45 protein-coding genes and 1 pseudogene (1 of these 46 only partly in view) are annotated in these 46,139 nt (G+C 63.7%); 16 read left to right on the top strand and 30 right to left on the bottom strand.

Going from position 1 to position 46,139, the window contains the following annotated elements; translation table 11 throughout:
- Nucleotides 1-756 (top strand): annotated as a pseudogene (locus tag AC3WMA_RS24190) (hypothetical protein); the annotation flags it as partial.
- A gap of 794 nt (nt 757-1,550) precedes the next feature.
- On the opposite strand, the gene AC3WMA_RS24185 reads toward AC3WMA_RS24190, so the two are convergent.
- On the bottom strand, nt 1,551-3,512 hold the full coding sequence (locus AC3WMA_RS24185; RefSeq protein ID WP_492287806.1) for a heavy metal translocating P-type ATPase: 1,962 nt from the start codon (nt 3,510-3,512) through the stop codon (nt 1,551-1,553).
- 307 nt (nt 3,513-3,819) lie between these two features.
- Here AC3WMA_RS24185 and blh point away from each other — a divergent pair, with 307 nt between their 5' ends.
- Genes blh through AC3WMA_RS24160 form a run of 5 tightly spaced genes read left to right on the top strand, consistent with a single transcriptional unit; the run spans nt 3,820 to nt 7,088 of the window.
- The gene (gene blh / locus AC3WMA_RS24180; protein ID WP_492287805.1) at nt 3,820-5,115 is read left to right on the top strand and encodes a bifunctional sulfur transferase/dioxygenase Blh; all 1,296 of its coding nucleotides are present in this window, start codon (nt 3,820-3,822) and stop codon (nt 5,113-5,115) included.
- The gene (bigR, locus tag AC3WMA_RS24175) at nt 5,115-5,462 is read left to right on the top strand and encodes a sulfite-sensing transcriptional repressor BigR (protein WP_492287804.1); all 348 of its coding nucleotides are present in this window, start codon (nt 5,115-5,117) and stop codon (nt 5,460-5,462) included. Before blh ends, bigR begins: the two co-directional genes overlap by 1 nt.
- Nucleotides 5,459-5,866, top strand: a complete 408-nt coding sequence (locus AC3WMA_RS24170) for a YeeE/YedE family protein (RefSeq protein WP_492287803.1) — start codon at nt 5,459-5,461, stop codon at nt 5,864-5,866. The genes bigR and AC3WMA_RS24170 overlap by 4 nt, the downstream gene beginning before the upstream one ends.
- A complete protein-coding gene (locus AC3WMA_RS24165; protein WP_492287802.1) occupies nt 5,863-6,306 on the top strand; it encodes a DUF6691 family protein in 444 nt (147 codons plus the stop codon). The genes AC3WMA_RS24170 and AC3WMA_RS24165 overlap by 4 nt, the downstream gene beginning before the upstream one ends.
- Entirely contained in the window at nt 6,303-7,088 is a 786-nt protein-coding gene (locus tag AC3WMA_RS24160; protein WP_492287801.1) for a sulfite exporter TauE/SafE family protein, read from the top strand. The genes AC3WMA_RS24165 and AC3WMA_RS24160 overlap by 4 nt, the downstream gene beginning before the upstream one ends.
- Nucleotides 7,089-7,406: 318 nt before the next feature.
- Here AC3WMA_RS24160 and AC3WMA_RS24155 read toward each other — a convergent pair whose 3' ends face one another.
- From AC3WMA_RS24155 to AC3WMA_RS24095, 13 genes are all read right to left on the bottom strand, one after another.
- Nucleotides 7,407-7,940: a cytochrome b gene (locus AC3WMA_RS24155; RefSeq protein ID WP_492287800.1), complete on the bottom strand. Its 534-nt coding sequence runs from the start codon at nt 7,938-7,940 to the stop codon at nt 7,407-7,409.
- Nucleotides 7,941-7,959: 19 nt separating this feature from the next.
- The gene (gene mbfA / locus AC3WMA_RS24150; protein ID WP_492287799.1) at nt 7,960-8,949 is read right to left on the bottom strand and encodes an iron exporter MbfA; all 990 of its coding nucleotides are present in this window, start codon (nt 8,947-8,949) and stop codon (nt 7,960-7,962) included.
- Between the two features lie 116 nt (nt 8,950-9,065).
- Entirely contained in the window at nt 9,066-10,259 is a 1,194-nt protein-coding gene (locus tag AC3WMA_RS24145) for an MFS transporter (protein WP_492287810.1), read from the bottom strand.
- Nucleotides 10,256-11,671, bottom strand: coding sequence for an NAD(P)-binding protein (locus AC3WMA_RS24140; RefSeq protein ID WP_492287798.1), 1,416 nt, complete (start codon nt 11,669-11,671; stop codon nt 10,256-10,258). The genes AC3WMA_RS24145 and AC3WMA_RS24140 overlap by 4 nt, the downstream gene beginning before the upstream one ends.
- 57 nt (nt 11,672-11,728) lie before the next feature.
- Entirely contained in the window at nt 11,729-12,046 is a 318-nt protein-coding gene (locus tag AC3WMA_RS24135) for an ArsR/SmtB family transcription factor (RefSeq protein WP_492287797.1), read from the bottom strand.
- Nucleotides 12,047-12,104: 58 nt separating this feature from the next.
- The gene (arsB, locus tag AC3WMA_RS24130) at nt 12,105-13,157 is read right to left on the bottom strand and encodes an ACR3 family arsenite efflux transporter (protein WP_257735562.1); all 1,053 of its coding nucleotides are present in this window, start codon (nt 13,155-13,157) and stop codon (nt 12,105-12,107) included.
- Nucleotides 13,158-13,164: 7 nt separating this feature from the next.
- Nucleotides 13,165-13,590 carry an arsenate reductase (glutaredoxin) gene (arsC, locus tag AC3WMA_RS24125; protein ID WP_492287809.1) on the bottom strand — a complete coding sequence of 142 codons (426 nt, stop codon included), beginning with the start codon at nt 13,588-13,590 and terminating at the stop codon, nt 13,165-13,167.
- Between the two features lie 4 nt (nt 13,591-13,594).
- Nucleotides 13,595-13,951, bottom strand: a complete 357-nt coding sequence (locus tag AC3WMA_RS24120; RefSeq protein WP_492287796.1) for an ArsR/SmtB family transcription factor — start codon at nt 13,949-13,951, stop codon at nt 13,595-13,597.
- A gap of 599 nt (nt 13,952-14,550) precedes the next feature.
- Nucleotides 14,551-16,608 (bottom strand): mechanosensitive ion channel family protein, encoded by a 2,058-nt coding sequence (locus AC3WMA_RS24115; RefSeq protein WP_492287795.1) that lies wholly within the window; start codon nt 16,606-16,608, stop codon nt 14,551-14,553.
- A 188-nt stretch (nt 16,609-16,796) separates the two neighbouring features.
- Complete coding sequence (locus AC3WMA_RS24110; RefSeq protein WP_492287794.1) at nt 16,797-18,029, bottom strand: HlyD family secretion protein; 1,233 nt, start codon at nt 18,027-18,029, stop codon at nt 16,797-16,799.
- Nucleotides 18,022-18,486, bottom strand: coding sequence for a hypothetical protein (locus AC3WMA_RS24105; protein WP_257735749.1), 465 nt, complete (start codon nt 18,484-18,486; stop codon nt 18,022-18,024). The genes AC3WMA_RS24110 and AC3WMA_RS24105 overlap by 8 nt, the downstream gene beginning before the upstream one ends.
- Before the next feature lie 35 nt (nt 18,487-18,521).
- Nucleotides 18,522-19,157, bottom strand: coding sequence for a hypothetical protein (locus AC3WMA_RS24100; RefSeq protein ID WP_257735748.1), 636 nt, complete (start codon nt 19,155-19,157; stop codon nt 18,522-18,524).
- Between the two features lie 51 nt (nt 19,158-19,208).
- Entirely contained in the window at nt 19,209-20,276 is a 1,068-nt protein-coding gene (locus tag AC3WMA_RS24095) for a helix-turn-helix domain-containing protein (protein WP_492287793.1), read from the bottom strand.
- Nucleotides 20,277-20,562: 286 nt separating this feature from the next.
- Here AC3WMA_RS24095 and AC3WMA_RS24090 point away from each other — a divergent pair, with 286 nt between their 5' ends.
- The 8 genes from AC3WMA_RS24090 to AC3WMA_RS24055 all read left to right on the top strand — a co-directional run bounded on the left by AC3WMA_RS24090 (nt 20,563) and on the right by AC3WMA_RS24055 (nt 28,039).
- Entirely contained in the window at nt 20,563-20,844 is a 282-nt protein-coding gene (locus tag AC3WMA_RS24090) for a helix-turn-helix transcriptional regulator (RefSeq protein WP_492287808.1), read from the top strand.
- 251 nt (nt 20,845-21,095) lie between these two features.
- Nucleotides 21,096-21,977 (top strand): hypothetical protein, encoded by an 882-nt coding sequence (locus tag AC3WMA_RS24085; protein WP_257735745.1) that lies wholly within the window; start codon nt 21,096-21,098, stop codon nt 21,975-21,977.
- 71 nt (nt 21,978-22,048) lie between these two features.
- Nucleotides 22,049-23,479 (top strand): DUF1254 domain-containing protein, encoded by a 1,431-nt coding sequence (locus tag AC3WMA_RS24080; protein WP_492287792.1) that lies wholly within the window; start codon nt 22,049-22,051, stop codon nt 23,477-23,479.
- 81 nt (nt 23,480-23,560) lie between these two features.
- Complete coding sequence (locus AC3WMA_RS24075; RefSeq protein ID WP_257735743.1) at nt 23,561-23,917, top strand: HdeA/HdeB family chaperone; 357 nt, start codon at nt 23,561-23,563, stop codon at nt 23,915-23,917.
- 109 nt (nt 23,918-24,026) lie between these two features.
- On the top strand, nt 24,027-24,293 hold the full coding sequence (locus AC3WMA_RS24070; protein WP_257735742.1) for a hypothetical protein: 267 nt from the start codon (nt 24,027-24,029) through the stop codon (nt 24,291-24,293).
- 111 nt (nt 24,294-24,404) lie between these two features.
- Nucleotides 24,405-25,520, top strand: coding sequence for an alpha/beta hydrolase (locus AC3WMA_RS24065; protein WP_492287791.1), 1,116 nt, complete (start codon nt 24,405-24,407; stop codon nt 25,518-25,520).
- Nucleotides 25,521-25,621: 101 nt separating this feature from the next.
- Complete coding sequence (locus AC3WMA_RS24060) at nt 25,622-26,134, top strand: hypothetical protein (protein ID WP_257735740.1); 513 nt, start codon at nt 25,622-25,624, stop codon at nt 26,132-26,134.
- Between the two features lie 333 nt (nt 26,135-26,467).
- Complete coding sequence (locus AC3WMA_RS24055; protein ID WP_257735739.1) at nt 26,468-28,039, top strand: DUF1254 domain-containing protein; 1,572 nt, start codon at nt 26,468-26,470, stop codon at nt 28,037-28,039.
- Between the two features lie 415 nt (nt 28,040-28,454).
- Here the strand turns inward: AC3WMA_RS24055 and AC3WMA_RS24050 are convergent, their stop codons facing one another.
- Both AC3WMA_RS24050 and AC3WMA_RS24045 read right to left on the bottom strand, forming a co-directional pair.
- A complete protein-coding gene (locus tag AC3WMA_RS24050) occupies nt 28,455-28,613 on the bottom strand; it encodes a hypothetical protein (RefSeq protein WP_492287790.1) in 159 nt (52 codons plus the stop codon).
- Nucleotides 28,610-28,732 carry a hypothetical protein gene (locus AC3WMA_RS24045; RefSeq protein ID WP_492287789.1) on the bottom strand — a complete coding sequence of 41 codons (123 nt, stop codon included), beginning with the start codon at nt 28,730-28,732 and terminating at the stop codon, nt 28,610-28,612. Before AC3WMA_RS24045 ends, AC3WMA_RS24050 begins: the two co-directional genes overlap by 4 nt.
- A gap of 167 nt (nt 28,733-28,899) precedes the next feature.
- Here AC3WMA_RS24045 and AC3WMA_RS24040 point away from each other — a divergent pair, with 167 nt between their 5' ends.
- Entirely contained in the window at nt 28,900-30,456 is a 1,557-nt protein-coding gene (locus AC3WMA_RS24040) for an ISL3 family transposase (protein ID WP_076437715.1), read from the top strand.
- 378 nt (nt 30,457-30,834) lie between these two features.
- On the opposite strand, the gene AC3WMA_RS24035 is transcribed toward AC3WMA_RS24040, so the two are convergent.
- The 9 genes from AC3WMA_RS24035 to AC3WMA_RS23995 all read right to left on the bottom strand — a co-directional run bounded on the left by AC3WMA_RS24035 (nt 30,835) and on the right by AC3WMA_RS23995 (nt 41,467).
- A complete protein-coding gene (locus AC3WMA_RS24035) occupies nt 30,835-31,551 on the bottom strand; it encodes a GntR family transcriptional regulator (RefSeq protein ID WP_492287788.1) in 717 nt (238 codons plus the stop codon).
- Nucleotides 31,552-31,643: 92 nt separating this feature from the next.
- Nucleotides 31,644-33,056: a M20/M25/M40 family metallo-hydrolase gene (locus AC3WMA_RS24030; protein ID WP_492287787.1), complete on the bottom strand. Its 1,413-nt coding sequence runs from the start codon at nt 33,054-33,056 to the stop codon at nt 31,644-31,646.
- Nucleotides 33,057-33,155: 99 nt separating this feature from the next.
- Entirely contained in the window at nt 33,156-34,691 is a 1,536-nt protein-coding gene (locus AC3WMA_RS24025; protein WP_492287786.1) for an ABC transporter substrate-binding protein, read from the bottom strand.
- A 41-nt stretch (nt 34,692-34,732) separates the two neighbouring features.
- A complete protein-coding gene (locus AC3WMA_RS24020) occupies nt 34,733-36,268 on the bottom strand; it encodes an ABC transporter substrate-binding protein (protein ID WP_492287785.1) in 1,536 nt (511 codons plus the stop codon).
- Between the two features lie 45 nt (nt 36,269-36,313).
- Nucleotides 36,314-37,114 (bottom strand): ATP-binding cassette domain-containing protein, encoded by an 801-nt coding sequence (locus tag AC3WMA_RS24015; RefSeq protein WP_191124880.1) that lies wholly within the window; start codon nt 37,112-37,114, stop codon nt 36,314-36,316.
- Nucleotides 37,111-38,091: an ABC transporter ATP-binding protein gene (locus AC3WMA_RS24010; RefSeq protein ID WP_492287784.1), complete on the bottom strand. Its 981-nt coding sequence runs from the start codon at nt 38,089-38,091 to the stop codon at nt 37,111-37,113. The genes AC3WMA_RS24015 and AC3WMA_RS24010 overlap by 4 nt, the downstream gene beginning before the upstream one ends.
- A gap of 29 nt (nt 38,092-38,120) precedes the next feature.
- Nucleotides 38,121-38,960 (bottom strand): ABC transporter permease, encoded by an 840-nt coding sequence (locus AC3WMA_RS24005; protein ID WP_492287783.1) that lies wholly within the window; start codon nt 38,958-38,960, stop codon nt 38,121-38,123.
- A gap of 2 nt (nt 38,961-38,962) precedes the next feature.
- Complete coding sequence (locus AC3WMA_RS24000; RefSeq protein WP_055727152.1) at nt 38,963-39,973, bottom strand: ABC transporter permease; 1,011 nt, start codon at nt 39,971-39,973, stop codon at nt 38,963-38,965.
- Between the two features lie 27 nt (nt 39,974-40,000).
- Nucleotides 40,001-41,467: an amidase gene (locus AC3WMA_RS23995; RefSeq protein ID WP_492287782.1), complete on the bottom strand. Its 1,467-nt coding sequence runs from the start codon at nt 41,465-41,467 to the stop codon at nt 40,001-40,003.
- A 518-nt stretch (nt 41,468-41,985) separates the two neighbouring features.
- Between AC3WMA_RS23995 and AC3WMA_RS23990 the strand changes: the two genes are divergently transcribed.
- The gene (locus AC3WMA_RS23990) at nt 41,986-42,192 is read left to right on the top strand and encodes a hypothetical protein (RefSeq protein ID WP_156367018.1); all 207 of its coding nucleotides are present in this window, start codon (nt 41,986-41,988) and stop codon (nt 42,190-42,192) included.
- 55 nt (nt 42,193-42,247) lie between these two features.
- On the opposite strand, the gene AC3WMA_RS23985 is transcribed toward AC3WMA_RS23990, so the two are convergent.
- The 5 genes in view from AC3WMA_RS23985 to AC3WMA_RS23965 are tightly spaced (at most 56 nt apart) and all read right to left on the bottom strand, a layout consistent with a single transcriptional unit that may run on beyond the window.
- Complete coding sequence (locus tag AC3WMA_RS23985; RefSeq protein ID WP_492287781.1) at nt 42,248-43,405, bottom strand: alpha-hydroxy acid oxidase; 1,158 nt, start codon at nt 43,403-43,405, stop codon at nt 42,248-42,250.
- 56 nt (nt 43,406-43,461) lie between these two features.
- Nucleotides 43,462-44,247, bottom strand: a complete 786-nt coding sequence (locus tag AC3WMA_RS23980) for an ABC transporter permease (RefSeq protein ID WP_191124885.1) — start codon at nt 44,245-44,247, stop codon at nt 43,462-43,464.
- Nucleotides 44,229-44,972 carry an ABC transporter permease gene (locus AC3WMA_RS23975; RefSeq protein WP_492287780.1) on the bottom strand — a complete coding sequence of 248 codons (744 nt, stop codon included), beginning with the start codon at nt 44,970-44,972 and terminating at the stop codon, nt 44,229-44,231. Before AC3WMA_RS23975 ends, AC3WMA_RS23980 begins: the two co-directional genes overlap by 19 nt.
- Nucleotides 44,969-45,958, bottom strand: a complete 990-nt coding sequence (locus AC3WMA_RS23970) for an ABC transporter substrate-binding protein (protein WP_492287779.1) — start codon at nt 45,956-45,958, stop codon at nt 44,969-44,971. Before AC3WMA_RS23970 ends, AC3WMA_RS23975 begins: the two co-directional genes overlap by 4 nt.
- A 32-nt stretch (nt 45,959-45,990) precedes the next feature.
- Nucleotides 45,991-46,139, bottom strand: the end of a protein-coding gene (locus AC3WMA_RS23965; protein ID WP_248312644.1) for an ABC transporter ATP-binding protein. Its footprint extends 649 nt past the window's final position; 149 of the gene's 798 nt are visible here — the last part of the coding sequence; its start codon lies off the right edge, out of view; its stop codon occupies nt 45,991-45,993.

The raw sequence follows: 46,139 nt of genomic DNA, 5'->3' as shown, positions 1-46,139 counted from the left end.
AACTTGGTGACCTTCCGCCTGTCAGCAGGTGAGCCGATCATCGAGATGCTCCAGAACGTCATCACGCTGAAGCAGGCTGAGACCTACATCAATGCCGGGCGCGTGCACACCAAGCTCCTGGCAGAACATGGAATCATCCAGCCCGTGGAAGGGCATGAACGCCTCGAGCTTGGCGATCAGCGCTACGACCGCCGCGAGCTTGACGAATTCATAAGGCGCCTGTCCGCCAACGCTGTGTGGGTTAAAGAACCTGAGGGGCCCCAGATGACCATCTCGGCGGCGGCGAAGCGCGCCTGCTGCTCGGCGATGGAGATTGTAAAACTGATACTCGATCACCAGTTGGGGTGGGTAGGCTCGTGGACCGCGGCAACCGGATACCATTCCATTTTGGTCGATGTGTCCGAGATCAAACGGCTTACGCACGGTGAATACGGTGACAATCTTACAATGCGTCAGGCTGCAGACTTACTTCGATCCACCGATAGGGTTGTCAGCGTGCTCGTAGAGCGCCAGCTGCTCGCGACTGAGAGCCGGATCAACCCGATCAATCGATGTCCCTATATCGCCGTTCAACGCAAATCCATTGAAAGGTTCAAAGCGCAATATGCATCGCTCCATGAGCTTGCCCGCAGTCGCGGACAGCATATGCCCGCGTTGAAGCGGGAATTGGCAATGCGCGGTGTTGAGCCAGCTTGGCCGCCAAATCAGGTTGGTGCGTCGTTTTACGAGCGAGCCGCTATTCCGCCCGGCATCTAATCGAATCCAGGTTCGCTAGGATTTCAACCCGGCCTCAACGGCCGGGTTTTTTGTGTTTTGGGCTAAGCGATCGTCTAAGTTTGCGGAAGTACTATCCCTCTGATTGCGGAACTTTAATCCTGGAATCCAATAATCCCAATCAAATGATTTCAATAACTTAGGGTTTCTGTTGCGGAAACACTATGCCTCTCTCTTCAGTTACTGAAGAGAGAGGCATAGTGTTGCCGCGATTGTCGGTCGAGTTCCGCAATCTGCCTCTGGACGCCCGGCCTGAGCCGGGCGTCCAATATGATTCTAAGGCATTCCGATCATAGCTTGCTGCCGAGGTTGTCGCTTCCCGTCGCCGGCCTGGCCGGCGCTGGACCCTCGGCGGTCCAATTCCTTAGCCCCCTCCCCGATTTAGGTTCAGCGTGACGCTGCAAGTGAGTAGGCCTTCGCATAGCGCGAAGGCCCGTATCGATTAGGACCCAACTTACCAAATTGGCCCTTTCCGGACATCGAGGATGTCTGCATCTGGGCGATTCATTTTGGCATATGGCGCGCAGCATGGGCGGGCCCGTTCCCGCCGTTGGCAAGGTCAGCTTCAGGCCCGTTGAATTCGGAAAGAGTGTGCAGCCCACGTTGGCTTTTGCCCGGTTTGCAAGCTGAACAGCGAGAGTCCACCAAATTGCCATCAGTCGCTGCTCGCGCAGATCATGCTGATCGAACACGGTCGCGGCAGCCGACTCTCGATCTGCATTCTTTATCGGAGTGGTGCGAATACCGGGTGCCGCGGGGTCCGGAGCAGCCTCCGGTTAGCCGCCAATCGGATGCGAGCCGGACCGCGGCACGTCGCGAATGGGGTCGCCCAGAAGCCGCAAGCCATTTAGGACGACGAGAACCGTCCCACCCTCATGGCCGAGCACTGCAAGCGGCAGGGGAAGGTCAAAAAAGACAGCGCTGGTCACGAGAAGCAGCATCGCGCCGATCGCGAAGATCAGGTTCTGGCGAATGATCCACGCGGTGCGCCGCGAGAGCCTGTGCGCCGCCGCAAGCCGCCCCATATCCTCCGAAAGCAGCGCTACGTCGGCCGCCTGGAGGGCTACCTCTGAACCGGCCGCCCCCATGGCGATGCCGACATCGGCACGCGCCAAGGCCGCCGCATCGTTAACGCCGTCGCCGACGAACGCGATCTTGTCTTGCCTCGCTGCTTCGGCGACCAGTCTGACCTTGTCCTCAGGCAGCATCTCTGAGTGGATCTCATCGTCGCGGAGACCCAGTTCCGAGCCGATCCGCAACGCCACCGGGCGCCGGTCGCCCGTCATCATGAGAATCGTTTCGACGCCGCTCCGCCGCAGCGCCACGAGCGCCGCGGCTGAGGTTTCACGCGGCATGTCCGCGACGCTGACAGCGCCGAGGACGCGGTTGCCACGGCCGAGATAGACCACGGTCTCCGCCGCGCTTTGAATCGCCTTCAGGGCCTCGTGGTCGACGGATGCGCCCGTGGCTTCGGTCATGCGGCGGTTCCCCGCCCAGAGCGGACCGGCATCGTCTTCCCCCGCAATTCCCAAGCTGGGAAGCGCTTTGACATTCCGCACCTCGCGCATGGGCAGTCCACGCCGCATGACTTCGCGCCGCAGGGCATTCGCGATGTGATGTTCGGATTGGGCTTCGAGGCTGGCCAGCGTCGACAGGAAATCGCTCTCGTTGCCGTCGAGGGTGACGACATCGGTGACGGTGGCTCTCCCAGCCGTCAACGTCCCGGTCTTGTCGAATGCGAATGTCTTGACGCCGGCCAAGGTCTCGATCGCCGCGCCGCCCTTGAAGAGGACGCCGCCGCGGGCCGCCGCCGAGAGAGCCGAAAGGATGGCGGCCGGCACAGAGATGACGATCGCGCAAGGGCTGGCCGCCACCAGCATGGTCGCAGCACGATACAAAGCAATCTCCCAGCTGTTTCCGAGCCAGAGAAAGACGCCGAGCGCCGCCACGGACCCGACGAGCACCGCGACCGTGTATCGTTGTCCGAACCATGCGCTGAATCGTTCGGAGGGTGCTTTCGCCGCCTGCGCGTCCGTGACGAGCGCGATCATCCGGGCGACCGTGCTCTGCTCAAGCGTTTTCGTGACACGCACCTCCAGAACGCCGTCGAGATTGACCGTCGCCTCGAAAAGCGGCTGGCCCGGCTCCTTGCCGACCGGCATCGACTCGCCGGTGATCGTGGATTCGTCGAGCGAGCCCCTGCCGGAGAGGACCACGCCGTCCGCAGGAACCCGTGACCCGGGGCGAAGGATCACGATGTCGTCGACATGAAGATCGGCCGCGGGCACTTCCTCGACCTCGCCATCGGCTGTCTTGCGGAACGCTGTTTCCGGCCGCAGGGCCATCAAAGCCTCGATGGCGCGCCGGGCACGACCCATCGCTCTCTCTTCGAGTGTCGTCGACAGGCTGAACAGCGTCAGCAGGACCGCGCCCTCAAGCGAGGCGCCTACGGCTGCTGCCGCGAGGGCTGCGACGATCATCAGAAGATCGATGTCGAGGATGTGGTCGCACCACAGTTCGCCCAGCGCGCGCCAGCCGGCCGGCATGCCCCCCGCCAGGTAGGCGATGGTGGTGCCGGCAAGGAAGGCCAGCGAGCCGATCTGGCCAGCGAGAAGCCATTTGCCTGCGACCGCCAAGGCAAGGCCGGTCACCGTTGCCGCGGTCAAAGCAACCGACAGGTTCGATAGGAAACGCTGCAACTGCCCCTCCAGTGCGCGATCAGTGCCAGCCGGCGTCATGTGTGGAGCTGTTTGGAATAATTCTAATATATAGCGTGACTCCCGTTGCGCAACCATCGGGACAGTTTATCGCCCCCGGCGCGGGCGAATGCGAAATCAAGCTGGCCAGCCGATCCGGAGCCGGACGCCGAAGCCGGCCTCTTGCCCTTCCGCGCAAGGGCAATCCGAGCCTGCCCCATACAGGCAGCAGCACCTTCGGGATGACCAGCCCAGCCGGAGCCTTTGGCCAACTGCAAAACGCCGCTTGCATCGATCATTATACATTATATGATAACGTATAATGTATGGTTCTGAGAGGATGCCTGCGATGACCAGCGTGAAGATCGACGACCGGCTGACGGTAGCCTGCCAGCCGCGCCAGGAGGCGCTGGCCGCGCTGGCGGCCGCTGGCTTCGCCACCGTCATCAACAATCGACCCGACGGTGAAGAGCCAGGGCAGCCCGGCAACGCTGCCGAGAAGGCAGCCCTGGAGCGGCCGGGCCTTGCCTATCGCTTCATCCCCGTAACGGCGGCGACGATCACCGAGGCCGATATCCGCTCATTTCAAGAGGCGGTCTCCGGGGCGAAAGGGCCGGTCTACGCCCATTGCCGCAGCGGCACGCGGTCCCTGACTCTTCACGTGCTCGGCGAGGTGCTGGCGGGGCGGATGAAGCCCGGCGACGTCGAGGCCTTCGGCCGGGCCCACGGCTTCGATCTCTCAGGCGCGGTGCAGTGGCTCGCCCGCAATGCGGCCCGGGCGCCGCTGGTAAAGGGCTTCCACGAGCCGCGGACCGGCAGCGTCCAGTATGTCGTCGCCGATCCGAAGACGATGCGCTGCGCGATCATCGATCCGGTCTATGAGTTCGATGAGAAGTCCGGAGCGACCGCCACGCATCAGGCCGACGAGATTCTCGCCTATGTGGCGCGCGAGGGGTTCACAGTCGAGTGGATCCTCGACACCCATCCTCACGCCGATCACTTCTCAGCCGCTCACTATCTCAAGCAGAAGACAGGCGCCCAGACGGCCATCGGAGCGCGCGTCACGGATGTCCAGAAGCTCTGGCAGGGCCTCTACAACTGGCCGGAGCTGGCAACCGACGGCTCGCAATGGGACCGGCTCTTCGCCGAGGGCGACAGCTTCAAGGTGGGTGAGCTCACCGGGCGCGTGATGTTCTCGCCCGGCCACACCCTTGCCTCCGTGACTTACGTCATCGGCGATGCGGCCTTCGTGCACGACACGATCTTCATGCCGGATTCCGGCACGGCGCGAGCGGATTTCCCGGGCGGCAGCGCAAAGGCTCTTTGGGCATCGATCCAGGCGATCCTGGCCTTGCCGGATGATACGCGCCTGTTCACCGGGCACGACTACGAGCCCGGCGGGCGCGCCGCCAAATGGGAGAGCACGGTGGGCGAGCAGAAGCGCGCAAACCCGCATCTCGCCGGCATGACGGAGGAGCGCTTCGTCGCGTTGCGGGAGGCGCGCGACCGAACTCTGCCGATGCCGAAGCTGATCCTGCATGCGCTGCAGGTGAACATCCGCGGAGGCCGGCTGCCGGAGCCTGAAGCCAACGGCAGGCGCTATCTCAAATTCCCGCTCGATGCGCTCGTGGGGGCTGCGTGGTGATGGACGCCAAGACGACGCAGGTCAAGACGGCCCACGCCATGCCTCCGGCAGAGATGGAGGCGCGTGCTGGCGAGGTCGCCGCCCTGCTCAAGACGTTGTCGCACCCGGCCCGTCTGAGGCTCGCCTGCGCCCTTGCCGAGGGCGAATACGCCGTTGGCGAACTCGAGGAGCGGCTGGGCATCCGTCAGCCGACGCTGTCGCAACAGCTCGGCGCGCTGCGAGATGCAGGCGTCGTCACCACGCGCCGCGACGCCAAGCAGATCTTCTACCACCTGAGCGAAGAGAAGGCCGCGCGTCTGATCGAAGCCCTTTACGCCATCTTCTGCGAACCGGAGCAGCACCCATGAGTGCCTATTGGCCTTCCCTGATCGGCGGCATGTTGCTCGGCCTCTCGGCCGTCGCGCTGCTGCTGCTCGATGGGCGGATCGCCGGCATCAGCGGCATCGTTGGCCGCTTACTCGGCGGTGTGCAGATCCCGCTGAATGCGGCTTTCGTCATCGGGCTCCTAAGCGGCCCGCCGCTCTACATGCTGGCCTTCGGGAGCTTCCCGGCCGTGACCATCGCCACCTCCGGCACACTGGTCGTCGTGGCCGGGCTCGCCGTCGGCATCGGCACGCGCATTAGCTCGGGCTGTACTTCGGGCCACGGCATCCTAGGCCTCGCCCGCTTTTCGAAACGTTCCTTCGCTGCGACCGTGACCTTCCTCCTCGCAGGGGTCGCGGTGGCGACGCTGATGGAGTTCCTGCGGTGAACCGTCTCGCATCCCTACGTATCGTCGTGGCGCTCTTGGCCGGCGCTCTCTTCGGCTTCGGCCTGTCGCTCTCCGGAATGCTCGATCCGGCGCGCGTGCTCGGCTTCCTCAACCTCGCCAGCGGGCATTGGGACCCGAGCCTGGCCTTCGTGCTCGGCGGCGCGGTGCTCGTGGCGGTGCCCGGCGTCATGCTGCAACGCCGTCTGCGGCGCCCCTTGCTCGACGACAGCTTTCACCTGCCGGAGAAGGCGGAGATCGATGGGCGGCTGCTGGCCGGCTCGGCGTTATTCGGAGCCGGATGGGGGCTCGCCGGCTTCTGCCCGGGCCCCGCGGTCTCAGGCCTCTCGATGGGGCTCGTCCCGGTCTTCCTGTTCGTCGCGGCGATGGCGGCAGGGATGATGCTGCATGACCGTGTGATCGCGGAAATGCTGCCGCGATGACCTCGACCCTGGTTCCCGCGCTCGCTTCCGGCGGCCTCGTCGGCTTCAGCCTCGGCCTGGTCGGCGGCGGCGGCTCGATCTTGGCCACGCCGCTGCTCCTCTATGTCGTCGGCGTCGCCAGCCCGCATGCCGCGATCGGCACCGGCGCGCTGGCGGTTTCGATCAATGCCTATGCCAACCTGCTCGCCCATGCCCGGAAGGGTCATGTGCGCTGGCTCTGCGCGGCCGTCTTCGCGGCTATCGGATCGCTCGGCGCCCTTCTTGGTTCCAGCCTCGGCCTCGTCATCGACGGAGCGCGCCTTCTCCTGATCTTCGGCGCACTGATGGTCGTCGTCGGGCTGCTGATGCTGCGGCCGCGCAGCGTCGTCCGCGGGGGCGAGCGGCCGGTCGATCGACGGATGTGTGCGCTTACGGCCACCGCGGCATTGGCGACGGGCGGAGCCTCTGGCTTCTTTGGTATCGGCGGCGGCTTCCTCATCGTGCCGGCGCTGATCTTCGCCACCGGCATGCCGATGATCAACGCCATCGGCTCCTCGCTGCTGGCGGTCGGCACCTTCGGGTTGGCGACGGCCTTGAATTACGCTCGAGGCGGCCAGGTCGACTGGGTCGTCGCAGCGGAGTTCATCTCGGGCGGTGTCTTGGGCGGCATTCTCGGCATGCTGCTGGCGACGCGTCTCTCCGCGGGCAAGGCCACGCTGAACCGCATCTTCGCCGCGCTCATCCTGACGGTAGCTATCTATGTGATTATGAAGAACCTACCGGCGGTCATTGACGAAATGTAGCCGCGGATTCCGACCCTACGGCACGCTCCAATCCAAGGTTCCAATTTCCCCTTTCGACACGACCATATTGGATGGGCTGCGCCTAGTGGTGCAAGTAGATATTCCCGCTGAAAGCCGACATCGTCGAGCAGAATGATGATGACATTGTGCGCCCTCTACAGGCCGTTCGAAATGAACGCTGGAGGAAAGTTTGGGCCTGATCGTGCCGCCGTGGATAGCTGCCTTGCAGTTCCTGCCAACCGCCTAATGTCTGGAGTTGGCGTATGTCGTCATCACAAGAGTCGGTCGCGATCCGAATGTTACCGGGACGACCCGTTGTTACCGCCATGGAGACATGCGAGACAGAGCCCCATCTTTGAGTACAAATTGGTGGAAAAGCGCCGCACCGGCATGAGCGAGGGCAACGGCCACGAGGCAGTTAGCCGCGAGTTCGTGCCAGCCATTGATCGAGCGGCGCAGTGCGCGGTCGTCGGCGGTGAATGCGGGGATCTGGACAAGGCCGAACAGGTCCCAGCCACGCGCGCAGACATTGGCAAGCCCCACGATCAGCGTCGCCGCGATGAGCGCATAAAGAAGGGCGTGAACAATATGCTCCATCGCTCGCAAGATGCCGGAACTGACCGCGGCGGGCCTGGATCCTTTTGTCAGGCGCCAAAGGAGCCGACCCGCATAGACGACGATGAGCAGGCCTCCGAGCGTGATATGGACGGACCACATACCGTGCCGCCACTCCCTGGGCAGGACCGCTTCACTCTGAGCCATGAGCCATAGCAGCGCTATCAGGACCGCGGTCAACCAGTGAAAGCGGATGCTGATATTGTCGTAGCGGGCTGGGGTTTGGACGAAAGCCATCGTTTTATCCTTCTGCAGTTCAAGCGCCGCCGATCAGAATGCCCGTGGCCAGGACGAGAAGGCCGCCGAGAACGATCTGGAACATGGCGCGTCCGATGGGCGTCTCCATGTAGCGGTTCTGGATCCAGACGATGGCCCAGAGCTCGACGAAAACGACGCAAAGGGCGATGACCGTCGCTGTCCAGAAATGCGGGATGAGATAGGGCAGCGCATGCCCGAGCCCACCGAGCGCCGTCATGAAGCCTGAGGCTAGCCCTCGCTTCCACGGGGCCCCACGTCCCGACAGCTTGCCGTCGTCATGGGCCGCTTCGGTGAAGCCCATCGATATGCCTGCGCCGATCGACGCCGACAGCCCGATCAGAAACGTCGTCCAGGAGTTCTGCGTCGCGAAAGCCGTCGCGAAGATGGGCGCCAGCGTCGAAACCGAGCCGTCCATCAAGCCTGCCAGCCCCGGCTGGACCCAGGTCAGGACGAACTGGCGCTTCGCGGTCTCTTCTTCCTGCCGGCCATCATCGCCGGTTGACAAACCATCTTCAAGCGCGACCGCGCGGCGCTCATGCGCCGCCTCGGCAACCGCGAGGTCTCCGAGAAGCTTGCGCGTCGCTGCGTCCGTGCTGCGCGAGGCGGCGAGCCGATAGAACGTCTCGGCCTGTCGTTCCATGTCCGCCGCCTCGGCGCGCGCGCGCTCCAGCGGCAAGGTCTTCGCTAGCCAGAGAGGCCGCCGCGCATAAAAGCCTTCGACGTGCTCGCGCCTGATCGGAACAAGCGTTGGTCCGAACTTGCTCACATAGAGATCAAGCAGGGTGCGGCGATGCTCGTCTTCCTCGGCAGCCATCGTGTCGAACATCGCTGCCGAAGTTGGATAGGCCTCGCGCAGGTTCGCCGCATAGGCCGCATAGATCCGCCCATCCTCCTCTTCCGACAGAATGGCGAGCGACAGGATTTCCTGTGGACCCAGATCGTCGAACCGGCGGCGGCTGGAGCGGAAGATCGGAAAGAGAGATGGCATCGTGGTGTCACCGGATGTTGATGGCCATCATTTAGAATCTTTCTAAACTGAAAGCCAGTCTCCTTCCTGAGACTGCGGCCAGCCATCGCCACCCGCCTGAGCGCTTACGGAAGTTGTCATTGGCCGGTCGCATGAGGCCAGTTGCGTCGCTCGAGCCAGAGCCCGGCAACGAGCACGACATTGAGTAGCGCGAGGGACAGTAGCGCGCCGAACATCGGTACCGAGCCCATGCGATCGAGCAGCAAGGCGCCTGCGGTCGGTGCGATCGCTTGTGCGATGAGGCTCGGCCGCGCCAGCCTTCCGATCAGCGCCGCGTAGCGCTGAGGGCCGAACTGGGCCAGCGGAAGCGTACCCTTAGCAATCGAGAAAACGCCGTTGCCTGCCCCGTAGAGGATGATCGCAAGCCCGATCGGGCCGACATCAAGTGCCATCAGTCCCAATCCGAGGGCAATCAGCCCAAGCGCGGCACGCATGGTCCAGAGCGGATGATGCCGGGCTCCGCCAGCCATCTCGATCACCCGTCCGCCGACCTGCGCGGGACCGACAAGTGCGCCCAGAGCCACGGCCGCCGCGAGACCATTTCCTTGTCCTTGGAGCAACGTCAGCAGGTGAACGCCGACGATGGCGCCGATCGCACCACCGATGACGACGATGCCGGAGAGAAGTTGGAAAGCGCGACGCTCCGCCGGGAGCAGGTTCGATGCCGCCCCGGAAGTCCCCGTCGTCAGCGTTGGCAGCTCCGGCGGGACGCGCGGCAGGATCGTCAACACGAGCGGAAGCGAGATCAGAAGCTGGATGGCTGCATAGACGAAGCAGGTTCCTCGCCATCCGAGATGCGCAACGAGGTAGGCCGACAACGGCCAGCACACGGTGCTGGCGAATCCGCCCCATAGGGTCAGCATCGTGATCGCCGACCGCGCAGCGCCGCCGTAAAGACGCCCAAGCGTCGAGAACGCCGCATCGTACAGACCTGCGGCCATCCCCGCCCCGAGAACGATCCAGCCGAACACGAAGACCGGCAGATTCGGGGCGATGCCCAGGGTGAATTGCCCGGCGGCCAGGAGGATTGCCGCCGCCGCCAGAACCGGTCGCCCGCCCGTCTCGCCGATGGCGCGGCCGACATAGGGCGCAACGGCGCCCGCCGTTAGCAGGCCGACCGAAAGCGCGCCGACGATCCAGGGCAACGGCCATCCCGTATCGGCAGCGATGGGGGCCGCGAGAACCGCCGGGAGATAGTAGGAGGAACCCCAGGCGAGGATTTGAACCACGCCCAGAGCCGAGATCACCGTCAGCCGGTTTCGATCAGTCACGCGACCTTGCCGCAGCAGGAGGAGGTCGTTACGGGTTCCGGGAGCTTGGCGGGGCCGCAACCGCAGCCGACCTGACCATCGGCCTTCGCACGGGCGTCATCGGCGCAACAGGCCGCGACGGGGTCCGGCGCGGGGCCACCACAGCATGACGACGCGCCTACCGGCGCTGTCGTGCACACGCCCGTCTCCGGGAGAACCAGTTTGATGTCGTCTGCCGCCACCATGTCACCGGCGATGGCGGCGACGACCGATCTGACCTGTTCGAAGCCCGTGAGCATCAGGAAGGTCGGCGCACGCCCGTAGCTCTTGATCCCGACCGTGTAGAAGTCCGGCTCGTGATGCGACAGTTCGCGATGTCCATGCGGCGGCACCGACCCGCAGGAATGCAGGTTGGGATCGATCATCGGCCCGAGCATGCGGGTGCTCTCGAGCCAGGGATCCAGCTCGACGCGAAGCTCTCGGGTCAGGCTGAGATCCGGGCGCTGTCCCGTGCAGGCGACGATCCGGTCAACCGGGCCGACCGTGCGACCTCCTTCCGGTGTCTCGCCGTGGACCAGCAGGCTTCCACCTTCCTGCCGGAAGCCTGCAAGGGCGAAGCCGCGGACGAGTTCGATCAAGCCGCTATCGACAACCTGACGCAGCCGCGTCCCGAGGTCGCCGCGCCCGGCGAGCTGATCATTCGCGCCACCGCCATAGACCCGGGACAGGTCGCGCCCGCGCGTCACCCAGATCGCTTTCGTTGCGCCGTCCTGCTCGGCCAACTCGGTAAGGTCGAGCAGGACGTTCGCGGCGGAATGCCCGGCGCCGAGCACGAGCGTCGTGCGTCCCGCATACGTCTCGCGGTCGGCATCGAGCACGTCCGGGATACCGTAGGCGATCCGCTCCGCATACGCCTCCTCCCCATCGACGGGCATGCCGCCCGCTCCAGCCGGGTTTGGAGTGGTCCAGGTTCCAGAAGCGTCGATGACTGCGCGGGCCAGCACGCGGCGCGTGCCCCCGTCCCGGTCGCGAATGATGAGCTGGAACGGGTGAAGTTCGCGATCCCGGCTCACCACCTTGTCGATGCCGCGGCGCCCGATCGCCATGACGTGGGCGCCGTATTCGATGACCGGGGCGAGCTCGGCCGTTCCCGCCAAGGGAGCGAGGTAGCGATCGACCAGTTCGTGTCCCGTCGGATAGCCCTGCTTGTCCGGCTCGGCCCAACCCGCGGCCTCGAGCAGCTTTCTGCTCGCCGGGTCCACGTTGAACTCCCACGGCGAGAATAGGCGAACATGGCCCCAGTCGCAGATGTTGGCGCCGACGGATTCCCCGGCTTCGTAGACCTTCACGGCCATTCGACGCGCGATGAGATTGGCCGCGGCGGCAAGGCCGACGGGACCAGCGCCGATCACGACGACGGGAAGCTCATTCATCGCGGCATCCTCCGCTCCTGCTGGAATCATGGAATTAAAAGGCAAATCAAAAACCGCTCAGGCGGCCTTCCCGGATGATGCGGAACAGGCTTCTTCGATGCAGCATTCGTCGGAAAGAAAGCCGAGCAGCGCATCCATCGCCGGGTAGACAGCACGACAGATCAGCGTCGTCGCCTGCCGCTCTTGCGAGACGAGGCCGTTGCGGATCAGGCGCTGAAGGTGGTGGGACAACGTCGAGGCCGGAATGCCGAGACGCTCCTGCACCTGCGCGACCGGAAGGCCCTCATGCCCGGCACGGACGAGAACCCGATAGACCTCTAGACGCGTCTGGTTGCCGAGTGCCTCAAGCTGCGCCGCTGCTGTTTCGATATCCATGGAAATATAAATTCATACCGTCAGTGGGCGGTCAAGCGCTATTTCCATGATCACCGAATTATTCTGGAGCTTGAACCTTCCGGACGCCGTTACCGCGCTCGTACCAGCCCTTCGATCGGTTCACGATCCAGACGACGGTGAGCATAACCGGGACCTCGATCAGCACGCCGACAACGGTCGCGAGCGCCGCTCCGGAGTGAAAACCGAACAGGCTGATCGCGGCGGCGACGGCAAGTTCGAAGAAGTTTGAGGCGCCGATCAGGGCAGACGGCCCCGCGACGCAATGCTGCTCGCCTGCGACCCGGTTCAGGACGTAGGCCAGCCCGGCATTCAGGTAGACCTGGATCAGGATCGGCACCGCCAGGAGCGCGATCACCATCGGCTGGGCGAGGATCTGCTCGCCCTGGAAGCCGAAGAGCAGGACGAGGGTGGCGAGCAGGGCCACAAGCGAAACAGGTCCCAGTCGGCCGAGCAGTCGATCGAGCGCAGCCTGCCCGCCCTTCGCCAGAACGCGGCTGCGGACGAGTTGCGCGACGATCACGGGAATGACGATGTAGAGGACGACCGAGAGTACGAGCGTTCCCCATGGCACGGTGATCGCGGACAGGCCGAGCAGCAGGCCGACAATCGGGGCGAAGGCGACGACCATGATGGCGTCATTTAGTGCGACCTGGCTGAGCGTGAAGTGCGGCTCGCCCTTCGTCAGATTCGACCAGACGAAGACCATCGCGGTGCAGGGCGCCGCCGCCAGGATGATGAGCCCGGCGATGTAGCTGTCGATCTGGTCAGCGGGCAGCCACGGCCGGAACAGCCAGGCGATGAAGATCCACCCCAGTGCCGCCATCGAGAAAGGCTTCACCGCCCAGTTGATGAACAGGGTCACGCCAATCCCGCGCCAGTGCTTGCCGACCTGACTCAGCGCGGCGAAGTCGATCTTCAGCAGCATGGGGATGACCATCAGCCAGATCAGCACGGCGACGGGCAGATTGACCTTGGCGATCTCGGCGGCGCCGACGGCCTGGAAGACGCCGGGCATGACATGGCCCAGTGCGATGCCGACCACGATGCACAGTCCGACCCAGACGGTCAGATAACGTTCGAAAGTGGACATGCTGACCTCAGGCGAGAGCTGCGGGCCGACCGGCCGCGTCGACGACGAGTTCGCCGTCCTCCTTGCGAAACTCGCCGCGTTGCGGCGGCAGGAGCGACAGAACGGCTTCGGATGGGCGGCAGAGCTTCACGCCTTTCGGAGAGACCACTAGCGGTCGGTTCATCAGGATCGGGTGCGCCTCGATGGCGTCGAAGAGAGATTCGTCGCTCATGCTCGGATCGCCGAGGCCGAGTTCGGCGAAAGGCGTGCCCTTCTCGCGGAGGATTTCCCGGACGCTCATGCCGGCGCGATCGAGAAGCTGCTTCAGCAAGGTGCGGTTGGGCGGGGTCTTGAGATATTCGATGATGTGCGGCTCGACCCCAGCGTTACGGATCAGCCCGAGCGTGTTCCGCGAGGTTCCGCAGGCTGGGTTGTGATAGATGATTACGTCGATCGGCTCAGACATTGGCGGTTGCCTTCGGTTGGCAGCACGGGCTCAGTTCGGCCATCAGCGGTGCGCAGATCTCTGGTCGCCCGCCGCAGCAATCCTTGAGCAGGAAGGCGACAACTGACCTTAGGGCATTGAGATCGGCTCGATAGACGATTGAGCGGCTGAACCTCTCTGAGCGTATGAGGCCAGCCCGGCTGAGGATGCCGAGATGCGATGACATCGTGTTGTGGGGGACGTCGAGGCGCCGCGCGATCTCGCCTGCCGCCAATCCCTCCGGCTCGGCGCTCACAAGAATGCGGAATACATCGAGCCGCGTGCTCTGCGCCAAGGCTGCCAGCGCGAGGATGACCTGTTCATTTTCCATATGTCGAGACTTATCGAAATATTTCTAGCGGCGCAAGTGAAGGCATCCTCGCTCATAGCTGCGAGGTCGAGTTTCGGGGGCTGAACGTCTGCTTCCTGGAGGTGGCTGAATGTCAGCTGAGTGGCGCAAGTGGGCGTCTGCCCGAAAGAAAAGGATTTCACATAGCTGATATGGAATTAGCTTGCCCGGCGCCAATCCCAAGCGTCTGGATGGCGTCCCTTACAACGTTCCGCATGCAGCTCCTGTCCGCCAGCCGACGAGGCAGCGTTCCTCACCTCTCAGCGGATGTGCAGGTTCTAATCGGCGCGGCAGGCCCGGCTACCTGCCACTGGCCGGGACGGTCGCGCTGATGGCGCGCCTAAGCGCCGACTATGCCGAGCATCCGGGAGCTCCTTCGCCTATGACCCGCCGGGCAGCAATGGGCAGCGACGAGACCTGGCCGGCGCCCACGATCGATGCGGAGCAGCATGGCCTTGGCATCTATTTCCATGTGCTCGAAGCGTCGGCGCAGGCAGCCTGTGCGCGCTCGCACTATCCTGAAAGGTTCCTGTTTCGGGTCGAACGCCTCAGTGGGCATCCAGGCTCGCGACGATCTCTGCCTAGCTTGATGCCATGGGTTCTTGCCGCTGCGCCTCCAATATCTGATGCGCCGCTGCAGCCGCGGCTTCGCCACTGCCTTCGACGCGGACCGTGGGGAACGCGATCTTGACACCATTGGCTTCGAAGGCCTGCTTGATCATCATGTGAGCCCGCCGCTTGATCGTGAACTGCGTTCCCGGCTTGGTCATGAGCTTCATGCGCAGGACGATGGCATACTCCCCGAAGTTCTCGATGCCCTGCATCTTGAGCGGCTCAATGATATCCGCAGAGAATTCGGGGTCCGCCGCTAGCTCCTGGCCGATTGTCTTGATGAGCTTGCGTGCGAGGTCGATGTCCGAATCATAGGTGACGCCGACCGTCATCTTCTCGATGACCCAGTCGCGACTCATGTTCTGGATGGCGCCGAGTTGGCCGAACGGGACGGTATAGACAGGTCCGCGATGATGCCGCAGCCTTATCGAGCGCAGGCTGAAGGACTCCACGGTTCCCTTGTAGGATCCTGACTGGATGTATTCTCCGACCCGAAATGCGTCATCGAGCATGTAGAACACGCCGCTCAGGATGTCCTTGACCAGCGTCTGGGAACCGAAGCCGATCGCCACGCCGACGACGCCGGCACCCGCTATCAGCGGCAGGATTTGAACGCCCATGCCGGAGAGGATCGTCAGTCCGGCGATGACGACGATCGAAACCGCCAGCGCATTGCGCAGTATCGGCAGCAGCGTGTGCAATCTGCCGGATTGGATAGCCTGTTCCCCGCCGCCGGCCTGCTCGGCCGCTTTCAGGCGATACGCGATCAATTCCTTCGCAAGCTGCCAGGCCAGATCTGCCATGACGAGGATGATGATGCCGTTGAGCAAGCCGCCGACAAGCCTGGCGCCGAACTCGCCGCCGGCCAGACCGCCAGCGCTGAAGCGCCACAGATAGGCCAGCCAGGCGACGGCCGCTGCGAGCACCAGGGCCCTGATCCCTCTGGCGACGAGAATGTTGTAGACAATGCCGGGCGCCCCGGAGGGCCTGTAGCTGCTGGCGGCGTCCTGAGCCAGCCGGCCGGCTCCTCGCAGAAGGCCGGGCAAGAGCAAGGCGTAGATGCCGAGCCACAGCAGGCCCAGCATTCCCGCGGCCCATAGCAGCCAGAGGATGGTCAGGAAGAGCGTGAGCGAAATCCGGCCCGATCGTGAGGCCGCTTCGCCGGGATGCCGCCAGACCGCTTCGATGGCCGCCGCCAGCAGGCCGAGCCCCCATAGATATGCGACCAGCTCGGCGACGTCCGAAGATACGCCCAGAGATTGCAGGGAGCTGACGGCCGCCCAGCCGAACAGCGTGATGCCGGCCATGAGGCTGATGCGGCGGTGCCGGAATCGCGCCGAGGCGTGATCGCTCGCGACAGGCCCCGCGTCAGGGTCTGCGCCGCTTCCCGCCGCATGAGCGGTCCCGGACGCTCTTTCGCAAGGCGTTGCCGCAGGCTTGCAGAGAGCTCTCACAACTCGAAATGCGATCACCGCGATCAGCAGCGTCAGGACGACCCTATGTAACAGCGGCGGCCATTCGAAAGCCAGGAACGCACCAAGACTGGCCAGCGCGAATGCCAGCAAGGCCGCCAGGTCGGTCATCACCATGGCCATAGCGGGCTTCGGCGCGCCGTCTCCCGCCGCGGCGCGCTTTGCAAGCGTTCGCCGTACGAGCCATTCCACGCCCAGCCCCACCATGATCGACGCGGCGAGAATGAGGGCCACCAGCCCTGGCCGGCCGCCATTCACATCGCGCATGAGGGTATCGGCGGCGCTCGCCAGTTCGGGCGCTGCGCGCGGCACGGCATCTGCGAGCCCGCTGATGTGCCGACGGAGAGCCGCCTCCCAGGCCGCGAGCATGTCGGCGGGAGAAGGCGCCGGCTCAAACGCAGGCGCAGGGCCTTTCTTGAGCCAGGCGAGAATCTCCGGGTCGTTCAACAAGGCGACAAGCTGCTTCGTCTTCTCGGACGGCGGCTCGGCAGGTGCCTGTCCCCAACCGGCTACCGGACATGTGAGAGCGGCGGCCAACAGCAGGGCGATTGGCATGAACCGAAATCGCGCCAGGATTCTTTCCATTCGCTTCATGCCCGGCGAGTGAATGCGTGGGCACTCCCGTGTTTCGCTTTGTGCCAGAGGCCAGGAACGGGGGCGCGGAGGATGACCCCGATCCATCTGGAGATTTTGCAGTTTCCGTTCGACGACTTGTCCCTCGACGTGTCGTCGAACGGGCATCATCAATGGCCGCTGAAGACTAGCGTCTTGATCGGCAGCACCAATGCCTGGATGCGCAGAAGCATGGCATGGACCAGGCCGACCGCGTCGACCGCATGCAAGGCGATGCGCCGGAATGTGCCCGTCTCCTTCGCGGCGATGAGGTCGTGGTTACTGCTGTAGGCATTGGCGATGCAGCTGCTGCCGGGCGTCACGCCGTCGAGGCCGCCATGGTAAAGCGGTTCGAGAAAGGCGAGGATCGTTCCGGGCCGCACCACCTGCTGGGCGTCGATCAGCTGCTCGCCGCTCCTGATCTGGCCGGCGGCGATGAAGTCCTGCACGCCCGTCACCACCATCGGAATGACCGTCCAGGGCTTCGAGATGCAGGTGACTTCGGCAACCATGCCGACCTTGATCACTTGCGCCTCGATCTGGTTGAAACCGGCCTGCAACCTGCCTCGCCCTGCCTCTTCCGGGATGATGATTCCGGCGGGGCGCATGAAGGGGTTCACGATATCGCCGACCCTTAACGTGAACTGTTCGACGCGCCCGTTGAACCCGGCGCGCACCACTGTCTTCTGCAGTTCGACCTCGGCCTGGGCGAGCGCGGCGGCGGCACTGGCGCGCTCGGCGGGAAGCTGCGCGGTGATCCTCGCCTGGGCGGCATCCTTGCCGGCGGTCGCCGCCTGGACGGCCGCCTCCCGTCCGGCAACGAGGTTCTCCAATCTCTCGATCTCGCGAGCTGCGACGACAGCGTCGTTACGGCGCCTCAGCTCAAGCTTCGTCTGCAGTTCGTCCTGCGCCTGCTGCAGCGCGCTTCTCGCCTCCTGAATCTTGCCTTCATTGGCCAGAATATCGGCCTTTGCGACCACCAGCGCGGCGTCGACCTCGGCAATCTTGCGGCGAGCCGTCTCCGCGGCCGCTTCCTGGGTGCTGCTATCGAGCGTGAAGATCGGCGTGCCCTTGGTGACGGCTTGGCTGAAGCCGACATGGACCTTCGCGACACGGCCATTGATCTCCGGCACGATCGGAACCGTCCGGAAGAAGGCCGCGGCACTGGTCGTCGAGGGATGATTGTAGAAGATCACGGTGATCAGGCCGACCGTCAGCATCACGCAGGTGACGATGCCCCAGCGCAGCTCGAACCAGACCGAAAAGAGCGTGATCTCGCGGCCGAAGCGTTTGCCCTGGCCGTAGCGGCGATAGAGATAGTCGGGAAGGATGGTGAAGAGCGCACAGACGAGGAGTTCAAGCATGGTTGGTCTCTTCGCTGCTCGTGACGGGGCGGGTGGCGCCGTCCGGAGCGGCTGGCGCCTCCTCTCTCGGCCCCGCCGTGGCGAGCTCCGCCGCCTGCCCACCCTGGTTAGGCCTGATGCCGGCGATCTTCTCCAGCGAGCCCGCCATCCGGCTGAACGTTCCTGAAAAATCTGGAAGATCGATCAGCGCGAGCAGCAGACCGGCGACCCAGAACAGGTGGATATGCGTGAAGAGAGCGAGCAGCCCGAGAACGGCGACGATCTCGAACTGCAGCTTGTGCGCCTTGTGGGCCATCCGTTCGGGCAGTGTGTGAAGGCGCAGGAAGAGCAGCCCGACGCCCAGGACCGCGCCGACCAAGATGATGGCGACGACGACCATCAGGTAGTCGGCCCCGCCCGGCTGCGTAATAAAGCTCGGCAGGTGGCCGGGCGCTGCCGGATTCACCGCGGCGTTCATGGCATCGCTTTCTGACCTGGAGGACTGGAACGGGTCTACTGCTTGAAGCCGATCAGGACGCCATCGGCGCCCAATGAAAGCTGCAAGCCTTTTCTTTGCGTCGCGAGACGCATCGTCACGCCCTTGGCGTTGCGCAGCCAAAGCGTGCCGCGACCTTGGGCGCCGATCGCCCAACCCTCGCGGATCTGGACATAGGCGCCTGCGATATCCTCGACCCGGCTCAGCCCATAAACCGATCCGGTCGCCGTGAGCCGCGACGCTCCGATGCCGCCAAAGCCGAGGCCACCGACGGTGAGGTCGTAGCTGCCGCCGCGGAAGCGGAGCGTCCCGCCGCCGATGGCTCCGGAGCCGATGAAAGCAACCTGGAGCTGCCTGATGCGAAGAGTAGCGCTCGGCGCGCCGGAGGGGCGGGATTGGGCATGAGCGACGCTATGCTCAAGCGTAAGGCCCAGAAAGAGAACCAGCATCCCGACCACTACGGCCATCTGCGACTTGTTCCGCTGCTTCACTCGGCTTCCCCCCATATGGCCCTGCGCTGGCATGTGCTCGATGCCATTCGCACTCGCCTTCAAATCTGGCTTCGCATGCGGGGCATCGCGTGCCCCGGTCGATATGCGGTCGTCAATCGCCTGGTGCTGTTCTATCGGGTGATCCGCACGAAGAATTGCCATTTCGCGCCAAACCAACAGAAACCTGATTCAAGCCGCGTCGATGAACAGGCTCTATCGCAACTGCAACTGGCTTCTGAAATGCCGTGGCGTAACCCCCGAGATCCGGCGGAAGGCGCGCGTGAAATGTGCCGGGTCCGCGTAGCCGCAGGCGAACGCGACCTCGATGATCTTGGCATCTGTTCCGCGCAGGAGCCGCGCGGCCTTGTCGAACCGGGCTGCACCGAGAAGATCGGAATAGGACAGCCCGGCGTCCGTGAGCTTCCGCTGAAGGCTCCTGACGCTGATGCCGGCCATTTCGGCAATGTCCGCGACAGTCGGCGCTCCTTCGTCAAGATAGGAGGGCAGCATCAATCTGAGCGCGCCGATCAAGTCGGCGCTGGATGGCTCAGCTTGGTCGACGGGCGGTGAACCCGGCAGATGGCTCTTCAGATTGGGAAGGCTCAGGAGCGAAATCGGCACTTCGATCCAGGACGCCCGCTGACCCGACAGGAAGCGGGTAGTCGGCCAGGAGGACTGGGTCTGCGGGCTCGGTGCGTACCGCGCCTCGAATGCTATCGTCGCCGGCACCCAGTTTGGCCCGGCGAACTGACGGACGATATGAATGGGAAAGATGTTTTGGAGCCACTGCGAGTGCTCGAGATGCGCGATGCCGGCCGTGCCGAGGAGGAGGCTGCATATCTTCACATGGTCATCCGAGCGCTCGAGCCACATGCTCAGAACATTGTCTTCGAGGCTCGCCCATTTGCAGGTCTGTTTCAGCGCGATGAGCAGCGTCGGAGCGCAGCCGATCACGGCCCGGAGCTTGTCGCTGAGGTGACAGAACTGCAGCTGCCGCGATGCCTGAAATCCGATATCCGGGATTCCCTGCGACCTCTGAACGGCCTCCGCGAAGTCGACGGCCCGCAGCAGCGGTACGAAGTCGTTGGCCTTTTCCTCTAGGGAGGTCGGGAGCCGGAACTTGGCCAGAAGCGGCGCCGTCGCGGCTCCGGCCTCGTCATGAATCACGGTGAAGGGAATGAGGAATTGGCAACGGGTTAGAGGAATTGCGCCCACAATGCTTGCCCCCCGGCTGTGGAAATGGACTGTCGTTCCGACCTCGGCATCCTCCGGGAGCGCCACGTCACTAACGCTACAGAGGCCGCAGGCTTTCGATCACGTACGGTGCAGGCGCTGTGTTCTGCAACCCAAACGATGGGGGCCCCGATTCGATTCTGGCGTCTGATGGCCAGACGGCGGCCGTTTTCAGCTCTTGAATGGCGTCGCCGTTCGAACGGGGTCCAAAGCTCCCTATTGCTGCGATTAGGCGATGAAGCTCATTGACATGCCCTCCCGAGAGGCAGTGCAAACCGTGATCGCGGCGTCGCTGCAACACGATGGCGCATCTCTTTAGGAAACCGCAAGGCAGCTGCGCGTGAGTGCTCGTTCGCTGCAGCGACATCTTGCCGAAATGGGCACGAGCTACAGCGAGCTGGTCGCGCAGGTGCGCCTCGACACGGCCTGTCGCCTTCTGACCCAGTCCAGCGAGCGCATATCGCAGATCGCCATGCGCCTCGGCTATGCCGGCCCCAGCAGCTTCAGCCGCACCTTCATGCGCCTGATGAAGATTCAACCTGCCACCTATCGGCGGCAGCGCGGCCGCGCCGCTGTACCTCGCGACGGACAAGCGAGCGCCGGCAGCCCTCACTAAACGGCCGCCTTGGCGCGAAATGGCAAGACACGTCTTGCGAACTGGCGCGAAAAGTACAGCGAGAGCCTCCGTCGTCTGGATGTCGCTGCCGACGCTGATCGACCAGGCTGTGCTGTGGGGGCATGATGAAGAGCGCGCGCGCTTGGGCGTCGGAACGCATTTGGACGGCTTGCACGATCATTGCGAGTTCGCCCGGCACTAGCCTTTCGAATCTTCGCCGAGAGGCGGAGAAGAGGCCAAGCGCGCATGGAATGCGCTGCTCCCTTGCCGTCGCTGCGATCTGCATCGGGACAACGTCCTTCGCAGCCGACCTGCCGCCGCGCGCAGCAACGCCGCTGCCACAGGTTCCGAGCTGGACTTATGTCGCTATGCCCTATGCCTGGCTGCCGGCGATCAACGGGTCGACGACGGTCAAGGGCCGGACGACCGATATCAATGCCGGTATCGGCGACATCCTGGACAGAAAGATCCCGGCGCAGCTCTTCGGCCTGATGGGCGCTTTCGAAGCCCGAAACGGCCGCTTCGCCGTGATGACCGATCTGACCTACATGAAGCTCGGGGCGGATGGCGGCGCGGCCCGTCCCCGCAGCGTCCATCCCCTCGTCGGCGGGGGACTGGCCGCCTTCGCGACGGTCCAGTTCGAGATGGTCATCGCCGAAGCTGCCGTGGGTTACGAACTCGTGCGCTGGCAGGGCGCGGGCGCCTCTGAAACGGCGATCGATCTCTATGGCGGCGGGCGCTTCTGGTGGCAGAAGGCCGAGGCAGAGCTCGGGCTGGCCGCAGGCCTTACGATCGGCGACCTCACCTTCGCCCGGGGCCGTGCTCTTGCAGCTTCCGGCGACGTAACATGGCTCGATCCGCTGATCGGCCTGCGCCTGCGCCACCGGTTCACGCCACAGGCGGATCTGGTGCTGCGCGGCGATGTCGGCGGCTTCGGCGCCGGCAGCAAATTTTCCTGGCAAGCCATGGGTTACGTCAACTGGGAGTTCGCCCGCACCCAGAGCGTCGCCTGGAGCGGCATGCTCGGCTACCGGGCGCTCTATGTCGACTTCTCCAAAGGCCGCGGCAGGTCGCATTACGAGTACGACATGCTGACGCATGGGCCGGTCCTGGGCCTGACGGCGCGCTTCTGATCCGCGGCGTCACTGCGGAAGATGCCTTCAGGCCGGTGTTTCACTCTCGATACTATTGAGGAGGCTGACAAATGAAGATCACCCGTCGCTCCGCCGCATTGGGCGGCATGAGCCTGCTCGCCAGCACGGCGATGAGCAAGGCGGCGCTCGCCGAGCAGGGGGCATTTCTCGGCCTCGGCGAAGGTCTCGAGGAGTTCTGGCTCGCGACCGACGCCTACATCTTCGGCTATCCGCTGGTGACGATGGAGATGACCCGTCGGATCATGACCAATGTCGCCGAGCCCGTCGGCACCCGGGCGCCGATGGGCCAGATCATCAAGCTGCGCAACTATCCCGACGCCTCGTTCAAGGACGTCACGGCGCCGAACGCCGACACGCTCTACACGACCGCCTTCTTCGATGTCGGCAAGGAGCCCTGGGTGCTGAGCGTCCCGGATATGAAGGATCGCTATTTCCTGCTGCCGATGCTCGACGGCTGGACCACGGTGTTCCAGGTTCCGGGCAAGCGTACCACCGGCACCGGCGCGCAGACCTATGCGATCACCGGCCCCGGCTGGAAGGGCACGCTGCCGGAGGGCGTGAAGGAATATAAATCGTCGACCAACATCGTCTGGCTGCTCGGCCGCATCTACTGCACCGGCACGCCGGAGGACTATGCCGCCGTACACAAGCTGCAGGACGAGTTCAAGCTCGTGCCGCTGAGCGCCTATGGCAAGCCCTACACACCGCCGGCCGGCAAGGTCGACCCGGCGATCGACATGAAGACGGCGGTCCGCGATCAGGTCAACCGCATGGACGCGGTGTCCTATTTCACCTTGCTCTGCGAGCTGATGAAGACGAACCCGCCTTCCGAAGCGGACGCCGCTCAGCTCGCGAGATTTGCCAGCATCGGCATCGTCCCCGGCCAGTCGTTCGACGTGAGCAAGCTCAAGGCGGATTTCGCCAAGCGCATTCCGGACATCGCCTTCGACAGAATCATGCTCCAGTTCAAGATCAACAAGGCGATCACGCAGCAGAACGGCTGGGCGTTCACGACGAAGACCGGCATCTACGGCACTGACTACCTGATGCGGGCGCTGATCACGGCGATCGGGCTCGGCGCCAACCGCCCGCAGGATGCGGTGTACCCGACCTCGAAGGCGGATGCCGAGGGGCACAAATACAATGGAGCGAACAAGTACGTCATGCGCTTCCCCAAGGGGCACCTGCCGCCGGCCGAGGGGTTCTGGTCGCTGACGATGTATGACGACAAGTACTTCTTCGTGAACAATCCGCTGAACCGATACTCCATCAGCGCGAGGCAAAACCTGCAGACCAATCCGGACGGCTCGACGGACCTTTACATCCAGAAGGATTCGCCCGGAAAGGACAAGGAGTCGAACTGGCTTCCCGCGCCTGCCGGCGATTTCATCCTGATGCTGCGGATGTATTGGCCGAATGAAACGGATCCGTCGATCATCAACGGCAGCTGGACGATTCCCGCGGCCCGGAAACTCACCTGACGGTTCGGCGCCTGCATTCTCTTGGGAAGGCAGGCGCCGCCTTCGGCTTGTTCGCAGAATTCGAGAAATGGAGACGACATCATGATCCGCCAGGCCCTCGCCGCATCGGCCCTGAGCTTGCTGTTGCTGCAAGCCGCGAGCGCTCAGACCCCGTTGAGCGCCTATGCCGACGACAAGGGCTACATCGACGTCCAGAAGCTGACCTGCGCCCAGCTCGCCGGCACCTTCCAGGAAGACGCCGACATGCTGACCAGCTGGTATAGCGGCTGGTACAATGGCCTCGCCAAGAAGCATCTCCTCCAGGTCAAGCGAGCGAAGGAGGCCGAGCACGAGGTCATCCAGTACTGCAAGGCCAACCAGGACAAGAAGGTCATCGAGGCGATCGCCGTCGTGTTCAAGGACATGCGCGCCAAGCTCGGGATCAAGATGAAGCCGTAGGCTCAACGCGGAAGCGATATCCTCGACGCCACCGATTCCGGAGGCGGGGATGGCCCATTCCTCAGCCGCAACGGTGGCTGCATAATCAACAGCAGCAGGAGAAACGCCCATGAAGTCCCTGATCCTGGCATCCGGCATGCTCGGACTGGCATTGATCACCATCCCGGTCGAAGCGAATGCGGTCGTTTGCGCGCGCGGCGTCGTGCGGGCAGGATGCGCCGGTCCCTACGGGGCCGTCGTTGCACGACGACCCGTTCCAAGGGCAGTCGTGGTCAGGCCTGCTGGCGCCGTCGTCGTCAGGCCGGCGGGTGCTGTAGTCGTGCGGCCGGTGCCGGTTCGCTGTGCTATCGTGAACGGCCGGAGGGTCTGCCGCTGACGCATCGGCGGATCCTGAAATGGGGGCTGGCCGATGAGGGCTTCGAGAGTTGCGCCTGCAATGGGCGCGTTGCGGAAACGCTGTAGCACCGCCAAGCGCTTCGGGCTCGGCATGTCGTTCGCCGCAGCGCTCGCTCTCGCGGCCTGTGGGGCGCGGCCCGAGACAGGTTTCCTCGCACCGGTCACCGTGGCGTATCTCGGTGCCGCAACCCACACGATCCTCGTCGCCACGACACGCAAGCGGGATGAGCGGCCAGGGACCTTGTTCAATGGCGAGCGGGCAGAGCGGCTCGATTTCGCCAGGATCGCGGTTTCGGTTCCTCCCAATCACGAGGCCGGCCAGATCGAGTGGGCCTCGACGGCACCCGGCAATCCCGGAACCAGCTTCGTCGCGCGGCAGGCGAGCTATCTCGACGGGGACAAGGCCTTCGTGCAGGCGCTGAACGCGCAACTGGCGTCCCGGCCCAAGGGGCAGCGGCGCGTCTTCCTCTTCGTCCACGGCTACAACACCATGTTCGCGGAGGGGCTCTACCGCTTCGCCCAGATCGTCCACGACGCGAAGATGCCTGCGGTTCCCGTCCTCTTCACCTGGGCCTCGCGCGGGCAGCTCGCGCAATATGTCTACGACACCAACAGCGCGACGGCCGCGCGCGACGACCTCGAGCGGACGATCCGGCTGGTCTTCGCGAGCGATGCCGACGAGGTCAACATCCTGGCCCATTCGATGGGGAACTGGGTAACCGTCGAGGCCTTGCGCCAGATCAAGATCGCCGGCGGCCTGCCGCAATCATCCAAGGTCGGGCAGTTGATCCTCGCGGCGCCGGACATCGATATCGACGTGTTCAAGGCGCAGATGCGTCGCTTCGGCAAGCCGAAGAAGCCCTTCATCATCGTGCTGTCGAAGGACGACAAGGCGCTCGGCCTGTCGAATTTCCTGGCGGGAGGGCAGACCCGGCTCGGCGCCGACGCTGATGCCGCGGAGCTGGCGGAACTGGGCGCGCTCGTCATCGACATGACGGATGTGAAGGTGCTGGATTCCAGCAATCACGGGAAGTTCGCACAGCTGGCCGTCCTTGCCCCGCAACTCCATCAGGTGTTGGAACGCGGCGTGGCGGCCCAGCGCTCCTCGGTCGGCACGGACGAGATCGCCCGGAACTCGCTCGAAGCTCTGGTCAAGCTGCCGATCACGATCATCTCGGCTCCGCTGCGCGCCGTTGCCGGTCATTGATCCGCGCAGAATCTGCCGCCGTTCAAGTGGCCGGAAGCATCCGAGACGAGCGTGCGTTGACTGGCCCCTGTAGACAGGGCTGTCTGGAAATGAGGCGCTGAATGAGCGAGAGGGACCACCCGTCGGCGTCCGGTGCGGGACATGGCCGCGAGGCATCCCGACCGGCCGGAATGTATCTGGCATTATTGCTGATCCAGACGATCGCAGCCTCTGCGATCATTGCTGCGATCCAGGGCGCCTTCCGAATCGTGGCTGATGAGGTCGGAGTGCTGCACCGGATTCCGGCGGCAGCTCTGATCGCGCTCATCGCCGCCATGGCAGTGTCACAGGCCGCCTATTGGTATCGGTTTTCAAGGATCGAGCTCCCAGACTGGCAACAGGTCTTCCTCGGGCATTGCCTGGGGTTTGCAAGCCGCCTCAGCTTCATCTTCGGTGGCGCGATGTTCAGCCTGTTCTTTCTGCGGCATGCCCCTGAACTGATTTCGTTCCAGACGGGCGTGCCGCTGCTGGCGCGGACCGCGATCATGCTGGCAGCGCTCTTCTGCCTGTATTGCTACGCCTTGGAGCTGGACCGGCTCGGAGCAAGGCTGCAATCGTCCGCGGGGGATGACTAGGGCAGCCGGGCGGCGATGACCGCGGCGATCCGACAGGCGAAACCCCGGTCGATCGGCCGGTTGCGACCTGCCGCACCGTTGCGCTTCGAGAGGTGACCCACGCGCGGGTTTGGCGCGAAATGGCAAGACCGGCGGAGGCGACGCAGCTAGCCTCGATGAAGTGTGCTCGGTTTCATGTGCCGGCATGGTTTCCGGTTCGCTGCACCTGGGCGATGGGGCGCATGTGACCGGGGCCGAGCCTGCCGTTTTCGCCGGGAACCACCCTGTTCTTCGGTCCTCTCCTTTTTGCTGTCCAGGTGATGAATGGCTGCCAGAACATCTGAGAGAAAGACCATGATGCTGTCTGGAATGTTCCGGCCTGCCGCGCTGGCCGTTGCCGGGTTGCTTGCGACGACGCTGGCGGCGGCTGGCGAAGAGAAAACGCCAGGCTACAATCACAAGATCCCCGAAAAGATCATGACGCCGGATGCGGTGGAGACCCGCTTCGGCACCATGAAATTCTTCGACGGCATGCCGGACAAGGCAACGGTCGAGCGGCTCTATGACAATCTCGACGTCCTGCGTGGCGTCGAGACGTTCCTCAACGGCGTCCCCGCCACATCGATCGAGGGCTTGCGTCTCGGCCATCTCGATCTGGGCGCGGACACGTCGAACAAGGTGATCCTTCTCGACCAGTTGATGGATTCGGCGCCGCTGTTCCTCACCGGCAATACCGATACCGTCTATGGCAGCGCTTTTCTTCACCTGGGGACGGACGGGCCGACGGTCGTCGAGATTCCCGCCAGGTCCGGTCCCGGCACGGTCAATGACGCCTATTTCCGCTTCGTGACCGATATGGGCGCTCCGGGGCCTGATCGCGGCCGAGGAGGCAAGTATCTGATCCTCCCGCCCGACTATAAGGGAGATCTGAATCCGCCCGTCGGCGGCATGGAGGCCGAGGTCGAAGGCGAAAAGTACTTCGTCTCGAAATCGACCAGCTACGTGAACTGGTTGATCCTGCGCGGCTTCCTGGTCGATGGAAAGCCCGACGCGGCCGTGGCCTCCTTCAAGAACGGGTTGAAAATCTATCCGCTCAGCAAGCGTGCCAATCCGCCGAAAATGGAGTTCATCAGCGGGTCGCGGAAGTCCTGGAACACGATTCACGCCAATAATTTCGAGTTCTACAAGGAGCTCCATACCGTCATCGATCGTGAACCGACTTCGATGCTCGATCCCGAGTTGCTGGGGCTGTTCGCTTCTATCGGCATTGAAAAGGGCAAGCCCTTCGCCCCGGACGCCCGGATGAAGAAGCTGCTGACCGAGGCCGTCGCCGTCGGCAACGCAACTGCCCGCGCGATGATCTTCCGCCCGCGCCTCGACGGTTTCCATCTCTATCCCAACAGCGCCTGGGGGGCGGCCTTTGTCGGCGGAAGCTATCAGTGGCTTCGCGACGGCGGAAAGGGCGGGCGTTACCTCGACGCGCGGACCCTGTTCTTCTACCAGGCGACGGTCAACACACCCGCCATGGTCGAGCAGATGATCGGGGCCGGCTCCCAATACGCCTATGCCGCTACGGACCGGAACGGCGACTATCTGGACGGCGAGAAGACATACAAGCTTCGCATTCCCGCCAATCCGCCCGCCAAGGATTTCTGGTCCGTGGTGGTCTACGATCCGCAGACCCGCTCGGAGCTCCAGACCGGGCAGACCTTCCCGAGCAAGAACAACAAGCGGGACAAGCTCATCGCGAATGCCGATGGCTCGATCGATCTCTATTTCGGCCCGAAGGCTCCGGAAGGCAAGGAAGCCAACTGGATCCAAACCGTCGCCGGCAAGGGATGGTATACGATTCTTCGGCTCTATGGGCCGCTCGAACCCTGGTTCGACAAGAGCTGGCGGCCTGGCGAGTTCGAGCCAATCAAGTGACGGGCTCCTGTTCGGGCTGATGAATAGACGCCTGGTGCGGGTCTGGCGTCAGAAGCGGGCTCGCTGTCCGCAGCTTTGAAGCCTGGTCCTTCGGCGCGTCGTGCCCGGGATACCCGGCTCCGGCGTCGAGCTGGTGCCGAGGTAGGCTCGTTTTCGGAGATGACCGTTGTAAGAGTATGGCTGCCATGACGATCGCGTGGCACTACCTTCACACGAACGACGTACAGGCTGCCCGTCCAATGTTTCGACGGCGCGGCGAGTTTACCTTCGTCCCGAAAGCGTAGGCTTGATGACGAGCTTTGCCTTGAGACACGGTCCCACGGGATTACAGATCGAGCACTAGGCATGTGCGATGCCGCAGTAGGTCCGCTTTCCGGCCGAACGCTTTTGTCAGCTTCTGGCGCACATGTCGCCCCTAGGCCGCCACCGTCCGGCCGCGCCCCTTCAACCGGTCACGCGTCCAGGAGAAGACCGGCCAGAGCAGCGCGGCGAAGGTCATGGCCGCCAGCACCGACGAGACCGGTCGGTCGAAGAAGGGCAGCACGGAGCCGTCCGACTTGATCAGCGAGGTCACGAAGCTCTGCTCAGGTTGTTGCCCGCCGTGGCGAAGGCGCCGACCGCGCAGAAGATCATGATCACCGGCATCACCGCCGAACGCGGCGCGCCGACGACGCGACTCGCCAGCCGGATCATCACGATGCCGAAGGGCCTCGAAGCTCTCTGCTTAGCGCCACGGCTTCTCCTTGGCTGTCAAACGGCGCGCAAAGTTGCCCCCCGATCGGCGTGCAAGTTTGGGTCTGACTCAAATCTGCTGCAGGTCGGGGCTGTTTTGATGCTGGTTTCCAGAAGGAATCAGCGCGATGAAGCAGCGATTTCGACCAGCCAGCTTGGTTCCCGCAGGTTTGATTGTCGACGGTATCACGATCGAAGGCGATCGCGTTGTTGTCCGAACCCGGTCCGCCGTCAGCGCCTGTCCATGTCCTGACTGCGGGGCGTTCTCGCAACGGATCCAAAGCCGGTATTTCCGGCGTGCAAAGGACCTGCCGCTCAGCGGCCGACGCGTCGAGCTCCAGGTCCTCGTTCGGCGCTTTCGCTGCGATGCCGTCCTGTGCGGCCGCCAGATCTTCGCGGAGCGCTTTGGTGACCGCGTCCTCGCGCCGCGAGCGCGTCGGACCGATCGTCTCGATCATATCGTCCAGCATCTCGGCCTCGCCTTGGGTGGCAGGCCCGGAGCAAGTTTTGCCGCGAGGATGATGCTACCGGTCAGCAACGACACGTTGCTGCGCGTGGTCCGGCAGCGTGCCAGGGTGCCGAGCGAGCCGCTGCGCGTGATCGGCATCGATGACTTCGCCTGGCGGCGCAATCACCGCTACGGCACGATCGTCTGCGACTTGGAGAGGCGTCGGCCGGTCGCGCTTCTTTCCGACCGGGAGCCAGCAACATCGGAAGCTTGGCTCCGCCATCAGCGGCTGGTCCATACAGTCGCTCGTGACCGTGGCGGTGGCTATGGAGAGGCGGTGGCACGGGCCCTGCCGCAGGCCGTCCAGGTTGCCGACCGCTGGCACCTGATGGAGAATGCCAGCCGCGCTTTCCTCGATGCCGTGCGCAAGTCGATGCGCCAGATCCGTAGCGCCATTGGTGCCACCGTCGTCAATCCTGCGCTCCTGACGGCGGCGGAGAAGCTGCAATACGATGGATATCTGCGGCGGGAAGAGATCAACGCGGCGGTCCTCGCCCTCTGGCGGGAGGGTGTGCCGATCAAGCAGATCGTCAAGCGCACCGGCCATCACCGCCAGACTGTCAGGCGGATCGTCCGCGGCGAGCGCAGCGACGTCTTCCGACCTCGCCAGAGTTCGTTGGATGCGCATCTGCCCTGGCTCGATGCGCAATGGGACGCGGGAACTCGGAACGCAGCTGCTCTCTGGCGCTCGATGAGGACGAAAGGCTTCCGGGGAAGCCTCAGGGTGATCTCGGAATGGGCGACACGCCGCCGCCGCGCGGAGAAAGCGGACGCAAGCAGCCTCGCGCGTGTCCCGTCGGCCCGGACCATCGCGCGGTTGATGACCACCGGTCGCGACAATCTCACAAAGGCTGAAACCGTCACGATCGCGGCGATCGAGGACGGCGTGCCGGCATTGGTCGAGGCTCGCGAGATCATCGCCGACTTCCATGCCATGATTAGGATGAAGCGGGCCGAGCCCTTGTCATCTTGGATCGATCGAGCCTCCCAAAGCCTGGTCGCCTCCTTGGCCAATGGCGTCCGACGAGACGAGGCCGCTGTGCGAGCAGCAATCCTCTCGACTTGGTCGAACGGTCAGACAGAAGGCCAGATCACCCGCCTCAAGCTCGTCAAACGCCAGATGTACGGCCGCGGAAAGATCGATCTTCTCCAGGCGCGTCTGATCGGCGCGCAATGATCTCAAATGTCAGCGGGATTGCGTCAGACCCAAGATTGGACGCCGATCGGGGGGCAATATTCCGCGCCGTTTGACAGCCAGGATCGCGCCGAAGCATATCAAGGCCACAAGCGGAACGAGTGTTAGGCAATGAAGAAGATTGCCGAGCCGAATTTTCTGCATGTCAGTCCCACCCCATATGAGATGAGATACTTACTTAGAAAACTAAATATTCTGTTTCCCTCGCCGCCGGACCGGCTCACGCTTCGTTCCTAAAGCGCTCTCTCGCATCTGCCGGCCGCATTGCTCCGATCGACAGTTTGGGAACGTCTGCTGCATCCAAGGTTTCGGGCCGCGCCGACAGCACGGGATCGCGGCGAAACTCACAATCGCCGCAGTTCAACCGATCGCCACCTGGGTCACAAGGCGGTCATTTGAGGCGGAGTTCGATGTGATGATCTTAACTACGGTATCGTGTGCACGCGTGAGATAATGGTCGTAACGCTCCTGAGCGGCAACGACGTCGCGTTGTTTGATAGCATCGAGAACTCCATGGAGGATGGCGACGGTCGTGCGCTTCTCGTCAACACCAGTGGAGACGCTGAGGATAATCCGAATGTAGGATATGCGATCGAAAATGGATCGCAGCAGGTTGCGAGCGGTATCGTTGTTGTAGCCGCTCCAAAGCACCTCGATGAGATCGCCAATAGCACCCACATACTCGATCGGGCGCCCTATGCACTCTTCGGCACGCAGGAGCGCAGCCTCAAGCCGCCCGACAATGTCGGTGTCGAGCTGCCGGATCATTTTTTCCAGCATCTTGGCTTCGAGAATCCGCCGGACCTCGTAAATCTCGGACGCCTCAGTCGCGGTTATGCTTGAAACGACGACGCCTTTATTGTGCTCGCGGCGGACCAGGCCCTCTGCCTCGAGGTGACGCATCGACTCCCGAATGCAGGTCCGGCTTACGCCGGTCTCAAGGCACAGCTGCCGCTCGACGAGGCGTTCACCAGGCTTGAAGCGCATCGTAAGGATGGCGTTGCGAAGCACGGCCGTGGTGCGTTCTCGCAAGCTGACCTTATCCTGGACTACGCGCAGTGAAGGCACGTCATTCATGGCGATAATATCTGGTTTCAAGTGGATCGGCGTGGCACCGCCCCCCTAGCAGTCACGCCGCCCCTCGTAGACAGATTACGCCTTCGCGGCAATTAGCCGGGGTTGCCAGCTGACTGCGCGGTCGTTTCAGCCCCGATGTCCCAGAAGACACCAGCCATGATCCCTAGCCCGTCATGGAACAGCGAGATCAACCCATGTTCATCCGGGCCATGCTGACCACAGCCTCCATAGGACTGCGGGATCCAGAGAATCGGCACGCCGAGCGTCTGCTTGAAGAACTCCGACGGTCCCGAAGCCCCGATGTTGGGGATGAGGTTCGGCGGGCGGCCGACGGTCGTCTCCATCGATTCCGCCACACGGCGAACCCAGAGATCATCGGGATCCGTACGCGAGGGCGGAAACATGTCCCGCTCCACCACCGGCCGCACCTCGACCTCGGTGAAGCCCTGCTCCACCAGATGACGCTTCAGCGCCGGCGCGACTTCGGCAGCGTCGACGTCGACCGTGTGCCTGAGCTGGATGCGCGCCTTGGCAAACCCGGAAACCGCCGGCACCGGCGCCTCCGGCTGACCACTGACGGAGGCCAGCACGATGGCGCTGCTCCAGGCATAGATCTTCTCGGTCCGAGAGAGACCAGGCTCCCCCCAGCCCTCGTCAGGCTTCAGAGCGCCGGGCGCATCTTCGATCACGACGGCGCGGCTGGCCCGTGTGACCGATTCCGGCACCGACTTCGGCGTCCATCCTGGAACCAGGATCCGGCCATCGCGCGAGATAATCGTCGAGATCGCATGCGCCAGGATCACGGCGGGGTCCTTGAGCAGCCCGCCCCAGTGGCCGGAATGATGCGATCCCTCGCGTAGATCGACGATCAGATCGACCGCCAGCCCTCCCCGCGTGCCGAGCGTTATGTCCGGAACCTGCATGCTCTGACGCGGGCCGTCGAGCGCGATGAACACATCGGCGGCGCAGCGTTCTCGATGGCGTTCCAGGAACGCCTTCAGACCCGGCGAGCCAGCCTCCTCTCCGGTTTCGACGAAGATCTTGGCGTTGAAACCGAGCGATCCCTTTTCTTCCAGGATTGCACGCAGCGCCTCGATCGCCAGCAGGTGCTGACCCTTGTTGTCGACGACGCCGCGGCCATAAACACGATCGCCCTCGACCTTCAGCTTCCATGGATCGAGATCCGCACGCCAACGTTCCGGCATGGCCCGAACGACGTCGCCATGGCCGTAGATCAAGATGGTGGGCAGGCCATCGCCCTCATGCCGCGTCGCGAGGAGGACGGGCCCGTGTTCCTCCAACGGATTTGGCAGGATTTCGACCGAGAAGCCGAGTTTCGAGACGATCGGTCCCAGTCCCTCGGCGCAGTAGCGTTCCAGTTCCTTCTTTCTGCCGGGAGGATGGCTCTCGGTCTGATAGGCCACCAGATCCGCGAGCTGCCGCAGGAAGCTGCCATCGTCGATATACCCGCGTGCGCGGCGCAGGACCTGTTCGCGTACCGTCATCGTCTCAATCCAATACCGTTTCGGGGCGCTCGGGTGTCACGAGCGCCGACTTCGCGGAGCTTCACACCGGCCCGGTCGCTCGACCGGCCGGTGCAGAACTCAGGATACCGTGATGTCCGTGAGCCAAGGCTCGCCGGTGGCATCCGCCGGCCAGTTGATGTTCGAGCGAACGCCGTTCACCAGACGATGCGTCCAGAGAAAGACCACTGGCGAATCCTGCGAAAGCTTATCGCTCAAGGACCGCTGGAGATCGCACTGGACCTTGGTGTCGAACGCCGCCCTAACTTCACGGAACAGCCGGTCCGCCTCGGGATCCGAATAGTTCGTTCGCCGCGAGCCGCCTGTCTCGAAATACTGTGCCAGAGCTTCGAGCTGGTCGTTGGCCGCTGACCGGCCGGTATAGTAGAGCGGCAACTTTCCCTGACGGATGTCATTGGTAAAGTTCGCGTAATCGGGCGTGTTGAGCTTGGCCCTGATACCCACCTGCCGGAGCATCTGAGCCAACGCTTCGCCGACCTGCCGATCCGAGACGTAACGCCCGTTCGCGGTCGCGAACTCGACGTCGAAACCATCGGGGAAGCCCGCCTCCGCGAGCAGCGCCTTGGCCTTCTTGGGATCATATTCGGGCCGGGCCGCGCTCGGAGCAAAGCAATCCTGATGCTTGCCGATGGCCCCCTGCATAGGATCCGCAAGCCCGAAGAGCAGCCGTTTCACGATCAGATCGGCATTGATCGCATGCGCCACCGCCCGGCGCACCCGCGGATCGTCGAAGGGCTTGATCTTGACGTTCATGCCCAGGAACATCCATTCCAGCGAGCCTGTCTCGACCTCCTTCACGGCCGGGTTCGACTTCAGGCGATCGACCAGTTGCGGCGGGATCAGGCGCGCGATCTGCGCCTCGTTGTTGAGTAGAGCCGTGACGCGCTGCTCCGCTTCCAGAATCTGGCGATAGATCACCGTCTCCGGTGCCGAGGCCGGCATACCCGGCCATGAGGGATTGCGGGCGACGATCACACTGCGATCGATGTCGAAACGGTCGAGCTTATAGGGGCCCCAGCCGAAGGCGGCAGCCTTGTCGGCATTTGCGCCGTGCTTCTCGTGAAGATCAGCACTCGTCACCACGAAGCGGTCGAACAGGAGCGACAGCAGCTGCGCCACCGGGCGCTTCGTGACGATGTCGAAAGTCCGATCGTCGACGCGTTCGAACTTGTCGACCTCGGTGAGGAAGAACGCCTGCTGGCTCGCTGGGTCGCTCAGGATGCGCCGCCAGGAGTGCACGACGTCAGTTGATGTGGGGCCCGGACCGCCGTCGTGGCGCTTGAGATCGCTTCTGAGCTTGAACCGCCAGCGTGTCGGCTCGACGGTTTCCCAGCTCTCCGCCAGCACGCCCTCATAGGCCTTGGCGGCGTAGTTGTACCGGCCGAGGCTCCCGTAGATCTGGCTCCAGATATAGTAGAGGTGGATACTCGAGTGGGCGTAGGGATTGACGTTGTTCAGGATGCCCGTTGTCGTGATCGTGAGCGCCTTGCCCTGTGCGGAGGCAGCGGTCGGGATCAGCGGCAGCGGCATCAGTGCGGCCGCGGCCGCACCCATGATGGTACGCCTCGACGGGCCGCGCTTGGTCGGGTCGGTCATGGCTGAATCGCCTTCGTTTGTAGCGGGATAGTGGACTGTCATCAGAGGCGGACGTCGGGCAGCCAGATCTCGCCCGAAGCATCCGGCACGTAGCGCAGCCCCTTGCGGACGCCGCTGACGTACTGGTGATTCCAGAGGAAGATGCCTGGTGCCTCGGTCTCGATCAGCTGGCTGATCTCACGGATGATCTTGCAGCGTTCGGTTATGTCGAAGGTCCTGCGCTCGCGTTCGAACAGCTCGTTCAGCTTAGGATTGTCGTAGCCGATGCGCGGCGTGACGCCGGTCTCGAAATACTGCGACAGCCATTCGGACGGCTCGAGCGCAAGGCCGCGCCCCATGTAGTACATGGGCGCTTTGCCTGCCCTGACATTGGCCCAGAGCCCGGCGAACTCCGGCGTGTGGAGCGTTGCCTTGAAACCGGCCTGGTTCAACATCTGGGTGATCGCCTCGGCGATCTGTCGATCGGAGATGTAGCGGCCGGTGGCGGTGAAGAAGTCGACGACTGGCCCACCACCCGCATAGCCGGCCTCGGCCAGAAGCTTGCGTGCTCCCGCGACGTCATACGGCGTCTTTTGGTCGATCGGAGCCGTGTAGCAGATCTGCTGCGCTCCAACCGGGCCATCGAGCCGGTCTGCCATCCCAAACAGAATACGCTGGATGATCACATCCTTGTTGATCGCCATCGCAGCGGCCCTCCGCACGCGCGGGTCATCCCAAGGCTTGGTCTTGACGCTGAAGCCGATGAACATCGGCTCGTTCGAGGGTGCGCGCCGGATCTCGACGGAAGGCACGTTCTCCAGCCTGCCGACCAATTGCGGAGGGATCAGCCGCGCGATCTGAACCTCGCCGTTCAGCAGGGCCGTGACGCGCTGGTCCGGCTCGGGGATACGCCGGAACAGCACGTTGCGCGGAGAGGTTTCGACCTTGGCAGGATAGGCATCATGCCGTTCGAGCGCGATCCGGTCACTGATGGCGAAGTTTGTGAGCTTGTAGGGGCCCCATCCAATCGGCGCCGTGTTGTAGCTGGCGACGCCTCCTTGCTTCTTGAAGATCTCTTCGCTGGTGATCGTGAACTTGTCGAACAGTTGCCCCAGCAGCGACGACGCCGGCTCTTTCGTAACAACGTCGAAGGTATGGTCATCGACGCGCCGGATTTCCTTCACGCTCGAAAGATAGAACCGCCCCTGGCTTTGCGGATCGGTCATGACCTGGTTGTAGGAATGCAGGACGTCGGCAACGGTGGGACCGGGGCCGCCATCGTGCCGGACGAGATCCTTACGCAGATGGAAGCGCCAGGTGACGTCATCGCGCTGCTCCCAGCGTTCCGCGAGCTGGCCCACGAACTTGCGCTGCGCATAGTCGTAGCGGCCGAGGCAGCCGTAGACCTGACACCAGATCGAGTACATCTGGGCGCTGCTCTCGGCGTAGGGGTGACGCGTCACCAGCGTATCCGCAGTCGTGACGACGAGCGTCTCGTTGGCCGGCCGTTGCGCGGTCTGGGCTGAGGCGGGCGCTGCGATAGCGATGGCGGCAGCGATCAAGCTCGCTGCGAGAACGGGGCTGCTCTTATGTGACATCCTGGCTCCTCCGGCGTTATGGGCTGCTGTCCCGAGTACGTCGGCTCACCCAGCCATTCTTGGGACGGCTTGGATCAGCTTTCGCGTGTAAGCATGTTCGGGGTTGGAAATGACGGCGCTCGCTGCGCCGGATTCGACCACGCGCCCGTGCGCGAGGACGATGACCTTGTCGCAGAGATAGTCGATCACGCCGATGTCGTGGCTGATGAACAGGATCGTCAGGCCGAGCCTGTCGCGGATGTCGAGCAGAAGATTGAGGATCTGCATCTGCACGGAGACGTCGAGGGCCGACACCGCCTCGTCTGCGATCAGCAGTCGCGGGTCGGTAATCAACGCACGGGCGATGCCGATGCGCTGTCTCTGTCCGCCGCTGAACTGGAATGGATAGCGCGATCCGGCTTCGCCCGGCAGCCCGACCAGCTGCAGCATCTCCCGGACGCGCTCCGCCAGTACCCGCTTGTTTCGCTCGCCGGCGATACGCAACCCTTCACTGATCACATCCGCGACGGTCATCCGCGGATTGAGAGACGAGTATGGATCCTGAAACACCATCTGGATTTGACGGGAGGCGGCAGGCAGCGAAATACCCGCTGCGACGTCCACCAATGGCCGGTCCTCCGAGGCCAGGCGCCCGCCACTTGCCTGCTCGAGTCCGACGATGATCCGCGCGAGGGTTGATTTTCCGCAGCCGGATTCCCCGACGATGCCCAGGATCTCTCCCCGCGGGACTTCGAATGAGACGTCGGTCAGAGCCGTCACGCCGGGCTTGCTGCTAAACAGGCCGCCGCGCCCTGCATAGGTCTTGCTGAGACCCTCGGCACGCAGCACCGGATGGTCGGGGGTCATTGTGGATAAAGGCATCGGGCCGCCTGCGCAGTCTTGGTTGTCCGCAGCGGAATCTCGCCGCGGCGGCAATCGTCCTGGACGCGAGGGCAACGCGGAGCGAAGCGGCAGCCCTCAAACCAGTTGGCCACCCCGGGCACCTGGCCCTCGATGCCGGCCTGGCGCCGCCCGCCTTCGCGCCGACGCGGGATGCAATCGACGAGCGCGCGCGAATAGGGGTGTGTCGGGTGGTCGATCAACTGGTCCGCGGGGCCGCTCTCCATCAGAACGCCGCCATAGAGAACGCCGATGCGATCCGCGTAACGGCGCACCAGAGAAAGATCATGGGAGATGAACAGGATCGAGAGCGCATGCTGATCGCGCAGGCGCAACAATAGCTGCATGATCTCCTGCTGGATCGTGACGTCGAGCGCCGTCGTCGGCTCGTCCGCGATGAGCAGCGCGGGATTGTTGGCCAGTGCCATGGCGATCATCGCGCGCTGACGCATGCCGCCGCTGAGCTCATGGGGATACATGGAGCGCACGCTCTTCGGATCTGCGAACTGGACGCTCGCAAGCAGGTCGAGGACCCGCTCGCTGCGCTCGCGTCTGCTGCCTCCGCCCGCGACGGCGAGAGCCTCCGCGATCTGCCGCTCGACCGTCATCAACGGGTTGAGCGAGGTCATGGGCTCCTGGAAGATCATGCTGACCACACGACCGCGCATCGTCTGGACCTGGGACGAAGGCGCCGACACCAGGTCCACGCCATTCAGGGACAGTTTCCCCTCCATGCGCAGCATGGAGGGCGGAAACAACCTCATGATCGAGCGTCCAAGCACAGTCTTGCCTGAGCCGCTTTCTCCGACGACGGCGTAGAAGTCGCCCTTGCCAATCGTGAAGGTCACGCCGTCGACGATCTTCAGATGCCCGCCCTGATGCGTGCGCAGAAACAGCGAGAGATCCTCGGCCTGCAGCACCGGTGTTGAAGTTGAACCGTTCATGCGTGGAGGGGTCGCTTGCATGGCATTTGTCACGACAGGTTTAGAGCGGCCTTGGGATCGAGCTGATCGCGCAGCCAGTCTCCAAGCAGGTTGAGGCCAAGCACGGTGAAAAAGATGCCGAGGCCGGGCAGGACGGCCAGCCACCATGCGCGTGTGATGTAGGAGCGGCCCTCCGCGAGCATGCCGCCCCAAGTCGGGACGTTCGGAGGCACGCCCAAACCCAGGAAGCTCAGGCTCGATTCCGCCAGGATTGCGGTGGCCATCGTGAAGGTGGCGATGATGATCGCGGAAGCGAGCAGGTTCGGCAGCACATGGTGACGCAGGATCCAGCCGGTACCGCCGCCCATGATCTTTGCTGCCGAGATGTATTCCCGGGAGCGGAGCATGAGCGCCTGCGCGCGGGCGATCCGGCAATAGGGAATCCAGCGCTGGATCGTGAGCGCGATGATCACGTTGCCCAGGCTCGGCCCGAAGAACGCGAGGATCGCGATCGCCAGCAGGATTGGCGGAAACGCCCAGAACGTCTCGACGACCTTCTGGATGACCGCGTCGCGGGCACCGGCGAGATAGCCCGACAGCGCTCCGATCAACACCCCAACGACCCCCGACAGCACGACCACCGACCCGGCAATCGCCAGGGAAATGCGCGCGCCAGAGGTCATCCGTGCCAACAGATCGCGGCCAAGATGGTCCGTTCCCAGATAATAGCCGCTCTCGATGCCGAATGGCGGCTCGAGCGCAAACATGAGGTTCTGCTCGTTAGGATCATGTCCGGCGACGAGGCCGCCGAGGAGTGCGAGCAGAACGATCGCTCCCAGGCAGATAGTGCCGATGACGAATTTGATCTCGAGAAAGCGCCAGGGCTGCATCGTCACGTCCTCGCGACGCGCAGCCGCGGATCCACGAGGACGTAGATCAGATCGACCAGTATGTTCATGAAGATGAAGATGAATGTGTAGGAGATGACGATACCCGTCGTCAGCGGAATGTCGCGGGCGGTCACCGCGGCATAGAGCAGCGAGCCAAGCCCCGGCCAGGAGAACACCACCTCGACGACGATGCTGCCGCTGATCAGCGTGCCAAGTTCCAGGCCGATGATCGTGACGATCGGCACCGTCGCGTTCGGCAGCAGATGCCGAGAGACCACCTCGCGGCGCTTCAATCCTTTGGCAACCGCGGTGAGCACGAACTCTTCCTGCCCGACATCGATGACGGCGGACCGCGAAATTCGCGCGATGATACCGATCATGCCGAAAGCCAGCGTGGCGGCCGGCAGGACGATGAAGGACAGCGCCTGACGGAACAGGTCGAACCGCCCCTGAAGGAGGCTATCCAGCAAGATAAAGCCTGTCAGCTCCCGGATCGGCACGTCGAGCGGTATCCGGCCGCTGGACGGCAGGAGATTGAAGTGGCCCGAGACCAGCAGCACAAGGAGAATACCGACCCAGAAGGATGGAGCGCTGACGCCGAGGACGGCCAGAAGCGAGCCCAAACCATCGAGCCAGCTGCCCTTCTTGAGAGCAGTCGCGACGCCGAGCGGCACCGCGATCACGGCAGCCAGTAGCAGGGCGGTGAGAGCCAGTTCGAGAGTGGCGGGCAGCCGTTGGCCGATCAACTCGGCAACGGGCGCATGGTAGCGATAGGACGTGCCCATATCGAGGCGCGCGAGATTGCCCAGGAAGTAGAAGAACTGCACCAGGACCGGCTGGTCGAGCCCCCATTGCGCGCGCATGCGAGCAATATCCGCCTCGCTCGCATCCTCGGCGGCGAGGGTACTGGCTGCGTCACCGGGCGCGAGCCTGACGAGAGCGAAGATGCCGAGTGCCACCAGGAGAACGACCGGGACGGCTCCCAGGATCCGCGTGGCGAGGGTTCGTAGCATGACTAAACGCTTCCTCCAGCTCGGCTGTCAGCCGACCGCTGCCACGGGCCGCATCCGATCATCGGCATGGGCCGCGCGAAGATAGGCAAGATCCGGCAAAGGCCTGGCGAGAACGGGCGAACGCGCGAGCACGGTCTCGATCGCCTCGGCGCAGCGCAGCAGATGAAGATCCGAGTTCCGGCGCCCGACGATCTGCAGGCCGAAGGGCAGGCCACGGTCGTCCAGGCCGCAGGGGATCGAGATGCAGGGATGGTTGATCAGCGTGATGCCATAGGTCAGGCCTACCCAATCAAAGTAGTTGGCAATCGCCCTGCCCTCTATCGAGGCTGGATACATATCGTGCTTTGGCCACGGATAGGCGCCGACCGTCGGCGTGATCAGGAGGTCGTACTCCTCGAAGAACGCCTGCACGCGCTGATAGATACGGCTGTGCTCGATGAACGCCAGCGACGCATCCTCGAGGCTGAAGCGCGATGCGTGGTCGAGGTTCTGCTGGACCAGCGGCCCCCACTGCCGAGGCTTCTGCTTTTGCCGATCGGCGAACATGCCGATGTAATTCACGGCGCGCAGCACCTCGTAGACATGGCGGGTGTCGCCGAAATCCGGGTGTGCTTTGGCCGTGGACCGGAAGATCGAGGCGAACGCGGCTGTTCTTTCGTCGAACACGTTCCGCAGCCCAGGCTCGCAGGGGGCGAAGCCGAGATCCTGCGAGAAGGCGACCTTCAGTGTCGAAGGATCGATCGGGCGGTCATCTCGCAGGGCAAGCGGGGTCGCGAGGGCGTCGATGGAGGCTGAGGTCGACATCGCATTCAGCATCAGCCGGACATCTGCCACGTTACGCGCCATCGGCCCCTGCACCGGCAGATGCGACAGGCCGATCAGGCGCTTTTCCGAAGCCACGATGCCCGCCGTCGGGCGGAAGCCGACCACGCCGCAATATGACGCCGGGATGCGCAAGCTGCCCGCATTGTCCGAGCCGTGTGCGAGCGGCATCATGCCCAATGAAAGCGCGATACCGGAGCCGCCCGAGGAGCCGCCGCACGTCAGCGCTACATCGAAGGGGTTTGCACTGACGCCGTAGACCGGGTTGAAAGTGTTACCGCCCGCGCCCCATTCCGGCGTGTTGGTCTTCGCGAAAACAATGCCGCCCTGGCGGCGGAGATTGGCGACCAGATGCTCGTCCGCGGCCGGAACATTCTCTTCGTAGAGCTTCGAACCGTAGGTCGTGCGCAGCCCGGCCGTATCGTTGAGGTCTTTCACGCCAACCGGCAATCCGTGCAGGGGCGCCAGCGCCTCCCCCGACAGAACGGCCTTCTCGGCTGTTTTCGCCGCTTCTGTCGCGCCTTCGACATCAAGAGCGACGACACCGTTCACGGCGCCGTTCACCTCCTCGATGCGGGACAGGCAGGAGTTGAGCAACTCCACGGGAGAAAGCTGCTTCGCGCCGATTAGAAAGCGCGCCTCGGACGCGGTCAGATCACAGGGCTGGGTCACGAAACATTCCTCGGATGGGCAGCATCACCGTTGTCAAACGGTATGCCATCATACGAATACGACTTTAGGGGCGTTCTAGTGTCAAGGCGCCGGGACGACCCTGCTAGCTACGCCCCGCAGAAACTGCTCGAAAATTAGGCAAAGAGAGCGCCGAGCTTCTTCAAAAGCCCGTGGCAGGCGGCCTCTCGGTAGCGAAACGTTGCTCGACCACGAAGCGGTCGCGTTGTAGCGAACCGAGTAAACGTTTGGAGAAGCGAGATTCTCTCTGGCATCGTGAGCACTCGCACATCTCTGGCTATTATTTAGGCAAACCGTTGAGATTGGCCTGAAAGACGGAATCGATCTGGCTCCGTCCGCAGCGCTGCCCTACGCCGAACTATCGGATACGTGCGACGCTTTCCTGGTCCTCGAACGGAAAGCCGAATGGCAGCAAGGCTGCTTTTGTTTTGGACCAGCCAACCACGATGGTTCAAGAATCCGGCAGGTTGCCTTGAGGCGACGCCGAACGGAGAATGACCATGCCACTGATCCGGATTGAGTCTGTCGAGGACGCCGCTTCCGGCCGGTTCGCGATCGAGATCTACTATCCTGCAGACGCTGAACGTCCCCTGGTCACGACGGCACCGCGCTATAAGAGCGCCGCCGCCGCCGAGCAGGACACGATCGCCATTCTGGCGTCCACGGCGAACAATCCGGCCCCCGAAGAGCCTGCCAACAGACGCTGATATCGCGACTTTCACACCGTCAGACGACGCGGCCGAGCGCGCCGTGGCAACGCTGTTATGGCGGCGGCGAAACGATCTGCATTTGCTGCAAGTCGACGAGATTGCCGGCTCCGGCCAGCGCCAGAGTCCGGTCGACCTCATCACGCAGGATCGCGAGGACCCTGGTGGCGCCGGCTTGGCCGGCAGCGGCCAGCCCGTAAAGGGTCGATCGCCCGAGCAGTACCGCATCAGCGCCCAGAGCTACGGCTTTGACAATGTCCGAGCCACGCCGGAACCCTCCATCGACGAGGACGCGTCCCCGTCCGCCGATTGCAGCGACCATGCCCGGAAGTGCGTCTATGGTCGCAGGGGCACCATCGAGCTGTCGGCCGCCGTGGTTCGAAACCACCACCCCGTCTGCCCCGGCCTCAAGCGCGCGGACGGCATCGGCCGAGGCCAGGATGCCCTTGACCAGGAGCGGCCCCTCCCAAATCCTCTTCAGCCGTTCGATATCCTCCCAGGCGAAGGACGGGTTACGCTGCGAGCGGGTGAAGTCCGCGAGTTGCGACGCGGACGCGCCCGGAGGCAGGAACTCCGCCAGGTTCTCGAAGCGAGGCATGCCCCGGCCGAGCCAGACTGAGCGCAGCCAGGCAGGATGGGCCAAACCGTCGAGCACCACGCGGGGGGTGATCCGGAGTTCGTGAGAGAATCCATTCCGCAAATCGCGCTCGCGCTTGCCTGCGGTCAAGGTGTCAACGGTCACGATCACCGCGCTGTAGCCGGAGCGCTTAGCCCGCTCGAGCAACCGCGCCGAGAAGGCGGCATCACCCCACGGATAGAGCTGGAACCAGCGAGTGCCAGGCCCGGTGGCCGCGACCTCTTCCAACGAATTGTTGGACGCTGTCGACAACGCGAACCCGACATCCGCGGATGCAGCTGCCCGCGCCAGTGCAAGATCCGCGTCAGGCCAGAACAGGCCGTTGAGGCCGGTAGGCCCGATCATGAAGGGCGAGGCGAAGCGTGTCCCGAACAACTCGACTGACTGGTCGCGCTTCGCATTCCCCGTCAGGACCCTAGGCATGATTTTTAGCCGCTCGAACCCGGCGCGGTTGTCACGCAGCGTGGTCTCGTCTTCCGCCCCGCCGTCGAGGTAATCCCAAACAACGCGCGGCAGACGGCGTCGCGCGGCCGCTGCGAAATCGGCGACATTCGTTGCGGTCTTGAGCAGGCTCATCTGATTTTATCCGGATTATGCGCCCGACCCTCGTCACGTGGCGCTGATAAGAATGCTCAGGGAACACCGTAGCGCCGGCCGATGGCGCGCAGGACGGCGTTGATGCTGAGTGCCAGCGCAAATACCAGGAGCAGCAGCGCGTACATTTCCGCGGTGCGGAAGGCGTTATAGTCCTGGATGATCAGGTACCCGAGCCCCTTGTTCGACATCTTTACTTCAGCGAGCAGTGCCCCGATCAGGGCCACGCCCACGGCAAGACGCAGGCTTCCGAGCAGAGGAACCACAATCGACGGCAGGTAGACGATCCGCACCAGCTGCAAGGTCGAGGCGTCGAAGCTCCGCACCACCTGCACCAGGATCCGCCGGACCTCGCGCATGCCGCCGAAGGTGGCGACCGCAACCGGAAAGAAGGAAGAAATCGCAGCCATTGCGATCTTCGGTCCGGCGTCGATGCCGAAGGCGAGGATCAGCACCGGCAGGAAGATGATCTTCGGCGCGGGGGCGAGGGCCCGGATCCACGGGTCCAGCATTGCCGCGAGGAAGCGGGACGCGCCCAGCGACACCCCACAAGCCACGCCCAAGCTGGCGCCGATCGCGACCCCCGCCGCGGCCTCGTATGCAGTGCGACCGAGATGCGGGTAGAACGCGGGATCGGCGACTTGGCGCAGCAATGCGACAGCGATGGCCGGCAGCCCTGGCATCGCACCCTCGAAGACAAGCCCTGAGGATGAGATTGCCTGATAGGCGGCGAGCAGACCCGTCAAGGTCAGCAGCCTGATGGCGCCCACGGACAACCCCCGGTCCGCGGCCGCGGCGGGCGGCGTCATGCCGATCGCAACCATGCTTCGCTCCGTTCGATGACGAGAAAGAATGCGCTGCTGAGCATGACGACGAAGACGATGGCGGAATACATCGATGGAATGTCGTAGCGATCGTACATATCGGCTACGAGATAACCGAGCCCACCCAAACCCACGAGAAACTCGACCGCGACGATGTTGATCATCGCATAGATCAGCGCGAGCCGCAGCCCGACGAAAATGCTTGGCAACGCTGCAGGCAGGATAATCTTGATCAGGCTCTGCACATCGCTCATGTGCAAGGAGAGCGCGAGATTGTGGAATACCGGCCGCAGGTTCACGATCCCTTCGCGGGTCTTGATGATCACGGGGATGACCCCAACGACGAAACCCATCACCACGATGGTTACGAGGCTGCGTCCGAAGAAGATCAGGAACAGCGGGTAAAGCAGGATGATGGGCGCCGAGAAGGCCGCCTCGAGCCAGGGCTCATAGGCCTGCCCGAACCTGCGGTGCCTCGCGAGCAGAGCACCGGCGGGCACCCCGACGAGCAAAGCAAGCGTGGTCGCCAGCAGCGTCGTCTGAAAGGTCACCCATGTGGCATATCCGAGCCCCTCGTGCAGGAAGAGCCCGGGTATCGCGGCCAGGGTCTCCGATGGGGCCGGCATAACAAAGGTCGAAACCCAACCGCCGCGCGACAACGCCTCAAGAGCTGCCGTCGCGACGATAAGAAGGCCCAGGCTGGCCCCACTTCCGCTGAGCCTCATGCGAGGAACCGCCCGACATTGGCAGTAAACGCCTTGATCTGGTCCGGTGTCAGCGGCTTCGACAGACGCTTATCCTTCACCGCCTGAGCGATGCTCAGTTCGATGTTCCCGATCGGCGCCAGCGCCAGCGCCGCCTTCGGATAGTTGGTGTCGCGGGCCTGCCGCGCCGTCGCGATATCGACACGGTTCAGCTCGGCATACATCTGCAGAGCCTCGTCGCCGTCATAGGCCCAGTCTATGGTCTGCTGCATTCCCTTCGACAGGCGCGCGAGCAACTCCGAACGTTCGGCCAGGAACCGGCTATTCGTCATTCCGACGCGGACAGTCTGCGCCGCAAGTCCTGGCGCGTCGTTGCCGCGCGCGATGATCCGCAGCTTGCCGGCGCGTTCCTCAGCGAGCCCCACCGTAGGTGCGGACCAGCCGACATCGATCTGGCCGGACATCACCTGGGTCAGTGTGGCGCCGGGACCGCCGGTTCCGACGAGCTTGGCCTTAACGCTGGCATGGTCGATCAGGGTCGATGCAATGAGCTCGGTCGATGCGCCGGGGCGCGAGAAAGCAATCGTCTTGCCGTTGCAGTCAGCAAGGCTACGGATCGGGCTTTCCGCCCGCACGTACCAGAACAGGTCACTCGAACCCGTCATGGCCGCGTTCGTCACGGCGATCGGCGCGCGCTTTTCGAATGCGCTCAACGCGCCAAGAATTCCGGGCGCGACGCCGAAGTCGGTCGAACCGGTGATGACTGCCTGTTGAATGTCCGACCCACCATCCGACCAGATGATGTCGAGATCGAGCTTGTGATCGGCGAAAATGCCCTTCTGCTGGCCAAACAGGATGAGAGTGGTGTCCCAGAAACCCTTCTGGCTGCTGACGATGCGCATCTTGTCGGCGGCGCGGGCGACGCGCGGCATCAGGCCGGCGGCCAAGCCACCGGCAATAGCCGTCCGCCGCGTCGGTCCGATCCAGTTCTTTCGTTCGGTATTCATCGTGGTCGTCCTCCCTCTGGCACAGCTGAACTTCAGGCCCGCTTGCGCTCACCCTCCTGCATCCCACGGCTGGCTTCGGCACGAAGATCCCCCCAGATCTCCGCGACATAGCGTCCGAAGCGCTCGTCAGTGATGCTTTCCGAGCTTCGCGGGCGCGGCAGATCGATGTCGATGACCTTGA

Source organism: Allobosea sp. FW305-C-101 (assembly GCF_058783685.1).
This window is presented reverse-complemented; position numbering and strand designations above follow the sequence as displayed.

Coding starts and splice junctions, on each gene's coding strand:
- AC3WMA_RS24160 (WP_492287801.1), top strand. CDS start 6,303: ATGACCTCGACCCTGGTTCCCGCGCTCGCTTCCGGCGGCCTCGTCGGC.
- AC3WMA_RS24020 (WP_492287785.1), bottom strand. CDS start 36,268: ATGTCACATAAGAGCAGCCCCGTTCTCGCAGCGAGCTTGATCGCTGCC.
- AC3WMA_RS24185 (WP_492287806.1), bottom strand. CDS start 3,512: ATGACGCCGGCTGGCACTGATCGCGCACTGGAGGGGCAGTTGCAGCGT.
- mbfA (WP_492287799.1), bottom strand. CDS start 8,949: ATGCCATCTCTCTTTCCGATCTTCCGCTCCAGCCGCCGCCGGTTCGAC.
- AC3WMA_RS24060 (WP_257735740.1), top strand. CDS start 25,622: ATGAGCGAGAGGGACCACCCGTCGGCGTCCGGTGCGGGACATGGCCGC.
- AC3WMA_RS24075 (WP_257735743.1), top strand. CDS start 23,561: ATGATCCGCCAGGCCCTCGCCGCATCGGCCCTGAGCTTGCTGTTGCTG.
- AC3WMA_RS24025 (WP_492287786.1), bottom strand. CDS start 34,691: ATGACCGACCCGACCAAGCGCGGCCCGTCGAGGCGTACCATCATGGGT.
- AC3WMA_RS23980 (WP_191124885.1), bottom strand. CDS start 44,247: ATGGTTGCGATCGGCATGACGCCGCCCGCCGCGGCCGCGGACCGGGGG.
- AC3WMA_RS24080 (WP_492287792.1), top strand. CDS start 22,049: ATGAAGATCACCCGTCGCTCCGCCGCATTGGGCGGCATGAGCCTGCTC.
- bigR (WP_492287804.1), top strand. CDS start 5,115: ATGGACGCCAAGACGACGCAGGTCAAGACGGCCCACGCCATGCCTCCG.
- AC3WMA_RS24140 (WP_492287798.1), bottom strand. CDS start 11,671: ATGAATGAGCTTCCCGTCGTCGTGATCGGCGCTGGTCCCGTCGGCCTT.
- AC3WMA_RS24030 (WP_492287787.1), bottom strand. CDS start 33,056: ATGACGGTACGCGAACAGGTCCTGCGCCGCGCACGCGGGTATATCGAC.
- AC3WMA_RS23985 (WP_492287781.1), bottom strand. CDS start 43,405: ATGAGCCTGCTCAAGACCGCAACGAATGTCGCCGATTTCGCAGCGGCC.
- AC3WMA_RS23975 (WP_492287780.1), bottom strand. CDS start 44,972: ATGAGGCTCAGCGGAAGTGGGGCCAGCCTGGGCCTTCTTATCGTCGCG.
- AC3WMA_RS24120 (WP_492287796.1), bottom strand. CDS start 13,951: ATGGAAAATGAACAGGTCATCCTCGCGCTGGCAGCCTTGGCGCAGAGC.
- AC3WMA_RS24065 (WP_492287791.1), top strand. CDS start 24,405: ATGTCGTTCGCCGCAGCGCTCGCTCTCGCGGCCTGTGGGGCGCGGCCC.
- AC3WMA_RS24170 (WP_492287803.1), top strand. CDS start 5,459: ATGAGTGCCTATTGGCCTTCCCTGATCGGCGGCATGTTGCTCGGCCTC.
- AC3WMA_RS24015 (WP_191124880.1), bottom strand. CDS start 37,114: ATGACCCCCGACCATCCGGTGCTGCGTGCCGAGGGTCTCAGCAAGACC.
- AC3WMA_RS24155 (WP_492287800.1), bottom strand. CDS start 7,940: ATGGCTTTCGTCCAAACCCCAGCCCGCTACGACAATATCAGCATCCGC.
- AC3WMA_RS23970 (WP_492287779.1), bottom strand. CDS start 45,958: ATGAATACCGAACGAAAGAACTGGATCGGACCGACGCGGCGGACGGCT.
- AC3WMA_RS24040 (WP_076437715.1), top strand. CDS start 28,900: ATGAAGCAGCGATTTCGACCAGCCAGCTTGGTTCCCGCAGGTTTGATT.
- AC3WMA_RS24100 (WP_257735748.1), bottom strand. CDS start 19,157: ATGGCAATTCTTCGTGCGGATCACCCGATAGAACAGCACCAGGCGATT.
- AC3WMA_RS24035 (WP_492287788.1), bottom strand. CDS start 31,551: ATGAATGACGTGCCTTCACTGCGCGTAGTCCAGGATAAGGTCAGCTTG.
- AC3WMA_RS24110 (WP_492287794.1), bottom strand. CDS start 18,029: ATGCTTGAACTCCTCGTCTGTGCGCTCTTCACCATCCTTCCCGACTAT.
- AC3WMA_RS24085 (WP_257735745.1), top strand. CDS start 21,096: ATGCGCTGCTCCCTTGCCGTCGCTGCGATCTGCATCGGGACAACGTCC.
- AC3WMA_RS24070 (WP_257735742.1), top strand. CDS start 24,027: ATGAAGTCCCTGATCCTGGCATCCGGCATGCTCGGACTGGCATTGATC.
- AC3WMA_RS24135 (WP_492287797.1), bottom strand. CDS start 12,046: ATGGATATCGAAACAGCAGCGGCGCAGCTTGAGGCACTCGGCAACCAG.
- AC3WMA_RS24115 (WP_492287795.1), bottom strand. CDS start 16,608: ATGCCAATCGCCCTGCTGTTGGCCGCCGCTCTCACATGTCCGGTAGCC.
- AC3WMA_RS23990 (WP_156367018.1), top strand. CDS start 41,986: ATGCCACTGATCCGGATTGAGTCTGTCGAGGACGCCGCTTCCGGCCGG.
- arsB (WP_257735562.1), bottom strand. CDS start 13,157: ATGTCCACTTTCGAACGTTATCTGACCGTCTGGGTCGGACTGTGCATC.
- AC3WMA_RS24055 (WP_257735739.1), top strand. CDS start 26,468: ATGATGCTGTCTGGAATGTTCCGGCCTGCCGCGCTGGCCGTTGCCGGG.
- AC3WMA_RS24005 (WP_492287783.1), bottom strand. CDS start 38,960: ATGCAGCCCTGGCGCTTTCTCGAGATCAAATTCGTCATCGGCACTATC.
- blh (WP_492287805.1), top strand. CDS start 3,820: ATGACCAGCGTGAAGATCGACGACCGGCTGACGGTAGCCTGCCAGCCG.
- AC3WMA_RS24000 (WP_055727152.1), bottom strand. CDS start 39,973: ATGCTACGAACCCTCGCCACGCGGATCCTGGGAGCCGTCCCGGTCGTT.
- AC3WMA_RS24010 (WP_492287784.1), bottom strand. CDS start 38,091: ATGAACGGTTCAACTTCAACACCGGTGCTGCAGGCCGAGGATCTCTCG.
- AC3WMA_RS24105 (WP_257735749.1), bottom strand. CDS start 18,486: ATGAACGCCGCGGTGAATCCGGCAGCGCCCGGCCACCTGCCGAGCTTT.
- AC3WMA_RS24045 (WP_492287789.1), bottom strand. CDS start 28,732: ATGATCCGGCTGGCGAGTCGCGTCGTCGGCGCGCCGCGTTCGGCGGTG.